General features: G+C 71.9%; 43 protein-coding genes and 1 riboswitch (1 of these 44 cut by a window edge). Of the genes, 12 read left to right on the forward strand and 31 right to left on the reverse strand.

The annotated features are described in order from the left end of the window. Positions 1-295 precede the first annotated feature (295 nt). On the forward strand, positions 296-577 hold the full coding sequence (locus ACZ7HT_RS27980) for an HPr family phosphocarrier protein (RefSeq protein WP_024754966.1): 282 nt from the start codon (positions 296-298) through the stop codon (positions 575-577). A 358-nt stretch (positions 578-935) separates the two neighbouring features. On the opposite strand, the gene ACZ7HT_RS27985 is transcribed toward ACZ7HT_RS27980, so the two are convergent. From ACZ7HT_RS27985 to ACZ7HT_RS28000, 4 genes are all read right to left on the reverse strand, one after another. Continuing rightward, a complete protein-coding gene (locus ACZ7HT_RS27985; protein ID WP_471171001.1) occupies positions 936-1,619 on the reverse strand; it encodes a GntR family transcriptional regulator in 684 nt (227 codons plus the stop codon). A gap of 191 nt (positions 1,620-1,810) precedes the next feature. Then, positions 1,811-2,581 (reverse strand): M23 family metallopeptidase, encoded by a 771-nt coding sequence (locus tag ACZ7HT_RS27990; RefSeq protein ID WP_471171003.1) that lies wholly within the window; start codon positions 2,579-2,581, stop codon positions 1,811-1,813. A gap of 12 nt (positions 2,582-2,593) precedes the next feature. Beyond that, positions 2,594-2,757, reverse strand: a riboswitch (cyclic di-AMP (ydaO/yuaA leader). A gap of 198 nt (positions 2,758-2,955) precedes the next feature. Next, positions 2,956-4,323, reverse strand: coding sequence for a M16 family metallopeptidase (locus ACZ7HT_RS27995; protein ID WP_471171163.1), 1,368 nt, complete (start codon positions 4,321-4,323; stop codon positions 2,956-2,958). A 26-nt stretch (positions 4,324-4,349) separates the two neighbouring features. After that, on the reverse strand, positions 4,350-5,705 hold the full coding sequence (locus ACZ7HT_RS28000) for a M16 family metallopeptidase (RefSeq protein ID WP_471171005.1): 1,356 nt from the start codon (positions 5,703-5,705) through the stop codon (positions 4,350-4,352). Positions 5,706-5,886: 181 nt separating this feature from the next. Between ACZ7HT_RS28000 and ACZ7HT_RS28005 the strand changes: the two genes are divergently transcribed. After that, positions 5,887-8,343 carry a DNA gyrase/topoisomerase IV subunit A gene (locus ACZ7HT_RS28005; RefSeq protein ID WP_471171007.1) on the forward strand — a complete coding sequence of 819 codons (2,457 nt, stop codon included), beginning with the start codon at positions 5,887-5,889 and terminating at the stop codon, positions 8,341-8,343. Here the strand turns inward: ACZ7HT_RS28005 and ACZ7HT_RS28010 are convergent. Then, positions 8,340-9,428: a CobW family GTP-binding protein gene (locus tag ACZ7HT_RS28010; protein ID WP_471171009.1), complete on the reverse strand. Its 1,089-nt coding sequence runs from the start codon at positions 9,426-9,428 to the stop codon at positions 8,340-8,342. The two genes, ACZ7HT_RS28005 and ACZ7HT_RS28010, sit on opposite strands and share 4 nt — an antisense overlap. Before the next feature lie 110 nt (positions 9,429-9,538). Here ACZ7HT_RS28010 and ACZ7HT_RS28015 point away from each other — a divergent pair, with 110 nt between their 5' ends. Then, entirely contained in the window at positions 9,539-11,233 is a 1,695-nt protein-coding gene (locus ACZ7HT_RS28015; protein ID WP_471171011.1) for a sensor histidine kinase, read from the forward strand. Then, a complete protein-coding gene (locus ACZ7HT_RS28020; RefSeq protein WP_471171013.1) occupies positions 11,230-11,919 on the forward strand; it encodes a DUF7342 family protein in 690 nt (229 codons plus the stop codon). The genes ACZ7HT_RS28015 and ACZ7HT_RS28020 overlap by 4 nt, the downstream gene beginning before the upstream one ends. A gap of 129 nt (positions 11,920-12,048) precedes the next feature. Here the strand turns inward: ACZ7HT_RS28020 and ACZ7HT_RS28025 are convergent, their stop codons facing one another. The 3 genes from ACZ7HT_RS28025 to ACZ7HT_RS28035 all read right to left on the reverse strand — a co-directional run bounded on the left by ACZ7HT_RS28025 (position 12,049) and on the right by ACZ7HT_RS28035 (position 16,442). Continuing rightward, positions 12,049-13,641, reverse strand: coding sequence for a solute symporter family protein (locus ACZ7HT_RS28025; RefSeq protein WP_471171015.1), 1,593 nt, complete (start codon positions 13,639-13,641; stop codon positions 12,049-12,051). Next, positions 13,638-14,081 carry a DUF485 domain-containing protein gene (locus ACZ7HT_RS28030; protein WP_471171164.1) on the reverse strand — a complete coding sequence of 148 codons (444 nt, stop codon included), beginning with the start codon at positions 14,079-14,081 and terminating at the stop codon, positions 13,638-13,640. The genes ACZ7HT_RS28025 and ACZ7HT_RS28030 overlap by 4 nt, the downstream gene beginning before the upstream one ends. Before the next feature lie 243 nt (positions 14,082-14,324). Further along, positions 14,325-16,442 carry a DNA gyrase/topoisomerase IV subunit B gene (locus ACZ7HT_RS28035; protein WP_471171016.1) on the reverse strand — a complete coding sequence of 706 codons (2,118 nt, stop codon included), beginning with the start codon at positions 16,440-16,442 and terminating at the stop codon, positions 14,325-14,327. Between the two features lie 432 nt (positions 16,443-16,874). Between ACZ7HT_RS28035 and ACZ7HT_RS28040 the strand changes: the two genes are divergently transcribed. Beyond that, positions 16,875-17,108 carry a DUF7455 domain-containing protein gene (locus ACZ7HT_RS28040; RefSeq protein WP_030687247.1) on the forward strand — a complete coding sequence of 78 codons (234 nt, stop codon included), beginning with the start codon at positions 16,875-16,877 and terminating at the stop codon, positions 17,106-17,108. A gap of 100 nt (positions 17,109-17,208) precedes the next feature. Here the strand turns inward: ACZ7HT_RS28040 and ACZ7HT_RS28045 are convergent, their stop codons facing one another. The 7 genes from ACZ7HT_RS28045 to ACZ7HT_RS28075 all read right to left on the reverse strand — a co-directional run bounded on the left by ACZ7HT_RS28045 (position 17,209) and on the right by ACZ7HT_RS28075 (position 27,621). Continuing rightward, positions 17,209-18,027, reverse strand: a complete 819-nt coding sequence (locus ACZ7HT_RS28045; protein ID WP_471171018.1) for a S1 family serine peptidase — start codon at positions 18,025-18,027, stop codon at positions 17,209-17,211. Positions 18,028-18,169: 142 nt separating this feature from the next. Beyond that, positions 18,170-19,717, reverse strand: a complete 1,548-nt coding sequence (locus ACZ7HT_RS28050; RefSeq protein ID WP_471171020.1) for an RNA polymerase sigma factor — start codon at positions 19,715-19,717, stop codon at positions 18,170-18,172. A 378-nt stretch (positions 19,718-20,095) separates the two neighbouring features. Then, entirely contained in the window at positions 20,096-20,983 is an 888-nt protein-coding gene (locus ACZ7HT_RS28055; protein ID WP_471171022.1) for a FadR/GntR family transcriptional regulator, read from the reverse strand. A gap of 160 nt (positions 20,984-21,143) precedes the next feature. Beyond that, complete coding sequence (locus ACZ7HT_RS28060) at positions 21,144-22,931, reverse strand: ATP-binding cassette domain-containing protein (protein WP_471171024.1); 1,788 nt, start codon at positions 22,929-22,931, stop codon at positions 21,144-21,146. Between the two features lie 122 nt (positions 22,932-23,053). Further along, positions 23,054-23,833, reverse strand: a complete 780-nt coding sequence (locus tag ACZ7HT_RS28065) for an NUDIX hydrolase (protein WP_471171026.1) — start codon at positions 23,831-23,833, stop codon at positions 23,054-23,056. Positions 23,834-23,942: 109 nt separating this feature from the next. After that, positions 23,943-26,018, reverse strand: coding sequence for a glycogen debranching N-terminal domain-containing protein (locus tag ACZ7HT_RS28070; RefSeq protein WP_471171028.1), 2,076 nt, complete (start codon positions 26,016-26,018; stop codon positions 23,943-23,945). Positions 26,019-26,133: 115 nt separating this feature from the next. After that, entirely contained in the window at positions 26,134-27,621 is a 1,488-nt protein-coding gene (locus ACZ7HT_RS28075; RefSeq protein ID WP_471171031.1) for a DUF4192 domain-containing protein, read from the reverse strand. A 131-nt stretch (positions 27,622-27,752) separates the two neighbouring features. Here ACZ7HT_RS28075 and ACZ7HT_RS28080 point away from each other — a divergent pair, with 131 nt between their 5' ends. Together ACZ7HT_RS28080 and ACZ7HT_RS28085 are read left to right on the forward strand one after the other, a co-directional pair. Further along, positions 27,753-29,936 (forward strand): RecQ family ATP-dependent DNA helicase, encoded by a 2,184-nt coding sequence (locus ACZ7HT_RS28080; RefSeq protein WP_471171032.1) that lies wholly within the window; start codon positions 27,753-27,755, stop codon positions 29,934-29,936. A 231-nt stretch (positions 29,937-30,167) separates the two neighbouring features. After that, a complete protein-coding gene (locus tag ACZ7HT_RS28085; protein ID WP_471171033.1) occupies positions 30,168-30,797 on the forward strand; it encodes a hypothetical protein in 630 nt (209 codons plus the stop codon). 165 nt (positions 30,798-30,962) lie between these two features. On the opposite strand, the gene ACZ7HT_RS28090 is transcribed toward ACZ7HT_RS28085, so the two are convergent. The 3 genes from ACZ7HT_RS28090 to ACZ7HT_RS28100 form a co-directional block, all read right to left on the reverse strand. After that, the gene (locus ACZ7HT_RS28090; RefSeq protein ID WP_471171035.1) at positions 30,963-31,592 is read right to left on the reverse strand and encodes a hypothetical protein; all 630 of its coding nucleotides are present in this window, start codon (positions 31,590-31,592) and stop codon (positions 30,963-30,965) included. Between the two features lie 106 nt (positions 31,593-31,698). Next, entirely contained in the window at positions 31,699-32,409 is a 711-nt protein-coding gene (locus ACZ7HT_RS28095) for a ribonuclease HII (protein ID WP_471171036.1), read from the reverse strand. Positions 32,410-32,604: 195 nt separating this feature from the next. Continuing rightward, positions 32,605-33,222: a TetR/AcrR family transcriptional regulator gene (locus ACZ7HT_RS28100; protein WP_471171038.1), complete on the reverse strand. Its 618-nt coding sequence runs from the start codon at positions 33,220-33,222 to the stop codon at positions 32,605-32,607. Between the two features lie 131 nt (positions 33,223-33,353). Between ACZ7HT_RS28100 and ACZ7HT_RS28105 the strand changes: the two genes are divergently transcribed. After that, on the forward strand, positions 33,354-34,907 hold the full coding sequence (locus tag ACZ7HT_RS28105) for an MFS transporter (RefSeq protein WP_471171040.1): 1,554 nt from the start codon (positions 33,354-33,356) through the stop codon (positions 34,905-34,907). A gap of 75 nt (positions 34,908-34,982) precedes the next feature. Here ACZ7HT_RS28105 and ACZ7HT_RS28110 read toward each other — a convergent pair whose 3' ends face one another. From ACZ7HT_RS28110 to ACZ7HT_RS28125, 4 genes are all read right to left on the reverse strand, one after another. After that, a complete protein-coding gene (locus tag ACZ7HT_RS28110; protein WP_471171042.1) occupies positions 34,983-35,894 on the reverse strand; it encodes an ADP-ribosylglycohydrolase family protein in 912 nt (303 codons plus the stop codon). A gap of 12 nt (positions 35,895-35,906) precedes the next feature. Beyond that, positions 35,907-36,566, reverse strand: a complete 660-nt coding sequence (locus ACZ7HT_RS28115; RefSeq protein WP_471171044.1) for a histidine phosphatase family protein — start codon at positions 36,564-36,566, stop codon at positions 35,907-35,909. A gap of 161 nt (positions 36,567-36,727) precedes the next feature. Then, entirely contained in the window at positions 36,728-37,333 is a 606-nt protein-coding gene (locus ACZ7HT_RS28120) for a YdbC family protein (protein WP_471171046.1), read from the reverse strand. Between the two features lie 42 nt (positions 37,334-37,375). Then, positions 37,376-38,110, reverse strand: coding sequence for an arylamine N-acetyltransferase family protein (locus tag ACZ7HT_RS28125; RefSeq protein ID WP_471171048.1), 735 nt, complete (start codon positions 38,108-38,110; stop codon positions 37,376-37,378). A gap of 237 nt (positions 38,111-38,347) precedes the next feature. Between ACZ7HT_RS28125 and ACZ7HT_RS28130 the strand changes: the two genes are divergently transcribed. Further along, positions 38,348-38,878, forward strand: a complete 531-nt coding sequence (locus tag ACZ7HT_RS28130) for a TerD family protein (RefSeq protein ID WP_471171050.1) — start codon at positions 38,348-38,350, stop codon at positions 38,876-38,878. A gap of 97 nt (positions 38,879-38,975) precedes the next feature. On the opposite strand, the gene ACZ7HT_RS28135 is transcribed toward ACZ7HT_RS28130, so the two are convergent. Together ACZ7HT_RS28135 and nrdR are read right to left on the reverse strand one after the other, a co-directional pair. Next, complete coding sequence (locus ACZ7HT_RS28135; protein ID WP_471171052.1) at positions 38,976-41,870, reverse strand: vitamin B12-dependent ribonucleotide reductase; 2,895 nt, start codon at positions 41,868-41,870, stop codon at positions 38,976-38,978. Between the two features lie 177 nt (positions 41,871-42,047). Beyond that, a complete protein-coding gene (gene nrdR / locus ACZ7HT_RS28140; protein ID WP_030325324.1) occupies positions 42,048-42,557 on the reverse strand; it encodes a transcriptional regulator NrdR in 510 nt (169 codons plus the stop codon). 439 nt (positions 42,558-42,996) lie between these two features. Here nrdR and lexA point away from each other — a divergent pair, with 439 nt between their 5' ends. After that, positions 42,997-43,785 (forward strand): transcriptional repressor LexA, encoded by a 789-nt coding sequence (gene lexA, locus ACZ7HT_RS28145; protein ID WP_116158457.1) that lies wholly within the window; start codon positions 42,997-42,999, stop codon positions 43,783-43,785. Positions 43,786-43,858: 73 nt separating this feature from the next. Here the strand turns inward: lexA and ACZ7HT_RS28150 are convergent, their stop codons facing one another. The 5 genes from ACZ7HT_RS28150 to ACZ7HT_RS28170 all read right to left on the reverse strand — a co-directional run bounded on the left by ACZ7HT_RS28150 (position 43,859) and on the right by ACZ7HT_RS28170 (position 52,029). Beyond that, a complete protein-coding gene (locus ACZ7HT_RS28150) occupies positions 43,859-45,829 on the reverse strand; it encodes an ATP-dependent DNA helicase (RefSeq protein WP_471171055.1) in 1,971 nt (656 codons plus the stop codon). Between the two features lie 37 nt (positions 45,830-45,866). Beyond that, positions 45,867-47,711 carry an IucA/IucC family protein gene (locus tag ACZ7HT_RS28155; RefSeq protein ID WP_471171057.1) on the reverse strand — a complete coding sequence of 615 codons (1,845 nt, stop codon included), beginning with the start codon at positions 47,709-47,711 and terminating at the stop codon, positions 45,867-45,869. A 59-nt stretch (positions 47,712-47,770) separates the two neighbouring features. Then, positions 47,771-48,427 (reverse strand): GNAT family N-acetyltransferase, encoded by a 657-nt coding sequence (locus ACZ7HT_RS28160; RefSeq protein WP_471171059.1) that lies wholly within the window; start codon positions 48,425-48,427, stop codon positions 47,771-47,773. Between the two features lie 60 nt (positions 48,428-48,487). After that, on the reverse strand, positions 48,488-50,314 hold the full coding sequence (locus tag ACZ7HT_RS28165; protein WP_471171166.1) for an IucA/IucC family protein: 1,827 nt from the start codon (positions 50,312-50,314) through the stop codon (positions 48,488-48,490). 269 nt (positions 50,315-50,583) lie between these two features. After that, complete coding sequence (locus ACZ7HT_RS28170) at positions 50,584-52,029, reverse strand: diaminobutyrate--2-oxoglutarate transaminase (protein WP_471171061.1); 1,446 nt, start codon at positions 52,027-52,029, stop codon at positions 50,584-50,586. Between the two features lie 336 nt (positions 52,030-52,365). Here ACZ7HT_RS28170 and ACZ7HT_RS28175 point away from each other — a divergent pair, with 336 nt between their 5' ends. Both ACZ7HT_RS28175 and ACZ7HT_RS28180 read left to right on the forward strand, forming a co-directional pair. Next, positions 52,366-53,538, forward strand: a complete 1,173-nt coding sequence (locus tag ACZ7HT_RS28175) for a trypsin-like serine peptidase (RefSeq protein WP_471171063.1) — start codon at positions 52,366-52,368, stop codon at positions 53,536-53,538. A gap of 248 nt (positions 53,539-53,786) precedes the next feature. Then, positions 53,787-54,950 carry a trypsin-like serine peptidase gene (locus ACZ7HT_RS28180; RefSeq protein ID WP_471171065.1) on the forward strand — a complete coding sequence of 388 codons (1,164 nt, stop codon included), beginning with the start codon at positions 53,787-53,789 and terminating at the stop codon, positions 54,948-54,950. A gap of 104 nt (positions 54,951-55,054) precedes the next feature. On the opposite strand, the gene hflX is transcribed toward ACZ7HT_RS28180, so the two are convergent. Together hflX and ACZ7HT_RS28190 are read right to left on the reverse strand one after the other, a co-directional pair. Continuing rightward, the gene (gene hflX / locus ACZ7HT_RS28185; RefSeq protein WP_471171067.1) at positions 55,055-56,548 is read right to left on the reverse strand and encodes a GTPase HflX; all 1,494 of its coding nucleotides are present in this window, start codon (positions 56,546-56,548) and stop codon (positions 55,055-55,057) included. A gap of 126 nt (positions 56,549-56,674) precedes the next feature. Continuing rightward, positions 56,675-57,671, reverse strand: partial view of a M1 family metallopeptidase gene (locus tag ACZ7HT_RS28190; RefSeq protein ID WP_471171069.1) — the 3' portion only. Its footprint extends 494 nt past the window's final position; the window shows 997 of its 1,491 coding nt (coding positions 495-1,491); the start codon falls outside the window, past its right edge; it ends in the stop codon at positions 56,675-56,677.

A 57,671-nucleotide genomic window follows, 5' to 3' on the forward strand; every position in this document is an offset into this window, starting at 1 on the left:
TTGGGGGGGTGTGTGGGGCTTTTTTCTCCTCCTTCCTACCTTTTCTCGTGCGTTTTTTGGGTGCCCGCGTGGTTGTTTTTCTCTCTCCCCCCCCCCCCCCCCCCCCCCCCCCCCCCCCCCCTACGACCGCGACACGACTGCGGCACCGGTCGCGTGGCCGGTGTGCGGGCCGCAAGGTGTTGCAAGGTAGGGAGGCCGAAGGGCGGTCCGGTCCGGGCCGAAGGTCGGCGTGAGCACCGCGCAACCCGTGAGAGACTGGTCTAGACAACCCGCTTGAGACTTGAAGGGCAACACCATGGCTGAGCGCCGCGTCAACGTCGGCTGGGCCGAGGGCCTGCACGCCCGCCCCGCGTCCATCTTCGTCCGTGCCGCCACGGCTTCCGGCGTGCCGGTGACGATCGCCAAGTCCGACGGCACCCCCGTGAACGCCGCCTCCATGCTCGCGGTGCTCGGCCTGGGCGCTCAGGGCGGCGAGGAGATCGTTCTCGCCTCGGAGGCCGACGGCGCCGAGGTCGCGCTCGACCGCCTGGCGAAGCTGGTCGCCGAGGGCCTGGACGAGCTGCCCGAGACCGTCTGACCCGGGTCCCCCGTACGACGTATGGCCGTGGGGGGGGGGGGGGGGGGGGGGGGGGGGGGGGGGGGGTGGTTGGGGGGGGGGGGGGGGGGGGGGGGGGGGGGGGCGGGGGGGGGGGAGGGGGGGGGGGGGGGGGGGGGGGGGGGGGGGGGGGGGGGGGGGACGTAAGTACCCCCCCCCCCCCCCCCCCCCCCCCCCCCCCCCCCCCCCCCCCCCGCCCCCCCCCCACCCCCCCCCCCCCCCCCCCCCCCCCCCCCCCCCCCACGGCCATACGCATTTCCCCGGTCACGATTTCGGGCAGCACGGAAAACCCGGCGCGAATTCCGGGCCGGATGCCTTTTCTTTGTATACGGTGCGGGTGTTAATTCCGGGCACTCGCCGTGTTGACGGCGTGTTGCGAAACCCTCACACGGCCCGGCTCCAGCCTTTTGAGCCGGTGTAGCGGCAGTGAGCGTTCCGCGTGGAGCGCAGTCAGCGCCCGCGCCCGCTCGGCGTCCCCGCGCGCCACGGCGTCCACGATCGCGCCGTGCTCGGCCCAGGCCTCCACCGGCTGGGCGGGCTGCTCCACGACGTACGTCCAGGCGATCTTGTGCCGCAACTGGGTGAGCAGCGCCGTCAGGGCGGGGCTCCCTGAGGCCTGCGCGAGCGTCTCGTGGAACCAGCCGCCGAGCGAGCGCAGGTCCTCGCCCTGATCGCGCCTGGCCCGCTCCTGCCCCAGCCTGACCAGGCCGCGCAGCACCTTGAGGTGCGCCTCGGTGCGCCGCTGCGCGGCCCGGGCGGCGCCCAGCGGTTCGAGCAGCGCCCGCATGTCGAGCAGGTCGGCGGCCTCCTGCTCGGTCGGCTCGGCGACGTGGGCGCCCGCGTGGCGGCGGGAGACGACGAAGCCCTCGGACTCCAGGGTGCGCAGCGCCTCGCGGACCGGGACCCGGGAGACCCCGTACCGGCGGGCTAGCTGCTCCTCGGTCAGCCGACCGCCCCGCTCGTACACGCCGGAGACGATGTCGTCCCGGATCGCCGTGCATACCGAGTGCGCGGGAATGCGCATGTCCGACCTCCGCCTTGGTGCGCGCGAGACAATTCGAGTGGCGCCTGTTCTGCGCCGATCTTCGACTCTATTGCAGCCCGCCGGAATTTCCGATGCCCCGGCGGAATCCATGGAAGTCTTTTGGACAGCGAAAAGCCCCGGCTCAGTACGAGCCGGGGCTTTTGCGACGCGGTACGCGATGGCGGTACGGGTCAGACGTTCACGCCGCGGGCGCGGAGGTACGCGATCGGGTTGATGTCCGAGCCGTACTCGGGGCTGGTGCGCGCCTCGAAGTGGAGGTGCGGGCCGGTCGAGTTGCCGGAGGAGCCCGAGACGCCTATCTGCTGGCCCGGCTCGACGGTCTGGCCGACGTAGACGCCGATGGAGGAGAGGTGCCCGTACTGCGTGTACGTGCCGTCGTTCATCCGGATCACGATGTTGTTGCCGTACGCGCCGCCCCAGCCGGCCTCGACGACGGTGCCGGAGCCGACGGAGACGACCCGGGTGCCGTAGGCGGCGTGGAAGTCGATGCCGGAGTGACTGCCGGAGGACCAGAGCGAGCCGCTGCTCTTGTAGCCGGTGGAGACGTACGAGCCGGCGACGGGGGCCTGGAAGGAGGCGAGGCGGCGGCGCTCGGCCTCGCGGGCGGCGCGCTCGCGCTCCACCCGGATCTCCTTGGCGCGGGCCTCGGCCTTGCGCTTCGCCTCGGCCCTGGCCTTCTCCTTGGCGATGGCCTCGACGGCCTCCTGCTCCTGGGCGGTGGCCTGGGCGTTGATCGGGTCGACGAGGGAGTCCTCGGTGATCACCTGGGTGAGGCCGGTGTCCTCGACGGAGCGGTCGTCCGTGTCGGCGGCGAGTGCCGGGGAGGCGAGGGTTCCGATGACGCCGGTGGTGGCGAGCGTCGCGACGCCGGCGATGCCCACGCTGCGGCGCGCCATCCGGCTCGGACCACGATGCTTCCCGGTGGCACGGGTGAACGCCATGTAGAGGCTGATCCTTTCCTTCCTTCTCGCCTACCGGGTTAGCTGACGGGTTCGGAGCAGGAAGGTCTCCTACGAGCCCCTCCGCACGAGACGAAGGCGCCCGATTCACCCCAGGGACGATGTGGGTCCCCGGCTCCCCAGGCTCGCGCCTGACGGGGACTCGGCGATGACTGTCCGATGCCGCGGTTGCGGCACGTGCACTGACGAACAGCCGCACCGACGCTATGCGGATCGTCTTTCAATCACCAACCGGACACGTCTTTTGTAAGACATACCACAGGGCAAACAATCACCTTGATCGCAATACGGACAAAGCGGAGGACCCCGACGAACTATGCCGTCGGGGCCCTCCCGTTGTCGTCTCAGGACCGGAATCAGCCCGTCACGACGGTCACTTCACCGATGCCGAGCGCGCGCACCGGCTCCGCGATCTGCGCCGCGTCGCCGACGAGCACGGTGACGAGCCGGTCCACCGGGAAGGCGCTGACCACGGCGGCCGTCGCCTCGACGGTGCCGGTCTCGGCAAGCCGCGCGTACAACTGGGCCTGGTAGTCGTCCGCGAGGTGCTGCTCCACCTGGTCGGCGAGCGTCCCGGCGACGGAGGCCGCCGTCTCGTACTTGAGGGGCGCCACCCCCACCAGGTTCTGCACGGCCGTCTCCCGCTCGGCGTCGGTGAGGCCCTCGGCGGCGAGCGTGCGGAGCACCTTCCACAGGTCGTCGAGCGCCGGACCCGTGTTGGGGGTGTCGATCGATCCGCTGATGGCGAGCATCGACGCGCCGTTCCCCTCGGCGTCCGAGCGGAGGACCTGGCCGAAGGCCCGCACGCCGTACGTGTAGCCCTTCTCCTCGCGCAGGACCCGGTCCAGACGCGAGGTCAGGGTGCCGCCGAGGCAGTACGTGCCGAGGACCTGGGCCGGCCACACGCCGTCGTGGCGGTCGGGGCCGACCCGGCCGATCAGCAGCTGCGTCTGAACGGCGCCGGGACGGTCCACGATGACGACCCGTCCGGTGTCGTCGGCGGTGATCGGCGGCATCGGGAGCGGCTCGGCCGGCTCGCCCTCCCAGGCGCCCAGCGTCTCGGCGAGGACCTTGTCGAGGTCGACGCCGGTCAGGTCGCCGACGACCACGGCGGTGGCCGTGGAGGGCCGGACGTACGCCTCGAAGAAGGCGCGGACGGCGGCGGCGTCGATCGCGGCGACCGTCTCCTCCGTGCCCTGGCGCGGCCGGGACATCCGGGACTCGGCCGGGAACAGCTCCTTGGAGAGCTGCTTCGCGGCGCGGCGCCCCGGGTTGGCCGTCTCGTGCGGGATCTCGTCGAGACGGTTGCGCACCAGGCGCTCGACCTCGGTGTCCAGGAACGCCGGGGCGATGAGGGCCTCGGAGAGCAGCCCGAGCGCCTTGGGCAGCCGGGAGACCGGGACCTCCAGGGAGACCCGTACGCCCGGGTGGTCGGCGTGCGCGTCGAGCGTGGCGCCGCAGCGCTCAAGCTCGGCCGCGAACTCCTCGGCGCTGTGCTGGTCGGTGCCCTCGGAGAGCGCGCGGGCCATGATGGTCGCGACACCGTCGAGACCGGCGGGCTCGGCGTCCAGCGGGGCCGGCAGGAAGAGCTCCACGGCGACGACCTGCTGGCCGGGGCGGTGGCTGGTGAGCACGGTCAGGCCGTTGTCCAGCGTGCCGCGGTCCGGGGCCGGGAAGGCCCACGGCTTCGCGGTGCCCGGCTGGGGCTGCGGGTGGAAGTCCATGCTCGTCAAAGACGCGGCGGCGTCGGTCACTGGTCCGCTCCCTCTTCGTCATCGCCGTCGGCGTGGTCGCTCTGCTCGGTCGCCAGGGGCTCGTAGACGAGCACCGCGCGGTTGTCGGGGCGCAGCTTGGCCGCGGCGGCCTCGCGCACCTCGTCGGCGGTGATGTCCAGGACGCGGTCGACGGCGGTCAGGGCGAGCTGCGGGTCGCCGAACAGCACGGCGAACCGGCACAGTTCGTCGGCGCGGCCCGCGACGGTGCCGAGCCGGTCCAGCCACTCGCGCTCCAACTGGGCCTGGGCGCGCTCCATCTCCTCGGGCGTGGGGCCCTCGGCGGCGAACCGGGCGAGCTCATCGTCGACGGCGGCCTCGATCTGCGGGACCTCGACGCCTCCGGAGGTCTTGACGTCCAGCCAGCCGAGCGAGGGCGCCCCGGCGAGCCGCAGCAGGCCGAAGCCGGCGGCGACGGCCGTACGGTCGCGGCGGACCAGGCGGTTGTGCAGGCGGGAGGACTCCCCGCCGCCCAGGACCGTCAGGGCCAGGTCGGCGGCGTCGCACGCGCGCGTGCCGTCGTGCGGCAGGCGGTAGGCGGCCATCAGCGCACGGGCCGGGACCTCCTCCTCGACGACCTCGCGCAGCTGCTCGCCGATGACCTCGGGCAGATCGCCGGGGCGCGGCTCGGGCTTGCCGTCGTGGGCGGGGATGGAGCCGAAGTACTTCTCGACCCAGGCGAGCGTCCGCACCGGGTCGATGTCGCCGACGACGGACAGCACCGCGTTGTTCGGGGCGTAGTACGTGCGGAAGAAGTTCCGCGCGTCCTCCAGGGTGGCCGCGTCCAGGTCGGCCATCGAGCCGATCGGCGTGTGGTGGTACGGGTGGCCCTCCGGGTAGGCGAGGGCGGTCAGCCGCTCGAAGGCCGTGCCGTACGGCACGTTGTCGTAGCGCTGGCGGCGCTCGTTCTTGACGACGTCCCGCTGGTTCTCCATGGACTCGTCGTCCAGGGCGGCGAGCAGCGAGCCCATGCGGTCGGCCTCCAGCCAGAGCGCGAGCTCCAGCTGGTGCGCGGGCATGGTCTCGAAGTAGTTGGTGCGCTCGAAGCTCGTCGTGCCGTTGAGCGAGCCGCCGGCGCCCTGCACCAGCTCGAAGTGGCCGTTGCCGTGCACCTGCTTCGAGCCCTGGAACATCAGGTGCTCGAAGAGGTGGGCGAGGCCCGTGCGGCCCTTGACCTCGTGGCGCGAGCCGACGTCGTACCAGAGGCAGACCGCGGCGACCGGGGTCAGGTGGTCCTCGGAGAGCACCACGCGCAGGCCGTTCGCCAACCGGTGCTCGGTCGCTGTCAGGCCGCCGGAGCCGGCCTCGGCCGTGGCCGTGTGACCCATGGGCATGTACGTCCCTTCGATCGCGATGTGAAAAAGTCCTGCCACTGTATGCAAGCGCGCCGACACCTGGCGAAGTTCCCGGGGCTTCGTGATGTCCCTCTTCCGGGTCGCGGTCGGCGTTGTCGGTGGCACGGTCCACAATGGTCCGCGTCAGATCAACCTTGTTGGTGAAGGAGCCGCAGCCGCGATGGCCCGCCGCAGCACGAAGACACCGCCGCCGGACGACGCGTTCGAGGAGCGAATCCTCGACATCGACGTCGTCGACGAGATGCAGGGCTCCTTCCTCGAGTACGCGTACTCGGTGATCTACTCGCGCGCGCTCCCCGACGCCCGCGACGGCATGAAGCCCGTCCAGCGCCGCATCGTGTTCCAGATGGGCGAGATGGGGCTCCGCCCCGAGCGCGGCTTCGTCAAGTGCGCCCGTGTCGTCGGCGAGGTGATGGGCAAGCTCCACCCGCACGGCGACGCGTCGATCTACGACGCGATGGTCCGCATGGCCCAGCCCTTCTCCATGCGCCTCCCGCTCGTCGACGGCCACGGCAACTTCGGCTCCCTGGGCAACGACGACCCGCCGGCCGCCATGCGGTACACCGAGTCGCGGATGGCCCCGGCCGCGCTGCTCATGACCGAGTCCATCGACGAGGACACGGTCGACTTCGCGCCGAACTACGACGGCCAGGAGCGGGAGCCGGTCGCGCTCCCCGCCGCCTACCCGAACCTGCTGGTCAACGGCGCGTCCGGAATCGCGGTCGGCATGGCGACGAACATGCCCCCGCACAACCTCGGCGAGGTCATCGCGGCCGCCCGCCACCTGATCCGCTACCCCAACGCCGACCTCGAGGCGCTGATGCGCTTCGTGCCAGGACCCGACCTGCCGACCGGCGGCCGGATCGTCGGCCTCTCCGGCATCAAGGACGCGTACGCGTCGGGCCGCGGCTCCTTCAAGATCCGCGCCACCGCGACCGTCGAGACCGTCACGGCGCGCCGCAAGGGCATCATCGTGACCGAGCTGCCCTTCACGGTCGGCCCCGAGAAGGTCGTCTCCAAGATCAAGGACCTGGTCGGCTCCAAGAAGCTCCAGGGCATCGCGGACGTCAAGGACCTCACCGACCGCAGCCACGGCCTCCGCCTGGTCATCGAGATCAAGAACGGCTTCGTGCCCGAGGCGGTCCTGGAGCAGCTCTACAAGCTGACGCCGATGGAGGAGTCCTTCGGCATCAACAACGTGGCGCTGGTCGACGGACAGCCGCTCACCCTCGGCCTCAAGGAGCTCCTGGAGGTCTACCTCGACCACCGCTTCGAGGTGGTCCGGCGCCGCTCCGAGTTCCGCCGCACCAAGAAGCGCGACCGGCTCCACCTGGTCGAAGGCCTCCTCGTCGCGCTCCTCGACATCGACGAGGTCATCCGGCTCATCCGGGAGAGCGAGAACTCCGCCCAGGCCAAGGAGCGCCTGATGGAGCGCTTCTCGCTGAGCGAGATCCAGACGCAGTACATCCTGGACACCCCGCTGCGCCGCCTCACCAAGTTCGACCGCCTGGAACTGGAGAGCGAGCGCGACCGCCTCAACGGCGAGATCGACGAGCTGACCGGGATCCTCGACTCCGACGCGGAGCTGCGCAAGCTGGTCTCCGCGGAGCTGGCCGCGGTCGCCAAGAAGTTCGCCACGGACCGGCGGACGGTCCTCCTGGAGTCGGCGGGCGCGCCCGTCGCCGCCGTGTCCCTGGAGGTCGCGGACGACCCGTGCCGGGTGCTGCTCTCCTCGACGGGCCTGCTGGCCCGCACGGTGACCGAGCACCTCCCGCCGGTGACGGACGGCAGGCGGGCCAAGCACGACGTGATCGTCTCGACGGTCGCCGCGACCCAGCGCGGTGACGTCGGCGCGGTGACCTCGGCCGGCCGGCTGCTGCGGATCGCGGTGATCGACCTGCCGCAGCTGCCGGACACCGCGAGCGCCCCGAACCTCGCGGGCGGCGCGCCGCTGTCGGAGTTCCTCTCCCTGGAGGCGGACGAGACGGTGGTCTGCCTGACCACCCTGGAGGAGTCCTCGCAGGGCCTCGCCCTCGGCACGCTGCAGGGCGTGGTGAAGCGCGTGGTGCCGGACTATCCGGCGAACAAGGAGGAGCTGGAGGTCATCACCCTCAAGGACGGTGACCGGATCGTCGGCGCGACGGAGCTGCGGACGGGCGAGGAGGACCTCGTCTTCATCACCTCCGACGCGCAGCTGCTCCGCTACCAGGCCTCGCAGGTGCGGCCCCAGGGCCGTCCGGCGGGCGGCATGGCGGGCATCAAGCTCACCGCGGGCGCCGAGGTCATCTCGTTCACGGCCGTCGACCCGGCGTCGGGCGCCGTCGTCTTCACCGTGGCGGGCTCCACCGGCACCCTGGACTCCTCGGCGGGCACGTCGGCGAAGCTGACCCCGTTCGACCAGTACCCACGCAAGGGCCGCGCGACCGGCGGCGTCCGCTGCCAGCGCTTCCTGAAGGGCGAGGACGTCCTGACCCTGGCCTGGGCGGGCACCACCCCGGCCCGCGCCGCCCAGAAGAACGGCACCCCGGTGGACCTCCCGGAGCCGGACCCCCGCCGCGACGGCTCGGGCACCCCCCTCCCGAAGCCGATCGACGTGCTGGCGGGCCCGGCGAGCTAGGTCCTGTCCGACCCTGATGCGCCGGACAGGGCCTGGGCCTCGTCCGGATCTTCCTCGGACCGCTGTACGTACCGCAGGACGCCCCACATGCCGTGTTCGTCGGGGGTGTCCTGCGGGCCGTTCAGTGCGCAGGCGGCGAGTTCCTTGCGCAGGGCGGCCGCGTCGGTGCCGGAGCCGATCAGGACGAGCTGGGTGAGGCGTTCCTCGCCGGCGGGCCAGGGCTCGGGGTAGAAGCGCAGGAAACGGCCGACCGCGTGCACGGCGTAGCGGTTGGCCGGGTCGGCGGGGCCGAGGTCGACGAAGCCCTTGATCCGGTAGAGGCCCTCGGGGCGCGAGTCGAGGAAGGCCATCAGGCGGCGCGGGTGCAGCGGCGTCGGGGACGTCACCGAGAGGCTCTCGTAGGCCGCGTGCGGATGGGCGCGGTCGCCGTCCTCGGAGCCGTACAGGATGTCCTCGATCGACATCTGGCCCTCGATCTCGCCCTCCGGGACGACCCGGTCGAAGAGCAGCTCCGGATCGACGCGCCCGTGGGAGGCCTCGACCACGGCGGCGCGCCCTGCGAGCGCGGCGACCGTCTCCCGTACGCTCCGCAGCTCCTCCTCCGCCACCCGGTCCGCCTTGTTGACGACGACGAGGTCGGCGAGGGCGAGGTGCCGGTCGGTCCCGGGGTGCCGCTGCCGGGTGGCCTCGAACTCGGCCGCGTCGACGACCTGGACGAGTCCCCCGTACACGACCCGCTCGTTCTCGCTGGCGAGCACCATGCGGACCAGCTCCTCCGGCTCCGCGAGCCCGCTCGCCTCGATCACGATCACGTCGAGCCGGGACTCGGGCCGGGTGAGGACCTCCAGGTACGCGTCGAGCTCCCCGGCGTCGACGGCACAGCACAGGCAGCCGTTGCCGAGGGAGACGGTGGACCCGACCTGGCCGGCGACGGTCATCGCGTCGATGCCGATGTCACCGAAGTCGTTGACCATGACTCCGATACGGGTGCCCCGGGCGCTGCGCAGCAGATGGTTGAGGAGCGTGGTCTTCCCTGCCCCGAGAAACCCGGCCAGGACGACGACGGGGATCTGCTGCGTGGTCAAGGGACGTGCCTCCGGTTCCTTCGGGTCCCACGGCCGTGGGAGACCCCAGAATAGGCGCCCGTTCCGTCACCATTTCCGGTCCCGGGGCGCGGCCGCTTACCGTTTCCGGCATGAGCCCCGCACAGACCAGCCCGCCGCGCGCCCGCGCGCGCCGCCGGCGGTTCGGGTGGCCGCAGCGGGTGTTCTCGCAGGTCCTGCTGATGCAGCTGGCCATCGCGACCGGTGTGACCGTCCTCGCCACCGGCCTCTTCCTCGCCCCGCTGAGCGCCCAGCTCGACGACCAGGCCATGCGGCAGGCCCTGGCCATCGCCGGGACCACCGCGTCGCCCCGGCTCGCCGCGGACCTCACCGGCAGCCGACCGTCCGCGCGGGGCCCGGTCCAGACGGAGGCGGAGCGGATCAGGACCTCCACGGGCGCCGAGTACGTCGTGGTCATGGACACGCGCGGGGTGCGCTGGTCGCACACCGACCCCGCGCAGATCGGCAGGCGCGTCTCCACCGACCCGAGCGCCGTCCTCGCCGGGCACGAGGTCATGGAGATCGACAGCGGCACCCTGGGCCGCTCGGCGCGCGGCAAGGTGCCGCTGCGGGACGCCGACGGGCGGATCGTCGGCGCGGTCTCCGTCGGCATCGAGTACGACAGCGTCCGCGACCGGCTCCTCGCCGCCATCCCCGGCCTCCTGGCCTACGCGGGCGGCGCGCTCGCGGCCGGGGCGCTCGCCGCCTACCTGATCTCGCGGCGGCTTCAGCGACAGACCCACGACCTGGCCTTCTCCGACATCTCCGCGCTGCTCGCCGAACGCGAGGCCATGCTGCACGGCATCCGCGAGGGCGTCGTGGCCCTCGACCGCAACGGCTCCGTCCGCCTCATGAACGACGAGGCGCAGCGGCTCCTCGGCCTCGGCCCCGAGGCGGCGGGCCGGCCGCTCGACGAGGTCCTCGGCGGGGGCCGTACCGCCGACGTCCTCGCGGGCCGGGTCACCGGCGAGGACCTGCTCACCGTCCGGGGACACCGGGTCCTGATCGCCAACCGGATGCCCACGCACGACGGCGGCGCCGTGGCGACCCTCCGCGACCGCACCGAACTGGAACGCCTCGGACGCGAGCTCGACTCCACCCGGGGCCTGATCGACGCGCTCCGCGCCCAGGACCACGAGCACGCGAACCGGCTGCACACCCTCCTCGGCCTCCTGGAGCTGGAGATGCACGAGGAGGCGGTCGAGTTCGTCACGGAGGTCGTCGGCGTGCACCGGGCCACCGCCGAGCAGGTCACGGAGAAGGTCCACGACCCGCTCCTCGCCGCGCTCCTGGTCGGGAAGGCGACCGTCGCCGCCGAGCGGGGCGTCTCGCTGCGGCTCGCACCCGACTCCCTGCTGCCGGACCGGCTCGTCGACCCGCGCGAGCTGGTCACCGTGGTCGGCAATCTGGTCGACAACGCCCTGGACGCCGTCGCCGGCACCCCCGGCGCCCGCGTCGAGGTCTCCTTCCGCGCCGAGGGCCGTACGGTGGTGCTGCGGGTCACGGACGGCGGCCCGGGCGTCCCCGAGGACCGCCGCGAGCTGATCTTCACCGAGGGCTGGACGACGAAGGAGCTGCCGTCCCACGGGAAGCGCGGGCTCGGCCTCGCCCTGGTGCGCCGGCTCGCCGAGCGCCGGGGCGGCACCGCCGGGGTGACCGACGGTCCCGAGGGCGGCGCGGTGTTCACGGTCGTCCTGCCGGACGCCCTGACCGAGCCGGGGCCGACAGAGCCGGGCCCCACCGCGCCCGAACAGAATGCGCACCGCTCTGAGGAGGCGTCGCGATGATCGACGTGCTCGTGGTGGACGACGACGTGCTGGTCGCGCGGATCAACGCCGCCTATGTCGCCAAGGTGCCCGGCTTCCGGGTGGTCGCCACCGCCCACTCGACCGCCGAGGCACTCGCCGCCCTGGACGGACGGCCCGTCGACCTGATCCTCCTGGACCACTACCTGCCCGACGAGAACGGACTCGCGGCCGTACGGGAGCTCCGCGCGCGTGGCCACCAGTGCGACGTGATCATGGTGACGGCGGCCCGTGACGTGGCCACCGTGCAGTCGGCGATGCGGCACGGCGCGCTCCAGTACCTCGTCAAGCCGTTCAACTTCGCCGGGCTCCGCGCCAAGCTGGAGGCCTACGCCACGCTCCGCCGCACCCTGGAGAGCGGCGGCGAGGCGGAGCAGGCCGAGGTGGACCGGATCTTCGGGGTCCTGTCGGCGGGCGCCGTCACCCCCGACCTGCCCAAGGGCCACTCCCCCACCACCGCCGAGGTGGTCCGGCAGGTACTGCTCGCGGCCGACGGGCCGCTGTCCGCGCAGGAGATCGCCGAGCGGGCCGGCGTCAGCCGCCAGACCGCGCAGCGCTACCTCAAACTCCTGGAACGCACCGGACGGGTACGCCTCTCCCTCCGGTACGGGGAGACGGGCCGCCCCGAGCACCGGTACGCCTGGACGAGCTCACCGACCGGCGGCTGAGGGCCGCACGTCGCGGGGGCCCCACCTGCCAGGAGGGCCTGACGGGTGGGGCCCCCGCGACGGGACGGTCAGACGGGTGGGGCCCCGCCGCGGGAGCGGCAAGCACGGTCAGGCCCCGCGACGGGACGGTCAGACGGCGCCCGCGCCTGTCAGGGAGCGCACCTCGGTCTCCGCGTGCCGGGCCTCGTCGGGCGGCTCGGGCGAGGTGACCGTACCGATCCATCCGGTCAGGAAGCCGAGCGGAATGGAGACCACCCCCGGGTTCTGCAACGGGAAGAGGTGGAAGTCGACGCCCGGGAACAGCGACTCCGGGCTGCCGGAGACGACCGGGGAGACCAGCACGAGCAGCACCGCGGGGATCAGGCCGCCGTACACCGACCAGACCGCGCCCCGGGTGGTGAACTTCCGCCAGAACAGCGAGTAGAGCAGCACCGGCAGATTGGCGGAGGCCGCGACCGCGAAGGCGAGGCCGACGAGGAAGGCCACGTTGAGGTCGCGGGCGAGCAGCCCGAGGCCGATGGCGGCGGCGCCGATCCCGGCCGCGGCGACCCTGGCCACGGCCACCTCGCTGTACTGCTTCGCGTGCGGGCGGCGCAGCGAGCTGTACAGGTCGTGGGCGACGGAGGCCGAGGAGGCCAGCGTGATCCCGGCGACGACGGCGAGGATGGTCGCGAAGGCGACGGCGGCGACGACCGCGAACAGCACCGTGCCGCCGGTGGAGCCGGCGCCGCCGCCGAGGTCGAGGGCGAGCAGCGGTACGGCCGTGTTCCCTGAGGCGTTGGACGCACGGACCTCGTCGGGGCCGATCAGCGCCGCCGCGCCGAAGCCGAGCACGATGGTCATCAGGTAGAAGCTGCCGATGAGCCCGATGGACCAGACGACGGAGCGGCGGGCGGCCCGGGCGGTCGGCACGGTGTAGAAGCGCGACAGGATGTGCGGCAGTCCTGCCGTGCCCAGGACGAGGGCGAGGCCGAGGCTGATGAAGTCGAGGCGGGCCGTCCAGTCCCCGCCGTAACGCAGCCCGGGCGCGAGGAAGCCCAGGCCGTGCCCGCTGCGCTCGGCCGCGCTGGAGAGCAGGCTGTTCACGTCGCCGTGGAACCGGAGCAGGACGAGGACGGTGAGTGCGATCGTGCCCGCCATGAGCAGGACCGCCTTGACGATCTGGATCCAGGTGGTGGCCCGCATCCCGCCCAGCGACACGTAGATCACCATCAGCGCGCCCACGCCGATCACCGTCCACGCGCGCGCCGCCTCGCTGGAACCGCCGAGCAGCAGCGCCACCAGGCTCCCGGCCCCCACCATCTGCGCCACGAGGTACAGCACGGAGACGGCCACCGAGGACGTTCCGGCGGCGATCCGCACCGGCCGCTCCGTCATCCGCGCGGCGACGACGTCGGCCAGCGTGAACCGGCCGCAGTTGCGCACCAGTTCGGCGACCAGCAGCAGCACGACCAGCCAGGCGACGAGGAAGCCGACGGAGTACAGCATGCCGTCGTAGCCGTAGAGCGCGATCAGCCCGGAGATGCCGAGGAAGGAGGCCGCGGACATGTAGTCCCCGGCGATGGCGAAGCCGTTCTCCATGGGCGAGAACAGTCGCCCTCCGGCATAGAACTCCTCCGCCGAACCGTGGCGGTGGCGGCTCACCCAGGTGGTGATCGCCAGGGTCACGGCGACGAAGACGCTGAACAGGACGAGCGCCAGCGTCTGGTGGCTTCCGGTCACGACTGCACCATCCCCCGGGTCATCTCCTGCGTGTCCCACCGCAGCTCCAGCGCGGCCCGGTCCCTGCGCAGCCGCGCGTGCCGCGCGTACGCCCAGGTCAGCAGGAAGGTGGTGAGGAACTGCCCGAGCCCCGCGACCATCGCCACGTTCACCGCTCCGGCCACCGGCCACGCCATCAGCCCGGGTGCGGCGGTCGCCGCGACCACGTAGGCGAGGTACCAGAGGAGGAACGCCAGGGTGGCCGGGAAGACGAACCGACGGTAGCGGCGGCGGACTTCCTGGAAGGCGGGGCTCCGCTGGACTTCCAGATAGATCTCCGCCGCACTGTGGACCCGCTGCCGCGGCACCGCGTCGGGGCGGCCGCCGCCGGGCGTCCCGGCCGGCGTTTCCCCGCTCCAGCCGGAAGCCGTCGCCTCGTACCAGGGATCGTCGACCGCCATCGCCGAGGCGTCGCGCCCCTCTTGCCTGTCCACCTGCTCCACCGACCAACTCTCCTTGTCAGCGAACCGTTTCGGCCGCGTGCACAAGGATGGACAGAGCGGGAAGATCCCGGACTCTTCTCCCCCTTCACTTCACCCCATCAGGTGACTCTTCTCCGGGGCGCCCTGACCAGACCGTGCTGATATGCGTACCGCACGGCCCGGGGTTCCTCAGGTCGTGCGGTACGCATAGCCTGGGGTTCCTCAGGCGTCGATGCGCGAGCGGTCGAGGGTCGCCGCCGAGCCGGTGATGAACTCCTTGCGGGGCGCCACGTCGTTGCCCATGAGGAGGTCGAAGACCTGCTCCGCCGCGTCGAGGTCGCCGATGTTGATCCGGCGCAGGGTGCGGTGACGCGGATCCATCGTGGTCTCCGCGAGCTGGTCGGCGTCCATCTCGCCGAGACCCTTGTAGCGCTGGATGGCGTCCTTGTAGCGGACCCCCTTGCGCTGGAACTCCAGGAGGGTCTGCCGCAGCTCGTTGTCCGAGTACGTGTAGACGTACTTGTCCTGGCCCTTCCTGGGCTGGACGAGCTCGATCCGGTGCAGCGGCGGCACCGCGGCGAAGACCCGGCCGGCCTCGACCATGGGCCGCATGTACCGCTGGAAGAGCGTCAGCAGCAGGCAGCGGATGTGGGCCCCGTCGACATCGGCGTCGACGAGAAGGACGATCTTCCCGTAGCGCGCGGCGTCGATGTCGAAGGTGCGGCCCGAACCCGCTCCTATGACCTGGATGATCGCGCCGCACTCGGCGTTCTTCAGCATGTCCGAGACGGACGACTTCTGGACGTTGAGGATCTTGCCGCGGATCGGCAGCAGCGCCTGGAACTCGCTGTTCCGGGCGAGCTTGGCCGTGCCGAGGGCCGAGTCTCCCTCGACGATGAAGAGCTCGCTGCGCTCCACGTCGTCGCTGCGGCAGTCGGCGAGCTTGGCCGGCAGCGAGGAGGACTCGAGCGCGGTCTTCCTGCGCTGGGCGTCCTTGTGCTGGCGGGCCGCGATCCGGGTCCGCGCCGCGGCGACGGCCTTTTCGAGCACCGCGCGCGCCTGCGCCTTGGCGTCCCGCTTGGTGGAGGTGAGGAAGGTCTTGAGCTCCTTGGCCACCACGTTCGCCACGATCCGGCGGGCGGCGGAGGTGCCGAGGACCTCCTTGGTCTGCCCCTCGAACTGCGGCTCGGCGAGGCGGACCGTCACGACGGCCGTGAGCCCCTCCAGGGCGTCGTCCTTGACGATGTCGTCCTCGGCGACGCGCAGCATCTTGGCCGAGCGCAGCACCTCGTTCACCGTCTTGGTGATGGCCTGCTCGAAGCCGGAGACGTGGGTGCCGCCCTTGGGCGTGGCGATGATGTTGACGAAGGACTTCACCGTGGTGTCGTAGCCGGTGCCCCAGCGCAGGGCGACGTCGACGGCGAGCTCACGGGTGACCTCGGTCGGGGTCATGTGGCCGCGCTCGTCGAGGACCGGGACGGTCTCCTTGAAGGTGCCCTGCCCGGTGAGGCGCTGAATGTCGCAGACGGCCTTGTCCTGCGCGAGGTACTCGCAGAACTCGCTGATGCCTCCGTCGAAGCGGAAGGTCTCCTCGCTCTTGCCGACGCCGGCCAGGTCCCGCTCGTCGCGGACGACGATGGTGAGGCCCGGGACGAGGAAGGCGGTCTGCCGGGCGCGCTGGTGGAGCGTCTCCAGGGAGAGCTTGGCGTCCTTGAGGAAGATCTGCCGGTCCGCCCAGTAGCGGATGCGCGTACCGGTGCGGGTCTTCGGGACGCGCTTGCCCTTGACGAGGCCGTTGGCCGGGTCGAAGGGGCTGTCGGGGCCCTGCTCGGTGAAGATGCCGGGGACACCGCGGCGGAAGGAGATCGAGTGGGTCGCGCTGTTCCGGTCGACCTCGACGTCGAGGCGGGCCGACAGGGCGTTCACCACGGAGGCGCCGACGCCGTGCAGACCGCCCGAGGCCGCGTACGACCCGCCGCCGAACTTTCCGCCGGCGTGCAGCTTGGTCATGACGACCTCGACGCCGGAGAGGCCGGTCTTCGGCTCGACGTCGACCGGGATGCCCCGGCCGTTGTCCTGGACCTCGACCGAGCCGTCGTCGTGGAGGATGACCTCGATGTGGTCGCAGTAGCCGCCGAGGGCCTCGTCGACCGAGTTGTCGATGATCTCCCAGATGCAGTGCATCAGGCCGCGGCTGTCGGTGGACCCGATGTACATACCGGGGCGCTTGCGGACCGCTTCGAGCCCTTCGAGTACGAGCAGGTGCCGCGCGGTGTAGTTGGAACCGTCACGGTCTGCGGTCAGCAGCGCACTGGACGGCACGGACGTTTCGGCGGTCACGCGGTTCGCTCCTCGCTGAATTTGAAATCTGGCCCGGTGGGGTAAGGCCCTGCGTCGGTCACCGCACAGAGGGTACCGATGCCTGGTAGAGCCGTTGTCACGCCACCCACCCCGATTCCTCATGCTAGTCCAGGGTCGTATGGATGTTCGATCCCTCGATGGGGTGACGTGAACGTCACGTTCCCTTCCAGGCATGAACCATTTAGGCTCCGGGCACGTCCTCATGAACAACCGGCAACCACGCCGGGAGGGCTAACCGACACAAGCAACGCGAAATCCGTAGAGCGACGCAATACGGCTCATTCGCCGCCAACCGGCAGCAGACAGCCGCCTCGGAAGAAGTTTCAAGGAAAAGCCGCGAGCGGGAACGTTTTCGGCCTGGTTGGATGTTGACCCTGGTACGACAGCTCGTCGAGCTAGAGAAGAGGCGACGTGACTACTGTTCTGACCCCCGCGAGCCCCCTGACGGCCGCTGACCGTTGCGACCGCTGCGGCGCCCAGGCATACCTGCGCGTCGTTCTGACCAGCGGAGGTGACTTGCTCTTCTGCGCCCACCACGGACGTAAGTTCGAGCCGGAACTCAAGAAGATCGCCGTTGAGATACAGGATGAGACGGACCGGCTGACGGACGTGCCGGCCCGGACGATGGGCGAGGACCACGCCTGACGCCATCCACGACGAGCCCAGGGCCGGTCGCTGACCGGACGACGGGCGGTCACTCGCGCGCTCGCGCGGGCGACCGCCCGTTCTCGTATGCGGCGGCGTCTCAGAAGCGTGCGGGAAGCACCGCGGAGACGCGCGTGTAGACGCCAGGGTTCTCGGCCTGCCCGCAGCCGCTGCCCCAGGACACCAGACCGACGAGGAGCCCCCTGGCCACCAGCGGGCCTCCGCTGTCGCCCTGGCACGCGTCCTTCCCGCCCTGCGGGTCTCCCGCGCACAGCATCGTCCCGCTCTGGTAGCGGACGCCGAAACCGCCCGGGTACGCCCGCTCGCACGCCGTGTCCGGCAGCACCTGGACGCGCGCCGTCCGCAGCGCGGAGGCGTAGGTCCCGTTGCCGGTCGTGTCACCCCAGCCGTAGACGTCCGCCTCCGTCCCGGGCGCGTACGCCGCGTCCCCGGACCGCGCGACGCCGATCACGTACGACTGCGGCAGCGCGGTCACCAGCGTCAGCACGGCCACGTCGCCCGAGTTGGTCGTCGGGTCGTAGTCGGGGTTGATCCAGGTGTCGGAGATCCGGACCTCCTGCCCCTCCGGTCCGCGCAGCGCCGCGCGGCCCGCGATCACCACGAAGTCGCGCAGCTCCCAGGGCTCCCCGCCGAGCACCTCGCGGCCCAGGCAGTGGGCCGCCGTGAGCACCTTGGTCGGCGCGACGACCACACCCCCGCAGAACTGCCCCGCGCGCGTACCCCCGAACCGGTCACGGCTGGACAGCGCCACGACCCACGGCGCGTCCGTGATCTGGGTCGCCCGCCCGCCCACCACGACGCTGTCGGCGGCCACGGGACCGGCGGTGACGAGCTGTCCCGCCGCCGCGGCGATCAGGCCCAGAGCACCCGTCAATGCTCGGGTGAGGGAACCACGCATGGAGCCTCCTGACTCTCGGGTGATGTCGGTTCACCCAGCGTCCAGCACGCGTCCGGACCCCGCACCCGCGCAAAACCGGAGGGCCCGGCTCCCCTCTCGGGGAACCGGGCCCTTCCGTGTGCCGGTGCGTACCTCGTACGGATCAGTCGAGGTAGTCGCGCAGGACCTGCGAGCGCGACGGGTGGCGCAGCTTCGACATCGTCTTCGACTCGATCTGGCGGATCCGCTCTCGCGTCACGCCGTAGACCTTGCCGATCTCGTCCAGCGTCTTCGGCTGGCCGTCGGTGAGACCGAAGCGCATGGAGACGACGCCCGCCTCACGCTCGGAGAGCGTGTCGAGAACGGAGTGCAGCTGCTCCTGGAGGAGCGTGAAGCTGACCGCGTCGGCCGGCACGACCGCCTCGGAGTCCTCGATGAGGTCACCGAACTCGCTGTCGCCGTCCTCGCCCAGCGGGGTGTGGAGGGAGATCGGCTCACGGCCGTACTTCTGGACCTCGATGACCTTCTCGGGGGTCATGTCGAGTTCCTTGGCCAGCTCCTCCGGGGTGGGCTCACGGCCCAGGTCCTGGAGCATCTGGCGCTGCACGCGCGCGAGCTTGTTGATGACCTCGACCATGTGCACCGGGATACGGATGGTGCGGGCCTGGTCGGCCATGGCGCGGGTGATCGCCTGACGGATCCACCAGGTGGCGTACGTGGAGAACTTGTAGCCCTTGGTGTAGTCGAACTTCTCGACGGCGCGGATCAGACCCAGGTTGCCTTCCTGGATCAGGTCCAGGAAGAGCATGCCGCGGCCGGTGTAGCGCTTGGCCAGCGAGACCACCAGACGGAGGTTGGCCTCCAGGAGGTGGTTCTTGGCCCGGCGGCCGTCCTCGGCGATGATCTCCAGCTCGCGCTTGAGCTTCGGGGCGAGCTTGTCCGAGTTCGCGAGCTTGTCCTCGGCGAACAGACCGGCCTCGATGCGCTTGGCGAGCTCGACCTCCTGCTCGGCGTTGAGCAGCGGGACCTTGCCGATCTGCTTGAGGTAGTCCTTGACCGGGTCGGCGGTGGCACCGGCGACGGCGACCTGCTGCGCCGGAGCGTCGTCCTCGTCCTCGTCGGACAGGACGAAGCCCTTGCTCTCGCCCTCGGTCTCCTCGTCCTCGCCCTTGCCGGGCGCGACGTCCTCGAGGAGCTCCTCGCCCTCGACGAGCTCGTCGGCGTCCTTCTTGGACGTGGTCTTCTTCGCCGCCGTCTTCTTGGCGACGGTCTTCTTGGCCACCGCCTTCTTGGCGACGGTCTTCTTCGCGGCCGCCTTCTTGGCGGCCGATCCGGCGTCGTCGGCCGGGTCGGTGCCCTCGGCCGCGGAGGCCGTGGAAGCCGAGACGGTGGTCTTCGTCACGGTCGTCCTGGCGGTGACGGTCTTGGTGGCGGTGCGCTTGGCCGGGCTCTTCGCTGCGACGCTCTTGCGGGCGCGCTTCGGCGACTCCGCTGCACTGACCATCAGCGTCACACCCTCTTCCTCGAGGATCTGATTGAGGCTGCGCAGAACATTCTTCCACTGGGTTGGCGGAATCTGGTCAGCTTCGAAGGCCCGACGCACGTCATCGCCGGCGATCTGCCCATCAGCCTTTCCCCGCTCGATGAGCGCCATCACAGACTCGGACTCGGCGATCTCCGGCGGGAGCGTACGGGATGTGCTGGCCGACACGAACAACCTCTCGGAACGATGGAAAACGGCTTCCGGCCCCGCCCTGGATCGGACTGGAGCCGACGACCGTCGACGGGGAATGTGTCGACGGCGCGGGCTGGACCGGGGAACTGCACAGCGCCTCCATCGGCTGCTGTATTCCTTCCTCGGCTGTCACCTCTTAGGTCATCGCACGGCTGGGAGGAGTGTTACGCCCAATCTTCGTGGCCCGAGTCACACCTCATGTGCGACGAAACGCCCAGAGTGGTCGATCACGGCACATTCGCGCCGCCGGAACCCGGGCGCCGCCCGGGGAAGCCCTGCCGGGCCCCCGGGTGGCGCTCGGACCCGGCGGCACTCGGTGCGTGCGCCTGAATACTCCCGGCCACGGCCCGCGGGTCAGTGTTCGCGAGGGGCGGGGACGACGCGCTCCACCTCGTGGTGGACCGTGAGCAGCTGCCGCATGGCGCTCTCGGCTGCATGGGCGTCCCCGGTGGCGAGCGCGTCCACGATCCGGGCGTGATGCGCCAGGCAGGCCTCGCTCGGCCGGTCACAGCCGGTGGCGGGGCCTCCGGAGACCTGGAGCGCGGAGGCGACGATGCCGGAGAGGTGTTCCAGCATGCGGTTCCCGGCCAGCTGGATGAGCAGCGAGTGGAACTCCGTGTCGGCCCGGGAGAAGGTGATGCCGTCCCCCTGGGCGAACGCGTGCCCCATGATCTCGACCATGTCGGCGAGGCGCTGCTGCACGTCCTCGCGGCCGTGCCCGGCGGCGAGACGGGCGGCCAGGGGCTCGATCGTCCACCGCAGCTCGTTCAGCTCGCGGCGCTGGTCGTCGCGCTGCGGACCGAAGGCGCGCCATTCGATGATGTCGGGGTCGAGCAGGTTCCAGTCGCTGACGGGCCTGACCCGCGTACCGACGTTCGGGCGGGCGCTCACGAGCCCCTTCGCCTCCAGCACGCGCAGCGACTCGCGCACCACCGTGCGCGAGACCTCGAACCGCTGGCCGATCTCCTCGGGGACGAGCGGGCGGTCGGCCCCCAGGTCACCGGAGACGATCATCTGGCCGAGCTGCTGGACGAGCTGCCCGTGCAGTCCGCGGCCCCGGTTGCCGGCGCTCCGGCGGCCGACCCGGCCCAGGTCGGTGTCCACCCCCTCCCAGGCGGGCGGGGCCACACGGCCGGCGGTGGGCGCCTCCGCGTAGGGGTAGCGGTCGAGATCGCCCGGGGCGCCGAGGCCGGAGTCGACGGGGCGGGCGGCGGTCATCATGGTGTGCGCAAGGGTACTCACGCATCCTTTGTCGGCGTTGCCTCCGTGGCCCTTGAGGTCTTTGGTGAAAAGCACACGAAAGGGTGATCGGCACCCCCTACACAATTGACGATTAATCAGACATTTGCGGCAGATTTTAAGGGAGTTGGCGGGGAACCGGAATCTTTGAGTCGGCAAGTGATCACCAACGGGCCTTGCGACGAAGGCCGGTGAACACATAGGCGCAGAGCAAGCCCGTCAACGTCAGCGAGAGCGCCACCCCCGCGGGCTGAGCGATCACCCGCAGCGCCCCCGCGAGCCACCGGTCCAGGGCCGGAGACCACTGCGGGCCGGCGAACTCGCGCAGCCGCGCCGGAAGTCCGGCCGCCGAGCGCACCGACGGCCCCGACAGCACCTTCTGCATCAGCGGTACGAAGGCGACCGGCACCGCGAGCACCGCCGCCACGCCGGCCGCGGCGGCCCGGAACACCCCGGCACCGAGCACCCCGGCCCACGCGCAGCCCACGCCCAGGCCCAGCCAACTCGCCGATAGAGTAGGCCAGTTCCTGGGCACGGGGACCAACTCGCCGCCGTAGACGAACCGCAGGGCCGTCAGGTCGACCGCCACGACGAGCGCCCCGAGCGCAAGGGCGACGACCGCCGCCACGGCGAGCTTGGCCAGCAGCAGGCCCGGCCTGCGGGGTACGGCTCCGCGCCCCGTGGTGAGCGCGGGATAGCGGTACTCCTCACCGAAGGAGAAGGCCCCGAGCAGCCCGGCGCCCAGAGCCGCGGGCGGCAGCGGGGACAGCGCGGGCCAGCCGGTGAGGACGGCGGGCAGCTCGGTTCGGCCGCCGCGGCCCAGGAGCAGGGCGAGCGTCACGGAGACGAGCAGGACGGCGGCCACGACGAGCGGGGTGGAGGGCACGCCCAGGAGACGGTGGAGCTCGTACCGCAGCGGGCGCAAGGGCGAGCGCACGGGCCTTCGCGCGGCACCCCGCCGCCTTCGCGGGCCTCCCCTCGCCGTGTCCCCGACGCCGGGGGACGCGACGGCAGGGCCTTCGGAGTTCCCGGCGTCCCCGCCTTCCCGAGTACGCCGCGCCGGCTGGGCGGCTCCGGCACCGCCGCCTCCTCTCTCGTCGGCGAGCCGGTGGATCGGCACGCCGTGCCGGAAGGCGGTGTCACCGACGGCCGCGCAGTCGCTGCCGTAGACGGACAGACGGTTGCCGTCCTCCGCCACCACCTCGACGGGGCGGCGGGCGGCTCGGGCCTCCTGCGTGACGGCCGCGGCCAGGCGCGCGGCGTGCGGGGTCCGGACGACGACCCGGGGACGCAGACGGGTACGGGCGAACTCGACGGCGTCCTGGTCGGCGACGAGCCGGCCGCCGTCGAGGGTGACGACACGGTCGGCGTTCCCGGCCGCGTCCCTGGGGTCCTCCGTGGTGTACAGCACGGTTCCGCCCTCGGCGGCATGCGCGCGCAGCAGCTCGTGGAGCCAGGCGCTCTCGGGTGCGGAGAGACCGGCGGCCGGCTCGTCGAGCAGCAGCGTGTGCGGGGTGCCCAACAGGGCTGCGGCGAGCCCGAGTCGACGGTCTGCGCCGATCGGCAGGGTGCCGATCCGCCGGCGCTCGAGACCGGCGAGGCCCACGGTCCGCACCAGCTCATCGACTCGCGCGGCGGGAACTCCGTGGGCGGCGCAGAGCATCCGCAGCTGCCCCCGGAGGGTGCGGGAGGGATGTCCGGGGACGTCGCCGAGGAGCACGCCGACCTCGCGAGGGGGGTGCGCGATGCGGTGCAGCGGACGGCCACGGAAGTAGGTGATCCCACGGCCCGGCTCCAGTTCGAGCATGAGCCGGAGGGCCGTGGTCTTGCCGGATCCCCGGGAGCCGAGGAGGGCGGTCACGGTGCCCGGCCGGGCCTCGAAGGACAGATCGTCCACGGCGGGTGGGCGATCGCGGCGGGGAGTGCTGGTCAGTCCGATTGCCTGGAGCATCGCTTCTCTCGCGGTAGGTGACACCGCTCCGCGGCAGGGCGGCGCTACCGCAGCAAGATAACGCTACATTTCGGACTTTCCGCGCAGGTTTGACGCCCAGGAGCGCCGGACGCGCACGGTTCTCAGACCTCGGGGCGCAGCATCGGCGGGTTGAGAAGAGTGGCCCCACCAGCCCGGAAGAGCTGTGCGGGGCGCCCTCCCTGACGGGTCGTGGTGCCTCCGGCCGGGACCAGGAAGCCGGGCGTGCCGGTCACCTTGCGGTGGAAGTTGCGCGGGTCGAGGGACACGCCCCAGACCGCCTCGTAGACGCGGCGCAGCTCTCCGACCGTGAACTCCGGCGGGCAGAAGGCCGTGGCCAGGGAGGAGTACTCGATCTTGGAGCGCGCCCGCTCCACTCCGTCCGCGAGGATCCGGGCGTGGTCGAACGCGAGCGCCTCCCGCCCTCCGTCCCCGACCGAGGCGGCCACGGCGGCCACGTCCTTGCCGAGGATCTCCTCGACCGGGGCCCAGCGGGCACTGTTCGCGTCGCCGCCGGCGCGCGGCGCGGGAAGGTCCGGCGCGAGCGCCAGGTGCGCGACGCTCACCACCCGCATGCGCGGGTCACGGTCGGGCGCCCCGTACGTCGCCAGCTGCTCCAGGTGCGCGCCGTTGCTCGGAACGGGCGGCGGTGCGGCCGGATCGTGCGCGCAGAGGCCGGTCTCCTCGACCAGCTCGCGCGCCGCCGCGGCCCCGAGGTCCTCCTCTGCCCGTACGAAGCCGCCGGGCAGCGCCCAACGTCCCTGGTACGGCGACTCTCCTCGCCGCACGACCAGGGTGCAGAGTGCGTGGCGCCGCACGGTGAGCACGACCAGATCGACGGTCACGGCGAAGGGAGGAAAGGCCGACGGGTCGTAGGGAGGCATGCCGCGATCATAGTCGTCTTCCTGACGATAAACACGCCTCGCGGAAGCATCGGCCGCGACTTCCTCACCGTGCCGCGAGGCTTCCCGCGTCTCTGTGCCCGGCATCCCGTCACACCCCCAGTTGAAGGCCCGCTGCGGCCTCCTCGACCATACCGAGACCCAGCCTGCTCACCCGTACCGCGAAGGGTTCGCCGGCGACCACGAGGCCCGACAGCCTGATCGCACCGAGCGGGGCCGAGGCCACCGGGTGCACCGAGACGGACCGGCCCGGCACATCGGGTCTGACGCCCGCGAGGGCGAGAAGCGCCTGAATCGCCCCGGCGGCCGCGACGGCCGCCGGCCGGCACGCCGCCGGGTGAGGCACCGGGCGCCCACCCGCCGTCCGCTGCTCCCCGGCGTACATCTCCGGGAGCCGATGGGTGAAGGCCTCCGCGGCGTCGAGCAGCCCCCGCAGGAGGGAGGCGGCCTCCCTCTCGTGACCGGCGGCGGCGAGACCCGCCACGGCGACCGCCGTCTCGTGCACCCGGACCGCTCCCGCCCGGTGCCCGAAGGGGTTGTGGCCCGGCTCCTTCGTCCCGAGGCTCCGCAGACCCCAGCCGGAGTCGAGCACCGGGGTACCGAGCAGCCTCGCCACCTGTTCCGTCTCCGTCCTGTCCAGGAGGCCCGGTGCGTACCGGCCGCCACCCAGCAGGCCGGTGTCGAGCAGGTGCGCGGCCCAACCGCCCAGCTGGGGCCAGGTCCGGCCGTCGGATGCGCGGGCGGCGGCGGGTCGGCCGCCCGCCAGGTCGTCGAGCCAGAACTCGCGCCGGAACCGCTCGCGCAGTGTCCGCGCCAGGTCGCGCAGGGCGTCTCCCCCGGGCCTCCCGCAGCCGTCGAGGAGGTCGGCACCGAGCAGCGCGGCGCGGTGGGCGTGCGCCTGGGTCTCGGCCCGCCAGGGCCCGGCGGGGCCCGGGTCCGGCACGAACCCGTCGCGACCGGCCGTGCGCCGGAGCCAGTCGAGGCAGCGCTCCGCCACGGGGAGCAGCTCCTCCAGGTCGGCGGCCGGGAGCCCCCAGCGGCGGGCCTCGGCGAGCACGGCCGGAAAGGCGAGGGTGGCCTCGATGCCCGTGCAGCGCGGCGGCAGGTGCGGGCCCGCGTCCCTGAGGGGTCCCTGGAGCCGGCCGGCCTCGGCTGCGCTGCCGGAGAGTGTGGTGCGCCCGAGGGCGCGCAGGGTGGTGACGGCGAGCCGGGTGCCGAGGGGCAGGGACATGCGGGCCGCCCAGAGCGCCTCGGAGGTGACCGGTCCACAGCGCCAGGGGACGCCGGCCGCGAGGTACACGTCCGCGGGGTGAGCCGGGTCGCGCTGGAGCAGGGCCCGCAGGTCCTCGACGGAGGAGCGGAGCAGTTCTCCCGGCCTCGGGTCGTCGCCCTCGGCGCGGGCCTCGGCGAGGAGGTGGCCGCCGGGCCGTCCGGAGCCCACACCGGTGGAGGCGGCGATCCGGGCGGCGGACTCCCCTCGGACGCGCAGCCGGATCGTGAACGTGCCCCGGGGCGCAAGCTCGGCTTCCCAGCGCAGTAACCCCGCCGCCGCCAGGGAGTCCATGGGCGGCGGGTCCGCCGTGACGGCGGTGGACCGGCCGTCGCCGCCGGTCCACCGCAGTCCGGTGCCGTGGACGGTCGCGGCGAGTTCGGGGCCGGTTCTCCCGGACGCCACCGTGCCCAGGTCCGCGAGATCCGTGCCCAGAGCGACTTCCACGGGGAGCCGGAGGGGCCGGGCCGCCGCGCTGCGCAGCGTGATCCGCTCGGCTCCGTCGGCGCTCCGCGTGCGTTCGACGGTGAGGGCGGGGTCGGGCCCGGTGTCGCCGGGGACGCGCAGGGCGCCGAGGAACACCGCCCGGTCCGAGGCCGCCATGCGCCCCTGGAGCGGGACGGGTTCCCGCCCGGCGACCCGCAGGACGCAGCGGGACAGGAGCCGTCGCCCCGCGTCGTACACCCCCTCGGCTCCTTCGCCGGTGAGCTGACCGTGCTCGGGGCAGACGGCGAGGGCGGGCAGCGCCACGCAGAGGAGCGCACCGTGCACCGCGGGGAGTTCCGCGGGGCGGGCCGCGCGCGGGAAGGCGATTCCGGCTCCGGACGTGTGTCCGGAGGCGGGTCCGGACGACTGGCCGGTGGGGTGGCCGGGGGCCGGTACGGGGCTGGGAGCCATGGCGGGTACGGGGTGCTCTCTGTGCGAACCGGGCGGCCGGCGGGGTGTCGGCGGGACGGTTCGTGCGACTCCGCCAGAGAGGTGAACGCGCTTGCGGGCGGCCGGGTCACGGTCGTCATCGGTCACTCCTTGAGCCGCGCCGGCCGTCGTGGCGTGGAGTCCCGCTCCCCGGCCGCACGCTCGCGGGCCCGCCGGGGCGGACTCCGGCCGTCGCCCGGCGCTCGCTCGCATCGGTCTGCCGCCCCGGCTTCCTGAGGGTCAGCGGGGTGCCGGGCCTGCGCGTGGCCCTCATCCGGGCCTTCCGGGAGGGCGACGGAGTGTCTTGCTCCGCGGCTGCCCGTCCGTCGCGCTCGCTCCTCAGACAGGAGCGGAGCGACTCGGGGTCGAGACCCTCGTTGCAGGCCTGGTGCAGCAGACGGGCGAAGACGTACTCGGGGTCGGCGTCGAGTGCGAGCCCGAGGGCCACCCGGGCGGTCGGCTCGTCGCCCGTGGACCAGGCCGTCCAGCCCGCGAGGGTGAGGGGCGCGGCGGCATGCTCCTGGTAGGGCGTGACGCAACGCCGGGCCAGGACGCGCCAGAGCCGCAGAGCGGTGGTCCCCTCCCAGCCCTCCATCCACTCCGCGGCGCGGTCCCGGGTGACCCGGTCCTGGAGGCCGAGGACCAGGGCCGCCGCCTCGTCGGCCGTGATCAGGGCGTCGTCGGCCGCGTCGGCCGCGGCCGCGGTCGTGGCACCGGTGGACCGGACCGGCACGACCGGCCGCACCGGGCGTGCCGTGCTCAGCGCACCCGCCGCACGGGGCTGGCTCCCCGGGCCGTCCGGGGCCTTCGCGCTCTTCGGGGTCTCTGCGCTCTTCGAGGTCTTCGGGTTCACGAACCGGCGGAGGACCTCACGGGCGAGCCGCAGCGTGGCCTCGCGCACCTCCTCCCGTCCCTGCCCTTGGGCGCCTTCGAGGATCCGGGGGACGATCGAGGCGGCGGACGCGTCGAGCGCGGCCCGCTGCGCCTCGTCCCCGGGTCCCCCGCGCGGCTTCAGCCGGGCCTCCATGTCCCGCAGGGAGCCCCGTACCTGCACTCCGGCGTACGTCGCGGCCGCCGCCATCACCGACGTGCCGCTGAGCGCGAGCGGGGTGCCGTCGGGCGGGCAGCAGCGCTGGTCGGGGCAGCAGTACGAGAAGTAGAGCCCGTCGGTGATGCAGAGGGCCTCGTAGACCGGGATGTCGAGCGCGCCGCAGGCGGTCCTCAGGCGCTGGGCGAAGGGCCGCAGCCGCTCCATGACCCTGCGGCCCGTCTCGCCGGGTGCGGGGTCCTGGCACAGGAAGACGACGATGCCGTCCGGCCGCGAGCCGGCCCGGGCGCTCCCCTCGACGAGGCACTCGGCCAGGTGCTCGGCGGTGGATGCCCACTCCTGGGGCGAGCGGGGGATTCCGAGCCTGACCCGGCCCCCGAAGCGGCCGTGCTCACCGTGGAGGGCGACCAGGACGACGGAGTCGGTGGGGTGGAAGCCCAGCACGAACGGTAGGGCGTCGGCCAGTTCCGCCGGGCCGCGCAGGGTGATCTGCTGGTTACGGGAAGGTCCACTGGATTCGTGGTGATTCGCGTTCATGGTCAGGACGGTCTCGTGATCTCCCGAAATCCGAAACCCCTGTGGATAACTCCTGGAACGTGGCATCCGAGTTGTCCACAGGTTCGGCGTCCGGTTCGCGCGATGTCCGAGGCATCGGGTTGCATGGGGGCATGACCCAAGCAGCTCCGCTGGAAGACCGCGCCGCCCTCCGAGCCGCCGCCGATGCCGTGCTCGCCCGTCTCGTCGCCGACCCGACGGGCAGGGCCAGACTGCGCGAGGACCAGTGGCGGGCCATCGAGGCCCTGGTCGCCGACCGGCGCCGGGCCCTGGTGGTGCAGCGGACCGGCTGGGGCAAGTCGGCCGTGTACTTCGTGGCGACCTCGCTGCTCCGCGAGCGCGGAAGCGGCCCCACCGTGATCGTCTCCCCCCTGCTCGCGCTGATGCGCAACCAGGTGGAGGCGGCGGCCCGTGCGGGCATCCGCGCCCGGACGATCAACTCGTCGAACACCGAGGAGTGGGAGACCGTCCAGGAGGAGGTGGCCGCCGGCGAGGTGGACGTCCTCCTGGTGAGTCCGGAGCGGCTCAACAATCCCGACTTCCGCGACCAGGTGCTGCCCCGGCTGGCCGCGGCCACCGGACTGCTCGTGGTCGACGAGGCACACTGCATCTCCGACTGGGGTCACGACTTCCGGCCGGACTACCGGCGGCTGCGGACCATGCTGGCGGACCTGCCCCCCAGAGTTCCGGTGCTGGCCACCACGGCGACGGCGAACGCTCGGGTGACGGCGGACGTGGCCGAGCAGCTCGGCACGGGCGCGGGCACGGACGCCCTGGTCCTGCGCGGGCCCCTCGACCGGGAGAGCCTGAGTCTGGGAGTGGTCAGGCTTCCGGACGCCGCGCACCGGCTGGCCTGGCTCGCCGACCACCTCGGCGAGCTGCCCGGCTCCGGCATCATCTACACGCTGACGGTCGCCGCGGCCGACGAGGTCACCGCCTATCTGCGCCAGTGCGGACACACGGTGTCCTCCTACACCGGTCGCACGGAGAACGCCGACCGGCAGCAGGCGGAGGACGACCTCCAGGCCAACCGGGTCAAGGCGCTCGTGGCGACCTCGGCCCTCGGCATGGGCTTCGACAAGCCGGACCTGGGCTTCGTGGTGCACCTCGGGTCGCCGTCCTCCCCCATCGCGTACTACCAGCAGGTCGGCCGGGCCGGGCGAGGGGTGGAGCACGCCGAGGTGCTGCTGCTGCCCGGCCAGGAGGACGAGGCCATCTGGCGCTACTTCGCCTCGGTGGCCTTTCCGCCCGAGGAGCAGGTGCGCCGCACGATCGACGTGCTCGCGCAGGCGGGCCGGCCCTTGTCCCTGCCCGCCCTGGAGCCACTGGTCGAGCTGCGCAGGACCCGGCTGGAGACCATGCTCAAGGTGCTGGACGTGGACGGCGCGGTGCACCGGGTGAAGGGCGGCTGGGAGAGCACCGGGCAGCCCTGGGTGTACGACACCGAGCGGTACGCCTGGGTGGCGCGGCAGCGGGCGGCCGAGCAGCAGGCGATGCGCGACTACGCGGCGACGACCGGGTGCCGGATGGAGTTCCTGCGGCGCCAGTTGGACGACGAGGAAGCCGCTCCGTGCGGTCGCTGCGACAACTGCGCGGGGTCCCGGTTCGACCCGAAGGTGTCCGATGCGGCGCTGGACGCGGCCAAGGGCGAGCTGGGGCGGCCCGGTGTGGAGGTCGAGCCGCGGAAGATGTGGCCCACCGGGCTCGCCGCGGTCGGGGTCGATCTGAAGGGCCGCATCCCGCTCGGGGAGCAGGCGTTCGGAGGCCGGGCCCTGGGGCGGCTCTCGGACATCGGCTGGGGCAACCGGCTGCGTCCGCTGCTGGCCGACGCCACGCCGGACGGGCCTGTTCCGGACGACGTCGTGCAGGCGGTCGTGCACGTGCTGGCGGACTGGGCCAAGGGGCCCGGGGGTTGGGCCTCCGGGGCGCCGGACGCTCCGTCCCGGCCCGCCGGCGTGGTCACGGTCGCCTCCCACCGCAAGCCGCGTCTGGTGGGGTCGCTCGGGCAGCGGATCGCCGAGATCGGCAGGATGCCCTTCCTCGGCGTGGTGGAGTACGCGCCGGAGGCGGAGGACCTCCGCCTCTCGCGGACGAACAGCGCCCAGCGGGTCGTAGGGCTCCAGCGGACACTGACGGTCCCTCCGGAACTGGCCGGGCGGCTGGCCGGCGCGGGCGGTCCGGTTCTGCTCGTGGACGATCTCTCCGACACCGGCTGGACGTTGGCGGTGGCGGCGCGGCTGCTGCGGCGGGCGGGAGCGGAAGGCGTGTTTCCGCTGGTGCTCGCCGTCCAGGGGTGAAACAGGAGAGGGAACAGGGAGTGAACAATGGGCAACTGGGCAGGGATATGAGTGGCATACCGACCCATTCCCGTCAGCGGTCTCAATTGCTCGTTGCCGCTCGCGCACGGGGCAGCAAGAATTGGGAAACCGCCCCGCACGGCCCGTCAGCGGTCCGGAAGAACTGTGCCGTGGTGCGCCCTCACCCGACCTTGCCCGCCGCCGAGCGGGCGCGTATCCGAAGGGAGGACCGTGACCCTCGGATTCGCTCCGCCCACAGCAGCCTCGCTCAGATCGTCGTCCGAGTCCGCCAGCCGCCTCGCCCGGATACTCGAACCCTCCGAGTGGACCGCGGCGGGAATCCCCTTGCTGGGCAACCCGCGTGAGGTCGTCAGCGGCCTCCACTCACGCCACGCGCCCACGCCCAGGACGGCGGTGCTCGCGGTCCTGGACCACGAGGAGCGACTCACCGCGAGCGCCTCGTTCGTCCGGCGCCCCATCGCGGCGGACGGCTGGGAGTTCCGCAACGCGCTGCTCGCGCATCTGCGGCGGGTCATCCCGCACGACCTCCGCAGACGCGCGCCCGTACGGACGGCGGTCCTGCTGTACTGCCGCGACGGGGACGAGCGCTGGACGGAGGAGGACGGGGCCTGGATGTGGGGGCTCCGGGACGCCTGCACGCTGCACGGGCTCCGCTGCGGCGCGTACATCACGCTGACCGGAGCGGGCTGGCAGGTGCTCGGTGAGGGCCGGGGAGGCCGTCGGCCGAGCTCCGACTCGCCGCCCCTGCCGCTGGGTGACGGACCGTCCGAGCTCGGCCTGCTCACGCCGAGGACGGCGAGCGGCGCGACCGAACCCCTGCGCCGGGCCGCCGCACGCTGATCACGCCGGACGATGCCGGGTGCCGCACGCCGATCAGACCCGGCGACATCGGGCTGCGGCGCGTCGATCACGCTTAAGCGGCGACGGACCACCGCACGCTGATCACGCCAGGCGACACCGGGCCCCCGCCGGCCCCGGTGGGGTCCGGCGGAGGGGCTCGGTCGGTCAGACGCCTGCGCCGGCTCCGAGGAGCGCCGTGAGGCGCTGCGGGTCACCGCAGACGATGAGCAGCGCGCCCGCGCGGGCCATCGCCGACGGAAGGGCCCGGGCGGTCGTCTCCTCGGCTCCGCCGTTGACGGCGACGATCACCACGGGGCGGGCGGCGGCCCGCTCCGCGGAGGCGTCCGCGAAGAACACGTCCTCGCCGGTGTCCTGTTGGGCCCAGTAGGCGGCCTCGCCGAAGGACAGCTCGTGAGCCGCCCACGGGTGCGGGTCGCCGGTGGTGAGCACCAGGATCTCGCCGGGGGCGCGCCCGCTCTCCAGGAGCAGGTCCAGGGCCTCCTCGGCGGCGTCGAGCGCGCCGTCGACCGGGGCCGGGATCAGCTGGAGCTGCGGGGTGGATCGCTGGTCGGAACGATTCTCCGGGCGCTCGGCCGGAGACTGTCCGGCACCGGGGTGCGGCGCCGGCGCGGCGGGCTTGGCCGGACCGGGGACGGGGCGTCCGGGACGCGGAGAGGCCGCTGAACGCGGGCCGGGTACGGGACGGGGGGTCGACGCGGGGCGGCCGGCGGCCGCGGTGGCGCGGGGACCCTGGGCGCTCTCGTGAATCTGAGGCTCCTCGGGGATGAGAGGCATGAATGAATGTCTATCAAACGCCGCTGCGCGGAGCACCGGCGGGTGGGCACACATGTGCACCCCGGCCACGTGGACGCCCCTTGGGCAGGGCCCCTTGACCGGAAGTTCAGAAGTCGAAGCCGAGTTGGCCCCCGCTTTCCAGCGCGGCCGCCTCGGCGGAGAGGCGGACCTTCTTGAGGTGGCGCCACTGGGGCAGCGCGTCCAGGTACGACCAGGAGAGACGGTGGTACGGGGTGGGCCCCAGCTCTGCGAGTGCCGCCTTGTGGACCGGCGAAGGGTAGCCCGCGTTGGCACCGAAGGCGTACGCGGCGTACTGCTCGCTCTCGGCCTCCAGCTCGGCCATGAGGGCGTCGCGCCGGACCTTCGCGATGACGGAGGCCGCCGCGACGGCGATGCAGGACTGGTCGCCCTTGATCACCGTACGGACGCGCCAGGGGCTGCCGAGGTAGTCGTGTTTGCCGTCGAGGATCACCGCGTCGGGCCGCACAGGAAGGCCTTCGAGGGCCCGGACGGCCGCGAGCCGCAGTGCCGCGGTCATCCCGAGGTCGTCGATCTCCTGCGGGGAGGCGTCGCCGAGCGCGTACGCGGTGACCCAGCCCTCCAGCTGCACGGCCAGCGCGTTCCGGCGCTTGGGGGTGAGCAGCTTGGAGTCGGTGAGCCCCTCGGGGGGCCGGCGCAGGCCGGTGACGGCCGCGCACACCGTGACGGGGCCGGCCCACGCTCCGCGTCCGACCTCGTCGACCCCGGCGACGATCTTGGCGCCGGTGGTGGCTCGGAGCGACCGCTCGACAGTGTGGGTGGGAGGTACGTACGGCATGGCGCCAGACAGGTTACGCCGTCTGACGTCGCCCGCGATACCCGGATTCCCCACGGACGCCCGAAGCCCCGTCCCACCAGGCCGAGGGGTCCAGCCTCCAGCAGGCCGAGGAACCGGCCTCCAGCAGACCGAGGACCGGTCTCCAGCAGGCCCTGGAGCAACCGCCACCCCACCCCGGAATGCTCCCGGCCCCGCTCAGGCGCGCACCAGAGGCACCATGATCCGGTCGATCAGGTCGGCGATCTCACTGTCCGGCCATTCGCTTCCGCACACTTTGGAGCGGTACATCATCATGGCGGGGATGACATCGAGGACGAGGTCGTCGATCGCGTCGCTCCGCACCTCTCCGCGCGTGATTCCGCGCCGCAGCACGTCCCGGAAGAGGCGTTTCGAGGGCTGGATCACGACCGTCTCGATCAGCCCGTGGAAGCGCTCGGCGGACTCGGTGTCGCATTCGTGAAGCACAGCGCGTAGGGCGAAGCCGGGCTTGGAGTACATCACGTCGCGGACCCGGCAGCACAGCTCGTACAGGTCCTGACGTACACGACCGGTGTCGGGAGCCTCGTCGATCGCGGGCAGTCCGGCCTGGAGCGCGTCCGCGACGAGGTCTTCCTTGGAGGACCATCGCCGGTACACCGCGGCTTTGCCCGTCTGTGCGCCGACCGCGACACCCTCCATCGTGAGGCCGCCCCAGCCGACGCTGCTCAGCTGGTCGAGCGTGGCCTCCAGGATCGCCCGTTCGAGCACGGGTCCGCGGCGTCGCAGCGCCGCCCCCTCCGGCCGGGCGGCGGCCGTGGAGCGCGAAGTAACCATCAGGATCTCTCCGTTGACGCGATTCGATTCGTCGGCAGTTCTCAGTGAACGGTTGCGTTCACTGAGGGGGACTCGCTACCGTGGTGAACAGTGAACGGGTGCGTTCACTAATTTTCCGTGGGGGATCCATAGTGACAACTTCTCCGGTGGACACACAGGTCAAGGACGAGCCAGCTCGCGCCGGAGGTCGGCCGGGCATCGCCTTGACCGTCATCGCCGCCTGCCAGCTGATGGTCGTCCTCGACGCCACCATCGTGAACATCGCACTGCCGCACATCCAGGACGCGCTCTCCTTCTCCACCACCGACCTGTCGTGGGTGCTCAGCGCCTACACGCTCACCTTCGGCGGCCTCCTGCTCCTCGGCGGACGCGCCGGAGACATCCTGGGCCGCCGCCGGGTGTTCATGGCCGGCATCCTGCTCTTCACGTTCGCCTCGCTGCTCGGCGGCTTCGCCCAGGAGCCGTGGCAGCTGCTAGCGGCGCGTGCACTGCAGGGCGTGGGCGGCGCGATCGCCTCGCCGACCTCACTCGCCCTGATCACCACGACGTTCCCCGAAGGACCGGAGCGGAACCGGGCGTTCGGTGTGTTCGCGGCCGTCTCCGCCGGCGGCGGCGCCATCGGCCTGCTCGCCGGCGGAGCCCTCACCCAGTGGCTCGACTGGCGCTGGGTCTTCTTCGTCAACGTGCCGATCGGCCTGCTGATCGCCTTCCTCACCCCGCGCTACATCGCGGAGTCGGAGCGCCACCCGGGCCGGTTCGACCTCGGGGGCGCCGCGACGTCGACCCTGGGGATGGCGGCGCTGGTCTACGGGTTCATCCGCGCGTCCAAGGAGGGATGGAAGGACGAGCTGACCATCGGCTCGTTCGTCACGGCGGTGGTCCTGCTCGTGGCGTTCGCCGTGGTGGAGTCGCGGGCCAGGGAACCGATCACGCCACTGCGGATGTTCGCGGACCGCAACCGCTCGGGCACGTACGTCATCATGCTCAGCCTGTCGGCCGCCATGTTCGGCATGTTCTTCTTCATCGTGCTGTGGGTGCAGAACGTCCTGGGCTACAGCCCGGTGAAATCCGGCCTGGCCTTCCTTCCGGTGACCGTCGCGATCGGCGTCGGCGCAGGGTTCGCACAGAGGATGCTGCCGGTCCTCGGCCCCAAGCCGTTCATGGTGACCGGCGCGTCGCTCACCGGCGTGGGACTCGTCTGGCTGACGTTCATCTCGTCCGACAGCAGTTACCTGGGCGGGGTACTCGGCCCGATGATCGTCTTCGGCTGCGGCATGGGCCTCAACTTCGTGACGCTCACGCTGACGGCCGTCTCCGGAGTGGCCCAGCACGAGGCCGGCGCCGCCTCGGGTCTGCTCAACGCGACCCAGCAGGTCGGCGGCTCGCTCGGCCTCTCCATCCTGGTCACCGTCTTCGGCACGGCCGGCCGCAAGGAGAGCGAGAAGCAGCTGCCGGACTTCCTCGCACACGCGACGCCCGAGCAGCAGGCCGAGGCGCTGAAGGCCAAGGAACTGCCCGCGCCCTGGGGCCACGAGGTGCTGACCGCCGGCATCTCCTCGGCCTTCACGGCCGCTGTCGGCATGGTGCTGATCGCACTGGTGACGGCCGTCCTGGTGATCCGGGTCCGCAAGAGCGACCTGGAAGCCTTGAGCGGCCGCACGGAGGCAGCGGGGCCGATGGCCTGATCCAGACGCCGGCGCCCCCTGGGCCCGCTCGGGGCTCAGGGGACACGTCGGGATCCAGGAATTACCCGCCCCGCCTCAGGCCGTCCCGTCCTCCGGGACCCACCCCGGAAGGGCCTCGGTCTGCCGCAGCCAGTCCTCCGGCGGCGCGCCGACCGCTGTGGAGGCGACCACTCCGCCGGCGATGGCGCAGGTCGTGTCGACGTCGCCGCCCACCTGCGCGGTCGTCCAGAACACCCGCTCGAAGTCGCCGAGCCCGCGCGCGGCGGACCAGAGCGCGAACGGAACGGTGTCGTGGGCGCTCGTACGCCTGCCGCTGCCGAGGACCGCGGCGACGGTGTTCGCGTCGCCGTAGTCGAGCATGTCGCGGGCCCTGCGCAGCCCCGCCCCGACGGCGCTGCGCGGCACGAGGGCGATGACCCCGTCGAGGAGCGCCTCGGGCGTGGGCGGTCCCGCGGGGTCGGCGGCGATCGCCGCGGCGGCGGCGACGGCCATGGCGCCGACCACGGCCTCCCGGTGCTGGTGGGTGGTGTACGCCGAGATCTCGGCCTGGTGGGTCGCCTGCTCGGGGTCGTCGGCGTACCAGGCTCCCAGCGGGGCGATCCGCATCGCGGCGCCGTTGCCCCAGGAGCCCTGCCCGTTGAAGAGCGCGGCGGCGAGTTCCCGCCAGTCGCCGCCCTCACGGATGAGCCGGAGCATCCGGTTGACGGCGGGGCCGTAGCCCCGGTCGAAGTCGTGGTGCTGTGCGAAGGAGAGGGCCAGGGCGTCCTGGTCGATCCGGTCGTGGCGGACGAGGACGGCCAGGACGGAGCAGGCCATCTCGGTGTCGTCGGTCCACTGCCAGGGGCCGGCGGGCAGCTCGCGCCGCTTCAGCAGGGGGTAGTGGGAGGGTACGAAGAACTGGGAGCCCAGGGCGTCTCCCACGGACAGCCCGCGCAGGCTGGCCAGGGCGCGGTCGAAGCGCCGGTCGGGTGAGGAGTCAGCGGTCATCGGTCTGCCACTCTATCCGGTAGGGCCGTACGGTTCCGGGGTACGCCAGCGTTCGAACGGCCTGTCCAGGCGGTAGCGGCCGTCGTCCCCGAGCAGGAGGGTGCGGGTCTCGGCGTTGCCTGGATTCGACAGCGACTCGAAGTCGGCGACCGTCCAGTGGAACCAGCGCATGCAGAACAGCCGCATGGTCAGCCCGTGGGTCACGAGCAGGACGTTGGGCGGGTGGTCGGGCGCCTCGAAGCTGCGGTACAGGCTCTCCAGGAAGGCGCCGACGCGGTCGTAGACGTCGGCACCGGACTCGCCCTGGGCGAAGCGGTAGAAGAAGTGCCCGTACGCGTCCCGGTAGGCCTTCTGCAGGCGTACGTCCTCCCGTTCCTGCCAGTTGCCCCAGTCCTGCTCCCGCAGCCTGGGCTCCTCCCGTACCCGGACCTGCTCCGCGGGGAGCCTGAAGGCCCGCAGGGTCTCATGGGTGCGGCGGTACGGCGAGACGTAGACGCTGACCGGTTCGTCCCCGAAGAGTTCCCGCAGCCGCTCCCCCGTCTCCGTCGCCTGCCGCCATCCGGTCTCGGTCAGCCTCAGGGCATGGTCGGGCTCGCGTTCGTACACCGTGTCATCGACATTGCCCTCGGACTCTCCGTGTCGTACGAGAACGATGCGCCGCGGTCGTGCCATACCCCGACCCTAGATCGCCGCTCTCCGGCGGGCTCAACCGAGGCGGCGCCCGGAGCCCATCCGAGCGAGGGCGTGCCCGGAGTCCACCGAGCGAGGGCGCGCACGGAGTCCACAGAGGCAGGGCGCGCCCGGTGTCCACCGAGGGAGGAGTGGACGGAAGGTCACACCGTCCAGGACGGTTCGAGCTGCACCACGTCGCCGTTCAGCGCCGCCACGTCGGCCGCGGTACGGGCCCGCAGCCCCAGCCGCTCCACGCGCTCGACCCGGTACTTTCCGTGCTCGGCGGCGGACTGCCACATCGACAGCACCAGGAACTCGCTGCCGGGCGCCTCGCCGAACAGGCCCCGCAGCATGCCGGGAGACCCGGCCATGGCCGGGTTCCACACCTTCTCCTGCATGAGCGCGAAGTGCTCGGCACGGTCCTCGTGGACCCGGCAGTGCGCGACCCGCGCCACGTCGGCGTCGGCGAACCGCGGCTCGAAGCCCGTCTTCACGTCGAAGCGGTGGTCGAAGAGCTTGACCTGGGCGTCCTTGAACGTGCCGACCTGGGAGGCCGCGAGGCGATCGTGCGACCGCGCCATGAACGAGTCGTAGAAGGCGCGGCTCTCCCAGAACGCGAAGATGTGGGCGACGTCCGGGCGACGCCGGCTCCACCCGCCGCCCTGTCCCCGGAATCCCGGCTCACCGAGCAGCCCCGCCCATTTCCGCTGTCCCCGCTCGAACCCTCGACGGTCCACCACGGTGCAGCGAATCCACTTGACCAGCACCGCGCCATCGTACGGGGCCGGAGGGCACCCCGGCAGACCCCGTCAGGCTCCCGCCGGGTGCAGTCGCTCCAGACCCGCGCGCTCCTCGGCGTCCAGTTCGATGCCGAACTCGGCCTCCAGGGTGGCGGCCAACTCGCCGGCCGTCAGGATCCGTTCCTCGACGGATCCGTCCGGGCGCACGAGCGAGAGCGTCTCGCGCAGCAGCGATCTCCGCACGTCCGCGCCCGGCCGCTGGGCCACGACCTGGCCGAGGAAACGGGACTGCGGATGGCTGGAGCTGTAGTGGTTGAGGACGGTGAAGTCACCGGGCTGGTACGCCTGCGGCGAGAACGCGTACACGTCCATCCAGCCCGTCGACCGCAGCGAGCGCAGCACATGGGTGCCGTCGTCCTCGACGGCGATGCCGAACGTCCAGCCGTCCTGCTCCACGCGCGCGCCGTCCCGGAGCGGCACGGGCTCCAGCGGCCCCTGCCAGCCGAACCCGACGTCGGCGAGCCACCGTTCGCCCTCGACCGTCACGGCGAGGAGCGCGTGGGTGACCGGCGGCAGCGTCGCACCCCGCGAGCGGTTGCGCGCTCCGCGGCCCTCCACCTGGAAGCCGATCTGTTCGAGGGCCGCTGCCAGGAGGGAGTTCTGCTCGTAGCAGTAGCCTCCCCGGCGCCGCTCGACGAGCTTGGCCTGAAGGCTCTTCAGGTCCAGGGGTATCGGCCTTCCGAGGGCGACGTCCAGGTTCTCGAAGGGAATGGTCGAGGCGTGCGCCCGATGAAGGGCCGTCAAGGTCCGTAGATCAGGGGCGAGTTCCCCGTCCCGCCTCCTGTCGTATCCGATTCGAGCCAGATATGCGTCGAGATCCAGCTCGTCACCGCTCCACAAACCGCTCTCCCCCTCAGCGTCGGGTCCTCTGTCGTAGGCACATGACACCATGAGCAAGAGGCCCACGACCACGGGCTTTTGAAGGGGCGACGGTACGCGGCGAGGGCGTGCGCGGGGGCGTGCGCGGAGAGGGGAAGCACCATGAGCGGACTCAACAAAGGGGTGGGACGCGTCGAGGTCACGCTCAAGTGGGACCCCGCCCCGGCCGGTGCGCCGGCCCACGACCTGGATCTCGTCGCCGGGGTCTTCTCCGCGGGCGACCCGCACGGCGCGCCGGTCCATCTGGTGCACTTCGGCAGCCGCTCCCCGGACGGCACGATCACGCTCCACCGCGACAGCCGCACGGGGCAGGGATTCGGCTACGACGAGGCCATGACCGTGGAGCTGAACCGGCTGGACGCGCGGTACGCACGGGTGGTGGTGGGCGTGGCCATACAGCAGGGCGGCGGGCGGCTGACCTTCGGCGACATAGCGAACACCGGCATACGGGTCCGCGAGGGCTACACCGACCTGCTGACCCACGACTTCGCGGACGTCCCAGGGGCCCGTGCGGCGACGGTCGTGGAGTTCACCCGCGACGGGGCGGACGGCTGGTCGTACCGCTCGATCAGCCGCGGCTTCGACGCCGATCCGCAGACCTTCGGCACGCTCCTGGGCTCCACGGTGTCCTGACGCCCTCATGCGAAAGGGGCGCCGACCGATGGTCGGCGCCCCCTCACGGGCGATCCGGTGCACTCAGCGACTTCCGCCCCTCAGCGCACCGGGGGGGTCAGCTGCAGCCGCTGGTCGAGCCGCAGCCCTCGCAGATGTAGCAGGAGCCGGCCCGCTGCATCTTCGTGCCGCAGGAGAAGCAGAGCGGGGCGTCGGCGCTGATGCCGAGCTGCATCTCGACGAGCTCCGCGGAGGTGTGGGCCTGCTTCGGAGCCGGGACCTCGACCTTCGGGGCCGGGGCGGCGACGGCCTTCGGCTCCAGGGCGCGGGGCGCGGACTGGGCCAGGGCCTCGACGTCGACGTCCTCGTCCTCGGCCTGCTCGTACGAGCCGGTGTCCAGGTGGCGCTGGCGCTCCTCGGCCGAGTGGATGCCGAGAGCGGAGCGGGTCTCGAAGGGCAGGAAGTCCAGCGCCAGGCGGCGGAAGATGTAGTCGACGATCGACTGCGCCATCCGCACGTCCGGGTCGTCGGTCATGCCGGCCGGCTCGAAGCGCATGTTGGTGAACTTCGAGACGTAGGTCTCCAGCGGGACGCCGTACTGCAGGCCGACCGAGACGGCGATGGAGAAGGCGTCCATCATGCCGGCGAGGGTGGAGCCCTGCTTGGACATCTTCAGGAAGACCTCGCCGAGACCGTCGTCCGGGTAGGAGTTGGCGGTCATGTAGCCCTCGGCGCCACCGACGGTGAAGGAGGTGGTGATCCCCGGGCGGCCCTTGGGCAGACGCTTGCGGACCGGGCGGTACTCGACGACCTTCTCGACGGCCTCGCGGATCGTCGCCTCGGACTTCGCGGTGACCTCGGCCTTCTCGCTCTCCTTCTTCTTGGCGGAGAGCGGCTGGCCGACCTTGCAGTTGTCGCGGTAGATCGCGAGCGCCTTGACGCCCATCTTCCAGGCCTCGAAGTAGACCTCCTCGACGTCCTCGACCGTGGCCGTCTCCGGCAGGTTCACGGTCTTGGAGAGGGCGCCCGAGATCCACGGCTGGATGGCGGCCATCATGCGGACGTGGCCCATCGCGGAGATGGAGCGCTCGCCCATGGCGCAGTCGAAGACCTCGTAGTGCGCGGTCTTCAGGCCGGGGGCGTCGATCACATTGCCGTGCTCGGCGATGTGGGCGACGATCGCCTCGATCTGCTCCTCCTGGTAGCCCAGGCGGCGCAGGGCCTGCGGGACGGTGCCGTTGACGATCTGCATCGAGCCGCCGCCGACGAGCTTCTTGAACTTGACCAGGGCGAGGTCGGGCTCGAGGCCGGTGGTGTCGCAGGACATCGCGAGACCGATGGTGCCGGTGGGGGCGATGACCGAGGCCTGGGCGTTGCGGAAGCCGTTCTTGGCGCCGAGGCGGATCACGTCCTGCCAGGCCTCCGTGGCGGCGGCCCAGATCGGCGAGTCCAGGTCGTCCATGCGGACGGCCTTGGTGTTCTCGTCGGCGTGCTGCTGCATGACGCGCTGGTGCGGCTCGGCGTTGAGGGCGTAGCCGTCGTAGGCGCCGACGACCGCGGCGAGCTCGGCGGAGCGCTTGTACGAGGTGCCGGTCATCAGGGAGGTGATGGCACCGGCGAGGGCGCGGCCGCCGTCGGAGTCGTACGCGTGGCCGGTCGCCATCAGCAGGGCGCCGAGGTTGGCGTAGCCGATGCCGAGCTGGCGGTAGGCGCGGGTGTTCTCGCCGATCTTCTGGGTGGGGAAGTCGGCGAAGCAGATGGAGATGTCCATCGCGGTGATGACGAGCTCGACGACCTTGGCGAAGCGCTCGACGTCGAAGGACTGGTGTCCCTTGCCGTCGTCCTTGAGGAACTTCATCAGGTTCAGCGAGGCGAGGTTGCAGGACGTGTTGTCCAGGTGCATGTACTCGCTGCACGGGTTCGAGCCGTTGATGCGGCCGGACTCGGGGCAGGTGTGCCAGTGGTTGATCGTGTCGTCGTACTGGATGCCCGGGTCGGCGCAGGCCCACGCGGCCTCGGCCATCTTGCGGAAGAGCGCCTTGGCGTCGACCTCCTCGATGACCTCGCCGGTCATGCGCGAGGTGAGGCCGAACTTCCCGCCGGACTCGACGGCCTTCATGAACGTGTCGTTCACGCGGACGGAGTTGTTGGCGTTCTGGTACTGGACGGACGTGATGTCGTCGCCGCCCAGGTCCATGTCGAAGCCCGCGTCGCGGAGGGCGCGGATCTTCTCCTCCTCCTTGACCTTGGTCTCGATGAAGTCCTCGATGTCGGGGTGGTCGACGTCGAGGATGACCATCTTGGCCGCGCGACGGGTGGCGCCGCCCGACTTGATCGTGCCGGCGGAGGCGTCGGCGCCGCGCATGAAGGAGACGGGGCCGGAGGCGTTGCCGCCGGAGGAGAGGAGCTCCTTGGAGGAGCGGATGCGGGAGAGGTTCAGGCCGGCGCCGGAGCCGCCCTTGAAGATCATGCCCTCTTCCTTGTACCAGTCGAGGATGGACTCCATGGAGTCGTCGACGGACAGGATGAAGCAGGCGGAGACCTGCTGGGGCTGCGGCGTGCCGACGTTGAACCAGACCGGCGAGTTGAAGCTGAAGATCTGGTGCAGGAGGGCGTAGGCGAGCTCGTGCTCGAAGATCTCGGCGTCGGCGGGCGAGGCGAAGTAGCCGTACTCCTCGCCGGCCTTCGTGTACGTCTTCACGATCCGGTCGATGAGCTGCTTGAGACCGGTCTCGCGCTGCGGGGTGCCGACGGCACCACGGAAGTACTTGCTGGTGACGATGTTGACCGCGTTCACCGACCAGAAGTCGGGGAACTCGACGCCACGCTGCTCGAAGTTGATCGAGCCGTCGCGCCAGTTGGTCATGACGACGTCACGGGGCTCCCACGCCACCTCGTCGTACGGATGCACGCCGGGGGTGGTGTGGATGCGCTCGATACGCAGGCCCTTGCTCGCCGCCTTGGCTCCCTTGGTGCGGGAACCACGTGCCGGGCCGCTCGCCGTCTCTGTCATGCCGCCTCCCATATACGGGCAAAACACACTTTGGCGCCCAGATAGTCCCAGGGCACCGTCTTCTGTACGTCGTTCTGTACTGCTGCCACAGGGACCACAGAGGTCACCCGGGGCACGTCTCTCTGCCAGGCCGCACGGCGGCCGGTCGCCGGGCCGCGGAAGGCCCGGACCGCCGAGCTAGTCGGCGGCGGTGGCGGGAACGGGGACCTCAGGGGTCGCACCGGTCCCGCGGTTCTCAGCGGGAGGCCGCACGCGGAGTTCCGCGATGGCGGCCTCGAAGTCTTCGAGGCTGTCGAAAGCCTTGTACACGGACGCGAAGCGCAGGTAGGCGACGAGGTCGAGCTCCTGCAGGGGGCCGAGGATGGCCAGGCCCACGTCATGGGTGGTCAGCTCGGCGCTTCCGGTGGCGCGCACCGCCTCCTCGACCCGCTGGCCGAGCTTGGCGAGGGCGTCCTCGGTGACCGGTCGCCCCTGGCACGCCTTACGCACGCCGGAGATGACCTTGGTACGGCTGAAGGGCTCGGTGACGCCGGAGCGCTTCACCACCATGAGCGAGCACGTCTCCACCGTCGTGAAACGACGGGAGCAGTCGGGGCACTGGCGACGACGTCGGATCGACGTTCCGTCGTCGGTGGTGCGACTGTCGACGACACGGCTGTCGGGGTGCCTGCAGAAGGGGCAGTGCATTGGTTCCAACCCTCCTCGTGGCACGACTGACTCACCTCGCCGGGTCCGTCAAAGACCCTTCGAGGCGACCACCAGCATAGGCGATGCGAGCACCCCCGGCAGACCGGGGACCACTACCCCTGGGTGGCGGATGCCATCCAACCACTAGATCTTGGGTTGGGGGCGCTTCCGAGCCCTCTGCGTGTCGCGACCCGGGCGCTCCCGGGGATCCAGGCCTCCGGATGCGACACTGGGGCCGTGCACCGGTCGCTCGCGACCCAGCGGCGAAGGCTACCGTAACGACCGATTTGGGGCGGCGACGTGAGCGTGCTCATACACCCCCGCACATACGCGCGTAAGGCAATCTGCGAATTTTCACTCGAACGTGTGTTTGGCGCAACCTTTCGAAAGCCACTACCGTTGTGCCAGCCAGGGAGACCATTCGAGAGGGGCCGACGACGTGACCACCACCGCAGACAGTGCCACCATCACCGCCCAGGACCGCTCCCAGGGCCGACTCGAGCCGGTGCACGCCATGACTGATGCAAGCATGAACGGCGAGGAGCCCGGGCGACCCGCCCGCGCCCTCCCCGGACGACCTCCAGGCATCCGCGCCGACAGCTCCGGACTCACCGACCGGCAGCGCAGGGTCATCGAAGTCATCCGCGACTCGGTCCAGCGGCGCGGCTACCCGCCGTCGATGCGCGAGATCGGGCAGGCGGTCGGCCTCTCCAGCACCTCCTCCGTGGCACACCAGCTCATGGCGCTGGAGCGCAAGGGCTTCCTCCGCCGCGACCCACACCGGCCCCGCGCCTACGAGGTACGCGGCTCCGACCAGCCGAGCACCCAGCCGACGGACACCACCGGCAAGCCGGCCGCGTCGTACGTCCCGCTCGTCGGCCGCATCGCGGCCGGTGGCCCGATCCTGGCCGAGGAGTCCGTCGAGGACGTCTTCCCCCTCCCCCGGCAGCTGGTCGGCGACGGCGAGCTGTTCGTCCTCAAGGTCGTCGGCGACTCGATGATCGAGGCCGCCATCTGTGACGGCGACTGGGTCACCGTCCGCCGTCAGCCCGTCGCGGAGAACGGCGACATCGTCGCCGCGATGCTCGACGGCGAGGCCACCGTCAAGCGCTTCAAGCGCGAGGACGGCCACGTCTGGCTGCTCCCGCACAACGCGGCGTACCAGCCCATCCCCGGCGACGAGGCCACCATCCTCGGCAAGGTCGTGGCGGTGCTGCGGCGGGTCTGACACTCCCCGCCGGCTCTGACCGGGCCCCGGGACCCACTGCGCCGGTCCCGGGGCCCTGCCGTGTCCCGACCCGCTAGCCCGCCGCCTTCGAGGCGGCGTCGATGGCCGAGAGGGACTTCCGGACCTGGTTGCGGTCCGTGGTGTACCAGAAATCGGGCAGCGAGGCCTTCAGATAGCTGCCGTATCGGGCCGTGGCCAGCCGGGGATCCAGGACCGCCACGACTCCCCGGTCGCCGGTCGCACGCACCAGCCGACCCGCGCCCTGGGCCATCAGCAGGGCCGCGTGGGTCGCCGCGACCGCCATGAAGCCGTTCCCGCCGGCGTCCTCGACGGCCTTCTGCCGGGCGCTCATCAGCGGGTCGTCCGGCCGCGGGAACGGGATCTTGTCCATGACGACCAGCTGACAGCTGGGCCCGGGGACGTCCACGCCCTGCCAGAGCGAGAGCGTGCCGAAGAGACAGGTCTTCGGATCGGCCGCGAAGTTCTTGATCAGCTCGCCCAGGGTGTCCTCGCCCTGGAGCAGGATCGGCAGCTCAGGGACCCGGCTGCGCAGCTCCTCCGCCGCCTGCTGCGCGGCACGCATGGACGAGAAGAGGCCGAGGGTCCGCCCGCCGGCGGCCTGCATCAGTTCGGTGAGCTCGTCGAGCATGTCGCCCCGCTGCCCGTCGCGCGCGGGCTTGGCGAGGTGCTTGGCGACGTACAGGATGCCCTGCTTCGGATAGTCGAACGGGGAGCCGACGTCGATGCCCTTCCAGACGGGCAGGTCGTCACCCTTGGTGCCCTCGGGGGCCAGTCCGAGCGACGCGCCGACGCCGTTGAAGTCGCCGCCCAGCTTGAGCGTGGCCGAGGCGAGCACCACGGACCGCTCCGTGAAGAGCTTCTCCCGGAGCAGGCCCGAGACCGTCAGCGGCGCGACCCTCAGCGAGGCCCCGAACCTGTCGTGACGCTCGTACCAGACGACGTCGTACTCGGAACCGAGGGTGATCCGCTCCGCCACGCCGTGCACGGTCTCCACGGAGGCCATGGCCTGCTTGCGCACCGCGTCCTCGTCCTGCACGGACCGGTCCCGGGTGTTGCCCAGGGCCGTGATCACGGCGCGGGCCGCGTCCCGCAGCGCCATCAAGGCGTACGCCAGGTCCTCCGGGATCTCCTCCAGGCGGCCCGGCAGCGCCAGCTCCATGACCCGCTCGAAGCCCTCCGCGGCGGTCTGCAGCTGGTCGGCCGTCTTCTCGTCGACGAGCTTCGCGGCCCGGCGCACGGCACGGTTGACCTGGCCCGGGGTGAGCTCGCCAGTGGCGACACCCGTGACCCGGGAGACCAGCTCATGGGCCTCGTCGACGATCAGCACCTCGTGCTGCGGGAGCACCGGGGCGCCCTCGATGGCGTCGATCGCGAGCAGCGCGTGGTTGGTGACGACGACGTCCGCGAGCTTGGCCCGCTCGCGTGCCGCCTCGGCGAAGCACTCAGCACCGTACGCACACTTGCTCGCGCCGAGGCACTCCCGGGAGGAGACCGAGACCTGCGCCCAGGCCTTGTCGGAGACGCCCGGCGTCAGGTCGTCCCGGTCCCCGGTCTCCGTCTCGTCCGACCAGTCCCGCAGCCTCAGCAGGTCCTGGCCCAGCTTGCTCGACGGCGCGGCCGCCTCGAAGGGGTCGAAGAGGCCCTCCTCCTCGTCCTGCGGGACGCCTTCGTGGAGCCGGTGCAGACAGAGGTAGTTCGACCGGCCCTTGAGCATGGCGAACTGCGGGCGGCGGCGCAGCTGCGGGTGCAGCGCCTCGACCGTCCGGGGAAGGTCGCGCTCGACGAGCTGGCGCTGGAGCGCCAGGGTGGCCGTGGCCACCACCACCCGCTCGCCCTGGGCCAGCGCCGGCACGAGGTAGCCGAGCGACTTGCCCGTGCCGGTGCCGGCCTGGACGAGGAGGTGGGAGTTGTCGTCGATGGCCTCGGCCACGGCCTCGGCCATGGTGACCTGGCCGGGCCGCTCCGTGCCGCCGACGGCGGAGACGGCGGCGTGGAGGAGGTCGGGGAGGGATGGCTTCGTCATAGCCCTTCCACCCTACGGGGCGGGACTGACAGCCGGGTCACGCGAGCGGATTGGGCACGGTCCCGTGGACGGCCGCGTGCGGGCGCTCCGGCCGGTCCCGGTAGCCGTCCAGGTGCAGACGGTTGCGGTTGAGACAGAGCCGCTCGATGCGCGGGGTCAGGAGGTCGAAGAGCTCGAACCGTTCCTTCAGCTCCGGGAAGCGTGACTGGTGCCGCAGGATCTCCGCCCGGACGAGGCTCCAGAAGTCCTCCTCGGGCACCCCGAGTTGGTCCTCGCAGAGCGGCGCCAGGTAGCGGAAGACGCCGACGAAGAGCCCCGAATGGATGAACTGGATCAGGAATCCGGGCGCCTCCGTCAACAGGACGTCGCGGACATCATCCGGGAGGGTGGCGTGTTCGGGAAGCGGGTGGGCACTGATGTTCACATCGTCGACGAAGTCCTTGATCGCCAGCCGGACCGGGACGTCGTCGCCGTCGTACACCACGATCGCGTTCTCGCCGTGGGGCGAGAAGACAGTGCCGTACCGGTACAGGAAGTGCAGCAACGGGGGGAGCAGAGCGGTGAAGAGGTGCTGGAGCCAGACGGCGGGGGCGAGCCCGGAGCGCTCGACGAGCTCGGCGACGAACGCCCGGCCTTCCGGGTCGGTATGGAGGAGGGAGGCGAGGGTACGGGCCCGCTCGCCCGGGGGCAGCCTCAGGGGTTCGCGCCAGATCGCGCCGAGCAGTTCCTTGTACTGGTACGGGACTTCGGGCAGCCGGTCGTACAGCGGGTGCTCGACCGTGACGGAGGCGACCTCGCCGAGGAGGATCACCCGGCACTCGTCCCGCAGGAAGGGGTCGGCGTCGCGCAGACCGTGGACCCAGGCGGTCACGGCGGGCGCGGCGAGGGTCCGCTCGGTGGGCAGCCCGCGCCAGACCAGGGTGTTGAGCACCGACAGCGGCAGCTTGACCGTGTGCCGGTCGGGGCGGCTGGTGTTGAGGAAGGTACGGACGGACTGCTGCGGCAGACGAAGATCGTCGTCGGCGGGGAGCGGGACGACCGTCCCGGCGGCGATGGCCGGGGCGTAGAGCGGGAGCAGGACCTCGTCCCACTGCCAGGGATGGACGGGCAGCAGGAGGTAGCCGTCGGGCTCGTGGCCCCGGGCGGTCAGCGCTGCGCGGAAGGCTTCGTGGACCTCGGGGTCGACTTCCCGGGCGTAGAGGCGGTCGGGGGTCTCCAGGCCGGTCACGCCCCGGTAGGCGGCGATGCGGTTGCTGACGGCGATCCACGGCAGCCGGGTCGCGCGGCGCGCCTCGGGGGCCCAGCGGGCGGCGTCGGTGGCGGAGAAGCCGATGCGCCCCTTGTTGAGGACGAGCCAGGGGTGTCCGGTCTGGTGGCCTTCCAGTTCCGCGTAGGAGAGCGCGGCAAGCCGGTCGGCGGTGAGCGCGGTGTGGTCGAGGCGGACGTCGGCGGCCAGGGTCGCGGAGAGCTCGCGGATCAGGTGCCCGAGGGTGGCACCGTCCAGCCGGAGGAGGCGCCGGGCGCGGACCAGGAAGTCGAAGGGGTCGGTGAGGGGACGGCCCTCGTGGGTGATCGAGCCGGCGGTGACGTGCCAGCTGCCGTAGGCACCTCGGCGGGCACGGAAGGTGAGCGTGGTGCCGTCGTCGAGGGGCAGTGCGTACCGGTCGGGCTCGCCGTCGTCCGTGGGGACGGGTTCGATGATCTCCTCGTAGGCGAACTCGGAGAGGGCCTTGGCGAGGAGCCGGGAGGACGCCCGCGTCCAGGCGGTGGCGTTCAGCTCGGGGGGCGCGAGCAGTGCGGGAGCCGGAGGGGCTTCGGTGGTGGGAGCCGTGGCGGCGGGGACGGGTGGTGCGGAGTCGTGCGGTGCAGGGGACGTCGACACGGGGACTCCTCGGGGTGGGAACCGCTGTGGGTGGTGCGGCGTTTACAGGGCAGGGACGATCACAGAACGTGACGAAGAGCCCGGTCGCGGATCATGAGCGCGGCTCTTTTGTCGGGGAGGTCGACTTCCGCCGCGTAGCGGAAGCCGCCACTGAGGAACGCGGAGACGGAGGGGGTGTTGAGGATGTCGGGTTCGGCGACGACGCGGGTACAGCGGGGACGGTGGTCCAGGACCAGATCGGCGACGGCGCGCAGCAGCGTGGTGCCGACGCCCCGGCCCCGGTCGGTGGCGCCTCCGAGCAGCAGATGGATACCCGTGTCGTGGGGAAGCGCCGGGTAGTACCGGGCGAGCGGGTCGAGATCGGCGCGGTAGATCTCGAAGTAGCTCATGGGCGTGCCGTCGAGGACGCCGAGGCAGGGGACGCTGCGGCCGTCGCCCTCTAGTTGGGCGCGGACGTGCTCGGCGGTGACGGTGTCGGGGCCGGCGAGCTCCCAGAAGGCGGCGACGGCGGGGTCGTTCATCCAGCGGGCGAGCAGCGGCAGATCCCGTTCGAGTCGCACGGGTACGAGCCGGAAGGAGCCCACGGGGGTGTCGGCGGGCCCCCAGGCGGCGACGGAGTCCAGGAGATCGCCGTCGAGGAGGGCGACGAGGTCGTCGACCCTCAGGTCCAGGGTGTCGTCCCCGGGCGGGTCGACCGGTGGGCGGGTGGGTGACACGGTGTCGCTCTCCTCTCGGCGGTGGGGTGCGGTCGGGGCGGCGTGGGTCGCGCCGGCGGTTCAGGTACGGAGGGGGTTGGTGACGGTGACGTAGACGGACTGGGTGTCGACGGGCCCGACGAGCTCGTCCAGGCCGTGCAGACGGGTGAGGAGGTTGGCCTTGCTGCGCAGGGTCGCGGCTTCCAGGAGCCGGTGGGGAAGGGGGGAGCCGAGGCCGGTGGCGGAGGTCAGGAAGCTGCGGAAGGCGGCGAGCAGCACGCGTTCGTCGGCGAGGTGCTGGGCGCCGAAGGCGCCGATCAGACCGAGGACGTTGTTGATGCCGAGGTAGTAGGCGAAGCGCTCGTCGGTGACCTGGTCGGAGACGAAGGTGTCGCTCTCGGCGCCGATGCCGGGGAGGCGGCTCTCCAGCTCGCCCCTGTGGGACTCACGGAAGTAGTAGCCCTGGTTGTCGCGGTAGCGGCCGCCGACCGGCCAGCCGTCCAGGTCCAGGAGCACCAGGGTGTTCTGCTGGTGGGCCTCCAGGGCGATGCCGGCGTGACCGTCGAGCCAGAGGACGGGGCGGACGACCTGGTCGAGGTAGCGGAGGAACCACTCGGCGGCGACGGCGGTCGTGGGGCGGCCGGTGCGGGCGGAGAGCCGTCGGATGACGTCGGCGAGCCGGGAGCGCATCGTGGTGGCTCCGGGCCAGGGACGGGGAGCGGTGAGGGAGGCGATGCAGACGGCGTCGTCGCCGGGTCCGAAGGGGTTGTGGCGGATCATGACGTCGAGGCCGGGGACGGGGGTGCCGTCCGGGGCGTCGACGGCGAGCCAGGCGGGGTCGCGGACGATGTCGAAGCTCGGGTGGGCGGCCTGCCACTCGTCGACGAGGCCGGTGCGGAGCAGTCGGTGGACCTCGACGCCCCGGTGGAGTTCCTTGCGGAGGTTCTCGCGGCGGGAGTTGGTGATGCGCAGGCCGAGGGAGAGCTTGAGCATGGCCCGGGCGCCCGGGCGGTGCACCGTGCGGACGGAGGAGGTGGGGTGCCAGGGGCTGCCGTGGAGGCCGAGGTCGTGGAGGAGGCCCGCGTCGAGGAGGGCGCGGACGTCGGGACGGTGCAGGAGTTCCCGGGCCTGCCAGGGGTGCAGGGGCAGCGGTGCGGTGCCGGTGGGGAGGGTGAGGCCTTCGGCGAGACCCGAGGCGAGTTGTTCGGCGGTGACCGGCCGGCCCTGTTCGGTCCAGGCGGAGTCGGAGGCGAGGAGGGTGCGGTCGACGGCGATCCAGTGGAGGGGGAACGAGCCGTGGAGTTCGGGTGAGTAGAGCCGGGCCTCAGCCTCGGAGAGTCCTTCGCGGCTCTTGGGGGTGGGGTGGAGCGGGTGGCCGAGCAGCAGGGACTGTTCGGCGGCGAGGAAGAGGTCCGCGTCCGGATGGGGCTCGGGCCGGCGGCGGCGCTCGGCGAGGAAGTCGGCGGTGCGGCGGGCGGAGTCGGCGACGCGGCCGACGAGATCGGCGCCTTCGGACCGGCCGGTCTCCCGGCTGAGCAGGGCGGCCACCGTGACGGCGTCGGCGGCCGGCGCCGCGGCCGGGAGTCCTTCGAGGGTCGGGGCGCCGAAGCGGTGCCAGCCGGTGGGCGACCAGTAGCGGACGGGGACGAGGAGGGCGGTGCCGCTGGCGTCGAGGGGGATGCGCAGGGTGGTGGTTCCGGGGGCGGACAAGTTCGTCTCCCGGACCCAGCAGCGAAGGAGGTTCTCGACGGCGGCGGCGTCGGCGGCGCGCAGGGGGTCGGGGTCGTCCAGGGGGTCGGGGGTGCCGTCCGCGCGCGGGGACAGCGGCTCGAACGGTCCGGCGTGCTGACGCGGGACGGTCGGCTCCTCGGGGTGCACGGCCCCGGGGAGGAGGGCCCCGGACGGCAGGGCCTCGGAGCGAAGGACCTCGGCGTGAAGGGCCTCCGCCCCGAAGGCCTCCGCGTGGAGCGCCTCGGCATGGAGCCCCTCCGCGTGGAGCCCCTCCGCGTGGAGCCCCTCCGCGTGGAGCCCCTCCGTGTGGAGGCCCTCTGGGGGCAGGGGCGTGTCTGGGAGGAGGGTGGTGTGGGGGTGGTGGGTGGGGGTCGGGGAGGTGGGGGTGGGGGTGGGGGTGGGGTTCACGGGGGCTTCCTTGGGGGTGGGGCCGGGGCGGTCCGGGGTCAGAGGGACGGGCCGGAGGCGTTCCGGGGGGCCGTGGCCCGGCGGGAGGCGGGCGGGTGGGGGGTGTGGGCCCGTTCGGCCGCGGCCAGGGCGTCGGCGAAGCGGTCAAGGACGGCGGTGGCCTGCTCGTCGGTGAGGGTGAGCGGGGGCAGGAGCCGGACCACCGCGGAGTGGCGGCCGCCGAGTTCGACGATGAGCCCGCGGGCGAGGCATTCCTGCTGGACGGCGAGGGCCAGGGCGGGGGCGGGGGGCGGGACGGAGTCGTCCGGTCCGGCCGCGTCGGGATCGACGAGTTCGACGCCGATCATCAGGCCCCGGCCGCGGACGTCGCCGACGCAGGGGTGGTCGGTACCGAGGCCCTGGAGTCGGCCGAGGATGCGGGCGCCGAGGGTGCCGGCCCGTTCGGCGAGTTTGTTCTCGCGGACGTAGGCGAGGGTGGCGGTGCCGGCGGCCATGGCGAGTTGGTTGCCGCGGAAGGTGCCGGCGTGGGCGCCCGGTTCCCAGACGTCGAGTTCCGACCGGTAGACGATGACCGCGAGCGGGAGGGAGCCGCCGATGGCCTTGGAGAGGACCATCACGTCGGGGACGACGCCGCTGTGCTCGACGGCCCAGAAGGCGCCGGTGCGGCCGACGCCGGTCTGGACCTCGTCGACGACCAGGGGGATGGAGCGGTCGGCGGTGATCCGGCGCATCCGGCGCATCCAGTCGTCGGGGGCGGGGATGACCCCGCCCTCGCCCTGGACGGCTTCGAGGATCATTCCGGCCGGGGTGGTGACGCCGCTCTTGGGGTCGTCGAGGAGGTTCTCGGTCCAGCGGGCCGAGAGTTCGGCGCCGCGCTCGCCGCCGGTGCCGAAGGGGCAGCGGTACCGCTGCGGGTAGGGCAGCCGGGTCACGCGGACGTCGGCCGCGCCTCCGGAGGCGTCGAGGGCTCCGGCCGTCATGCCGTGGTACGCGCCGGTGAAGGCGAGGAGCCCGCTCCGTCCGGTGGCCGTCCGGACGAGTTTGAGGGCCGCCTCGACGGCGTCCGTGCCCGCCGGTCCGCAGAACTGGATGCGGGCGTCGTCGGCGAGGGCAGCGGGGAGGGTGGCGAACAGTTCGGAGGTGAAGGCGTCCTTGACGGGGGTGGCGAGGTCGAGGACGTGGAGGGGCGCTCCCGAGTCGAGGACCTTCCTGATGGCTTCCAGGACCACGGGGTGGTTGTGGCCGAGGGCGAGGGTCCCCGCGCCGGACAGGCAGTCGAGGTAGCGGCGGCCGTCGGCGCCCTCGATGGTCAGCCCCCGGGCCCGTACGGGGACGATCGGCAGGGAGCGGGCGTAGGTGCGGGCGGCGGACTCGCGCTGGGACTGGCGGCGCAGGATGCCTTCGTACTCGCCCCCCTGGTCCGTCGGCCGGGGCTGGGTGTGCGCGGCCGGTGGTGCGGCCGCAGCTGATTCGGTCACGGCCACGGCTCGTGTCCTCCCGCTGTAACAGTTGCGTTGCACATCGGGGCGTCGTGGAGCCGCCGCAAGGGCCGCCCTGAACGCCACCGTTGTGTCCCCCGTACGTACCAACGACGGGAACTGCCGGGGATCACGGGCCGGACGGCAGGAACTTGGCGTGTCCCGGATCACGGCACGGCAACGGCTGAACCATGCACGGAACCGCCGGCGGGGCGCGTACCGTCCCCTCCGGCACCGGCATAGTGGGGGCCGTCGGTCGTGTCCGCGAGGGCCCGGCCGCTGTTCGCCCATGCATGAGCTGTACCTGTTCCACAAGTTGACGTAGTCCCAGGGGGATCACGAATGCGATCGATTCGTCCGCTGCTGATGGCGGCTTCCGCCGTCGCGGCGCTGACGCTCACCGTCACGGCCTGCGGTCCGAGCGAGGACAACGCGGGGGGTACGCCCACCGCGCCCGCGAGCCTGGACCCGGGCAAGATCAAGATTCCGGAGGACCTGAAGAACCGCCTGAAGGAACACGGGATCGATCTCGACAAGTGGCGGAACGGCGACTGGAAGAACTGGGACCGCGACAAGTGGCTGCGTGAGGCCAAGGACTTCGTCAACCCGATCATCGAGGACCTCTGGGACCCGGACCGGATGCGCGAGGCCGAGCGTCCCGACAAGCCGGTCGAGGAGGAGGACATCTCGGGCGACAAGGGTGTCACCGACCCGACTCCGGACCCGGTGAAGGCGAAGGCCGTGGCGGCGAAGTACCACGACAACGCCCCCGAGTCCGGCAAGGTCTTCTTCGACAGCCCCGAGGGCTCGATGGTCTGCTCGGCCACGGTCGTGAAGGACCCGGCGCACCCGGGCAAGTCCAACCTGGTCTGGACGGCCGGTCACTGCGTGCACAAGGGCAAGCAGGGCGGCTGGTACCGCAACATCGCCTTCGTCCCCTCGTACAACGACTCGGCGATGGCGACCTCGGACCTGGAGAAGGCCACGCGGGAGCAGATCGCCCCGTACGGCGTGTGGTGGGCGGACTGGGTGAAGACCTCCGACCAGTGGATCGCCGAGGGCGCGTCCACCGGCGGTGCCGGTGCTCCCTACGACTTCGCGGTCATCAAGGTGACGCCGGAGAAGGGCTCCTCGGGCAAGTCCCTTGAGGAGACGGTCGGTTCGGCGCTCCCGGTGGAGTTCAACGCTCCCGCCGTGCCGAAGATCGCGAGCCTGACGGCGACCGGTTTCCCGGCGGCGCCGCCGTTCGACGGCCAGAAGATGTTCCAGTGCACGGACAAGCCGGGCCGGCTGTCCCTGAAGGCCGAGCAGCCGACGATGTACCGGATCGGCTGCACGATGACCGGTGGTTCGTCCGGCGGCGGCTGGGTCGCCCAGGGCCATGACGGCAAGCCGGCGCTGGTGTCGAACACCTCGATCGGCCCGTCGACGGCGGGTTGGCTCGCGGGTCCGCGCCTCGGTCCGGAGGCCAAGGCCGTCTACGACGAGGTCAGCAAGAAGTACGCCGGCCAGTAGGCACGGCGGGCAAGGAGGCGGGACCCCCGGGGGGTCCCGCCTCCCCCCATGTCCGGCCCGACCGGCATACTGTGCTGCACCGCCGCTCATGACACGTCCATGGCAACACCTGCCCAAGGCCGCACACGTCCACGGCAGCACCTGTCCGTGGCCGCACACGTCCACGGCAACACCCGTCCATGGCCGCACACGCCCACGGCTGCACGCGTCCGCAGCAACACCAGGCAATACCAACGGGGATCACCTACATGCGTTCTGTACGACTCATACCCGCCGTCCTCGGCATGGTCACCGCGCTCGCGCTGACCGCCACGGCCTGCGGCCCCACCGAGACCCCGGCCGACGGCAAGCCGGCCGCCGGAGCGAGCAGCTCCGCGGGCGCCGGCGACGGCGGCGCCGACCTCACCAAGGACCTCGCCGACAAGCTGAAGAAGCACGGCGTCGACCTGGACAAGTGGAAGAACGGCGAGTGGAAGAACTGGGACAAGGACACCTGGCTCCGTGAGGCCGAGGACTTCGTCAACCCGGTGATCGACGGACTCTGGGACCCGGCGCGCATGCAGTCGGCCAAGAGCCCGGACCAGACGATCACCGCGCAGGCGGGCACCGGCGGCACCGACCCGACGCCCCGCCCCGTCCAGGCGCAGCGCGAGAAGACGCCGTACCACCGCAACGCGGCCCCGGTCGGCAAGATCTTCTTCGACTCGCCCGAGGGCTCGATGGTCTGCTCCGGCACCATCGTGAAGGACCCGCGCCACCCCGGGAAGTCGAACCTGGTCTGGACGGCCGGCCACTGCGTCCACGCCGGAAAGAACGGCGGCTGGTACCGCAACATCGCCTTCGTCCCCGCCTTCAACGACCTGGGCAAGTCCCCGGCCGCGCTGCAGAACGCGCAGCCGCAGGAGGTCTACCCGTACGGCCAGTTCTGGGCCGACTGGGCCGTGACCTCGGGCGAGTGGATCAACGCGGGCGGCACCAACCAGGCCTGGCCGTACGACTACGCCGTGCTGCACGTGCAGCCGGAGCGCGGCGCGAAGTCCCTGGAGGAGACCGTCGGCGTCGCCCTGCCGGTCGACTTCTCCGCGCCGACGGCCGCGCAGTCCGGGACGATGGGCGCCTGGGGCTACCCGGCGGCGCCGCCGTACAACGGCATGATCATGCACAAGTGCCTCGACCGGCCGACCCGCCTCACCACGGCTCCGGCCACGCCGACGATGTACCGCATCGGCTGCACGATGACCGGTGGTTCCTCGGGCGGCGGCTGGTTCCGCGTCCTGCCCAACGGCAAGACGGCGCTCGTGTCGAACACCTCGATCGGCCCGGCCGGCGGCAACGGCTGGCTCGCCGGCCCGCAGCTCGGCCGTGGCGCCCAGGCCGTGCACGAGATGGTCAGCAAGAAGTTCGCCCGCTGACACGCCAGGACCTGACACGCCAGGAGCCGACAGGCCGAGAGCGGTGGACAGCAGAAGGCGCCGGGCTCCTCCCGAAGGGGGGAGCCCGGCGCCTTCGCCGTGTGTCAGTGCGCGGCCGGGACGTACGGCGCGAGCATCGCCGCCAGTTCCTCGTGCACCCGGGCCTTGAGCAGGGTGCCCTCCGGGGTGTGCTCCTCGGACTCCACCTCGCCCTCGGCGTGCACCCGCGAGACGAGACCGCCCTGCGTGTACGGCACGAGGACCTCCAGCTCGACCTGCGGGCGCGGAAGCTCGCGGTCGATGAGCGCGAGCAGCTCGTCGATGCCCTGGCCCGAGCGGGCCGAGACCAGGATGGAGTGCTTCTCCATCCGCAGCAGGCGCTGGAGGACCAGCGGGTCGGCCGCGTCGGCCTTGTTGACGACGACGATCTCCGGCACGTTCACCGCGCCGACGTCGCGGAAGACCTCGCGCACGGCGGCCAGCTGCTCCTCCGGGGCGGGGTGCGAGCCGTCCACCACGTGCAGGATGAGGTCGGACTCGCCGACCTCCTCCATGGTGGAGCGGAACGCCTCGACCAGGTGGTGCGGCAGGTGCCGGACGAAGCCGACCGTGTCGGCCAGGGTGTAGACCCGGCCGGTGGGCGTCTCGGCCCGGCGGACCGTCGGGTCGAGGGTGGCGAACAGCGCGTTCTCCACGAGGACGCCCGCGCCGGTGAGGCGGTTGAGCAGGGAGGACTTGCCGGCGTTGGTGTAACCGGCGATGGCGACCGACGGCACCTTGTTCCGGCGGCGCTCCTGCCGCTTGATGTCACGGCCGGTCTTCATCTCCGCGATCTCCCGGCGCATCTTCGCCATCTTCTCGCGGATGCGGCGCCGGTCGGTCTCGATCTTGGTCTCACCGGGACCACGGGTGGCCATGCCGCCACCGCCGCCGCCACCCATCTGACGGGAGAGCGACTGACCCCAGCCGCGCAGTCGCGGCAGCATGTACTGCATCTGCGCGAGCGCGACCTGCGCCTTGCCCTCTCGGGACTTGGCGTGCTGGGCGAAGATGTCGAGGATGAGGGCGGTCCGGTCGACCACCTTCACCTTGACGACGTCTTCGAGTGCGATGAGCTGGCCGGGGCTGAGCTCACCGTCGCAGACGACGGTGTCGGCACCGGTCTCGAGCACGATGTCGCGCAGCTCGCGCGCCTTGCCCGAGCCGATGAAGGTGGCCGGGTCCGGCTTGTCGCGGCGCTGGATCACGCCGTCGAGCACGAGGGCGCCGGCCGTCTCGGCGAGGGCGGCGAGCTCCGCGAGGGAGTTCTCCGCGTCCTGCACCGTCCCGGAGGTCCAGACGCCGACCAGCACGACGCGCTCCAGGCGCAGCTGGCGGTACTCGACCTCGGTGACGTCCTCAAGCTCGGTGGAGAGGCCCGCGACACGGCGCAGTGCCGCACGCTCGGAGCGGTCGAACTGGTCGCCGTCCCGCTCTCCGTCGATCTCGTGGCTCCAGGCGACGTCCTCTTCCATCAGGGCATCGGCCCGAAGGCTCTCGGTACGGCTCGTCTCCGCGAAGCTCTGCTCGTCCTGGGAAGGGGAAGAAGAGGAGGTCATTGGGTCCTAACGTCGATGAGGAGATGTGTCTGTCTCTGCCGGTCACAACGCCTGCGGATGCCGGAAGATTCCCGTCCGCGGCCGCGTCGCCGACCTGAAGATGGTGTCACGGCCCCGCACGGCACGTCACCCGGGTTTCGGCGCGGTCTTCGGGGCCTCGGCGGGGCGGCTGCGCCAGTCCGGGTGCCCGGGCATCGCCGGGGTCTTCGCCTCGTACAGCCAGCCGTGGAGGAAGGCGGTGAGGTCACGTCCGGCGACCTCGCCGGCGAGCGCGATGAAGTCGGCGGTGGTGGCGGTCCCGTCCCGGTGCTCGGCGACCCAGCGGCGCTCCAGGGTGCGGAAGGCCTCGGTGCCGATCTCCTGGCGGAGCGCGTAGAGGACGAGGGCGCTGCCGTCGTACACGACGGGCCGGAAGAGGCTGATCTTGTGGTCGGGCGTGGGCGGTTCCGGGGCGGCCGGGGGGCCGCCGTCGGCCCTCCACCCGTCGGAGGCGGCGTAGGCGGCCTTCATGCGGCGCTCCAGGGACTTGCCGGCGGTCTCCTCGGCGTACAGCGCCTCGTACCAGCTGGCGTGTCCCTCGTTGAGCCACAGGTCGGACCAGGTGCGGGGCGAGACGCTGTCGCCGAACCACTGGTGGGCCAGCTCGTGGACCATGACGGAGTCGACGTACCACTCGGGGTAGGCGGGCTCGGTGAAGATGCCGCGTTCGAAGAGCGAGAGGGTCTGGGTCTCCAGCTCGAAGCCGGTGTCCGCGTCGGCGATGAGCACGCCGTACGTCTCGAAGGGGTACGGGCCGACCTGCCGCTCCATCCACTCCAGGTGGCCGGGGGTGCGGCGCAGCCAGGGCTCCATGAGCGCGCGGTCGGCGGTGGCGACCACGTCCCGTACGGGCAGCCCGTGGGGGCCCTCGCGGTGGACGACGGTGGAGCGGCCGATGGAGACCTGGGCGAGCTCGGTGGCCATGGGGTGCCGGCTGCGGTACGTCCAGGTGGTGGTGGCGCCGTGGTCGACGCGGCCCTCGGGGAGGCCGTTGGCGACGACGGTGAGCTCGCTGGGGGCGGTGATCCGGAAGGTGAACCAGGCCTTGTCGGACGGGTGGTCGTTGGAGGGGAAGACCCGGTGG

It is taken from the genome of Streptomyces sp. NPDC037410 (assembly GCF_055602235.1).

Bases quoted from the DNA above. Each gene is read 5' to 3' on its own strand.
- ACZ7HT_RS28005 (WP_471171007.1), top strand. From the start codon at position 5,887: ATGGCCCGCCGCAGCACGAAGACACCGCCGCCGGACGACGCGTTCGAG.
- ACZ7HT_RS28115 (WP_471171044.1), bottom strand. From the start codon at position 36,566: ATGGCACGACCGCGGCGCATCGTTCTCGTACGACACGGAGAGTCCGAG.
- ACZ7HT_RS28000 (WP_471171005.1), bottom strand. From the start codon at position 5,705: ATGCCCATGGGTCACACGGCCACGGCCGAGGCCGGCTCCGGCGGCCTG.
- ACZ7HT_RS28150 (WP_471171055.1), bottom strand. From the start codon at position 45,829: ATGACGAAGCCATCCCTCCCCGACCTCCTCCACGCCGCCGTCTCCGCC.
- hflX (WP_471171067.1), bottom strand. From the start codon at position 56,548: ATGACCTCCTCTTCTTCCCCTTCCCAGGACGAGCAGAGCTTCGCGGAG.
- ACZ7HT_RS28015 (WP_471171011.1), top strand. From the start codon at position 9,539: ATGAGCCCCGCACAGACCAGCCCGCCGCGCGCCCGCGCGCGCCGCCGG.
- ACZ7HT_RS28090 (WP_471171035.1), bottom strand. From the start codon at position 31,592: ATGCCTCTCATCCCCGAGGAGCCTCAGATTCACGAGAGCGCCCAGGGT.
- ACZ7HT_RS28135 (WP_471171052.1), bottom strand. From the start codon at position 41,870: ATGACAGAGACGGCGAGCGGCCCGGCACGTGGTTCCCGCACCAAGGGA.
- ACZ7HT_RS28030 (WP_471171164.1), bottom strand. From the start codon at position 14,081: ATGGCGGTCGACGATCCCTGGTACGAGGCGACGGCTTCCGGCTGGAGC.
- ACZ7HT_RS28080 (WP_471171032.1), top strand. From the start codon at position 27,753: ATGACCCAAGCAGCTCCGCTGGAAGACCGCGCCGCCCTCCGAGCCGCC.
- ACZ7HT_RS28110 (WP_471171042.1), bottom strand. From the start codon at position 35,894: ATGACCGCTGACTCCTCACCCGACCGGCGCTTCGACCGCGCCCTGGCC.
- ACZ7HT_RS27985 (WP_471171001.1), bottom strand. From the start codon at position 1,619: ATGCGCATTCCCGCGCACTCGGTATGCACGGCGATCCGGGACGACATC.
- ACZ7HT_RS28065 (WP_471171026.1), bottom strand. From the start codon at position 23,833: ATGCCTCCCTACGACCCGTCGGCCTTTCCTCCCTTCGCCGTGACCGTC.
- ACZ7HT_RS28020 (WP_471171013.1), top strand. From the start codon at position 11,230: ATGATCGACGTGCTCGTGGTGGACGACGACGTGCTGGTCGCGCGGATC.
- ACZ7HT_RS28045 (WP_471171018.1), bottom strand. From the start codon at position 18,027: ATGCGTGGTTCCCTCACCCGAGCATTGACGGGTGCTCTGGGCCTGATC.
- ACZ7HT_RS28060 (WP_471171024.1), bottom strand. From the start codon at position 22,931: ATGCTCCAGGCAATCGGACTGACCAGCACTCCCCGCCGCGATCGCCCA.
- ACZ7HT_RS28070 (WP_471171028.1), bottom strand. From the start codon at position 26,018: ATGGCTCCCAGCCCCGTACCGGCCCCCGGCCACCCCACCGGCCAGTCG.
- ACZ7HT_RS28075 (WP_471171031.1), bottom strand. From the start codon at position 27,621: ATGAACGCGAATCACCACGAATCCAGTGGACCTTCCCGTAACCAGCAG.
- ACZ7HT_RS27980 (WP_024754966.1), top strand. From the start codon at position 296: ATGGCTGAGCGCCGCGTCAACGTCGGCTGGGCCGAGGGCCTGCACGCC.
- ACZ7HT_RS28130 (WP_471171050.1), top strand. From the start codon at position 38,348: ATGAGCGGACTCAACAAAGGGGTGGGACGCGTCGAGGTCACGCTCAAG.
- ACZ7HT_RS27990 (WP_471171003.1), bottom strand. From the start codon at position 2,581: ATGGCGTTCACCCGTGCCACCGGGAAGCATCGTGGTCCGAGCCGGATG.
- nrdR (WP_030325324.1), bottom strand. From the start codon at position 42,557: ATGCACTGCCCCTTCTGCAGGCACCCCGACAGCCGTGTCGTCGACAGT.
- ACZ7HT_RS28180 (WP_471171065.1), top strand. From the start codon at position 53,787: ATGCGTTCTGTACGACTCATACCCGCCGTCCTCGGCATGGTCACCGCG.
- ACZ7HT_RS28095 (WP_471171036.1), bottom strand. From the start codon at position 32,409: ATGCCGTACGTACCTCCCACCCACACTGTCGAGCGGTCGCTCCGAGCC.
- ACZ7HT_RS27995 (WP_471171163.1), bottom strand. From the start codon at position 4,323: ATGGACTTCCACCCGCAGCCCCAGCCGGGCACCGCGAAGCCGTGGGCC.
- ACZ7HT_RS28175 (WP_471171063.1), top strand. From the start codon at position 52,366: ATGCGATCGATTCGTCCGCTGCTGATGGCGGCTTCCGCCGTCGCGGCG.
- ACZ7HT_RS28100 (WP_471171038.1), bottom strand. From the start codon at position 33,222: ATGGTTACTTCGCGCTCCACGGCCGCCGCCCGGCCGGAGGGGGCGGCG.